The sequence below is a fragment of the Hyphomonadaceae bacterium ML37 genome (assembly GCA_027627685.1).
Classification (GTDB): domain Bacteria; phylum Pseudomonadota; class Alphaproteobacteria; order Caulobacterales; family Maricaulaceae; genus Oceanicaulis.
The window spans coordinates 2905866-2961866 of the sequence record CP091241.1 but is presented as its reverse complement, the minus strand read 5'-3'; the positions used below and the strand labels follow the sequence as shown (position 1 = coordinate 2961866).

The following is a 56001-nucleotide window of genomic DNA, read 5'->3' as shown; positions in this document are numbered from 1 at the left end:
CACCGATGTGGACCGGGTGGAGAATATCCGCCGCATCGGCGAGGTGGCCCGCCTGTTCGTGGATTCAGGGATCATCGTCACCTGTTCCTTCATCTCGCCCTTCCGCGCCGAGCGCATGATGGTGCGCGAGCTCATGGAGCCAGGCGAGTTTATCGAGGTCTTCGTGGATGCGCCGCTGGAGCTGTGCATCCAGCGCGACCCCAAAGGCCTCTACCGCAAGGCGCAGGCCGGCGAGATCAAGAATTTCACCGGCTTTGACAGCCCGTACGAGACCCCCGAAAAGCCCGAGCTGCACCTCAGGACTGCTGATCTGACTGCGGAGGCTGCGGCTGAAGAGGTCATCGAGCAGCTGATCAAGCGCGGGATGATCGGCTAGGGCGTTTCCGGTGAACCGCCCGGCTCAGTTGGCCTTCTTGGCCGGCGCCGGCGCGAACGGTTCGGGCAGCGGCGCGCAGGGCACGCCCTCTTCGCTCAGCCGCTCGCGTTCAGCCGGGGTGGTCTCGCCATAGATCAGGCGCTGTGGCGCGTCGCCGGCATGGATGGCGCGGGCCTGTCTGGCGAAATCCTCGCCCACATAATCATAGTGGCTGCGGATATGGGCGCGCACCTTGCGCGCCACCGCCTCGAACTCGGCTGGCGCATTGATGCTAGGCGCGGCGCCCGGGGTGCTGCCTGGCGCGTCAGGGCGAACCGTCTCACGCGCCTCTCTGCAGCGCCCCTCTTTCGAGCGCCCCTCTTTCGAGCGCGAAGTGCGCACCGCCGGGGCCATGATCTGTTTGCGCACCTGCGTGGAGCCGCAATGGGGACATTCCACCAGTCCCCGCGCCACCTGGTCGTCATAGGCGTCAGAGCTGGAGAACCACGCCTCGAAGCCGTGGTCGTCCTCACACGCCAGGGCGTAGCGGATCATGGGCCGGACATCTCCCGGTCGCCTTTCAGCGCCGGGATGCGCCTGCGGGCATCGCGCGATTCTTCCGGGTCGATCTCGGCGTACAATATCCCGGGCTCGTCATGGGCCAGCTGCGCGATGATTTCGCCCCAGGGCCCCACCACCATGGAATGGCCCCAGGTCTTGCGCCCGTCCTCATGCTTGCCGCCCTGGGCGGGCGCCAGCACGAAGCTGCCGGTCTCGATGGCGCGCGCGCGCAGCAGCACCTCCCAGTGGGCCCGGCCCGTGGGCCGGGTGAAGGCGCTGGGCACGGTCATGACATTGGCGCCGGCCTTGGCCAGGCGCCGGTACAGATACGCAAAGCGCACGTCATAGCAGATGGTCAGGCCGAGCTTCAGGCCCGCCGCGTCCGCCATCACCGCCCGGTCGCCCGGTGCATAATTTTCCGACTCCGAATATTCCTCGCCTGCGCCCAGCGACACATCAAACATGTGGATCTTGTCGTAAAACGCTTTCAGCGCGCCATCGGGACCGAACAGGCAGGAGCGGTTCACAGCCCGCCCGTCCGGACCCAGCAAAGCCAGCGAGCCGACGACGAGGTCAATCCCCAGCGTCTGGGCCAGATCGGAGAAGCGCACCAGAGACGGGTCCTCGCCCGGCGTGCGCAGGGCGTCGAACAACTCGCCTGAATCGCGCTGGACCAGATTGGTGACTTCGGGCGTCACAATGAGGCGCGCGCCATTGGCCGCAGCTTCGCGGATCATCGCGCCGGCATCATCGGTATTGCGCGCCGGATCGACGCCGGAGCGCATCTGGATGAGGGCGATCTTCACCCGGCTCATGCGTCTTTGGCCTCGGCCAGCAGGGCGTCCAGCTTGCCCCGGCGTTCCAGCGCCATCATGTCGTCACACCCGCCCACGTGAACATCCCCGATAAAAATCTGCGGAAAGGTGCGCGCGCCGCCGGCGCGTTCGACCATCTCCGCTTTCTTCTGCGGATCAAAACCGGCCTCGATCTCCTCGAAACCCACATTCTTCTTCTTGAGCAAATCCACCGCCTGCACGCAATAGGGACAGAAGGGGCGGGTATAGATGGTGACGGCCATGACGGCGAACTCCGGTGCTGATCTCCCTTATTTAAGGAGGTTCACCGGTTTCACAACGCGCGCCAATGTCACGGCGCATACCGAGGCGGCGCCAGCGCGTTTCAGCGTGCGCGCGCACGCCTCCAGCGTGGCGCCGGTGGTGTGGACGTCGTCAATGAGCACGAGGCGCTTGCCCTTGATCGTCTCTGCGTGTCCCGCCCGCACCGCGAACGCCCCGGCCACATTGCGCGTCCGCCCCCCGGCGCTGAGGCCCCCTTGCGTCGGAGTCGCCCGCACTCGCATCAATATATGGGGGTCCACCGGCACGCCGCTGGCGCGCGACACGGCCTGGGCCAGCAGGAGCGACTGGTTGAACCGGCGCTGACGCAGCCGCCGCCGATGCAGCGGCACCGGGATCAGCGCATCGGCGCCGGGCAGGAACTCCGCCCCCGCGCGCGCCATCCAGCGGCCGAAGGCGGCAAGCCCGTCCGTACGCCCGGCATGCTTCAGCCCCAGCGCCAGCGCCCGGCTGGACGCCTCATAGACAAACGCCGAGCGCGCCCGGTCATAAACCGGCGCCCGCGCATGACAGGCCGGGCAGATCATGTCCGGGGCGCTGGGATAGGCGAAGGGCACACCGCACGACGCGCACCAGGGCGGCGCGAGAAACCGGATGCGCGCCCAGTCGTCCGGGTCCAGCAATCCCGGCTCGCTCACCGGCCGCCCTGACAGGGGCGAGAGCGGTGGCCAGATCAGATCGAGCAGGCGCCCGAGCGCAGCCCCGGCTTTGCCCGCCGCGCCAAAGCGTGCATATCCGCCCCATGGCTGCTTCACCCCCGCCCTCCGCCACTGCCTCGCCCGGTGCGCCGCGCCTGTTCGACCGGGCGCTGGTGCGCGCCCGCCGCAATCGCGCTGCAGGCGAATTTATAGCCTATAACTTCCTTCATGCGCGAGTCGCCGATGATCTCCTCGACCGTGTGGAAAGCGTCTCGCGTGATTTTCCGGTCGCGCTGGTGCTCGGCGGCGGCGGGGCGGTGGGGCGCGCGCTGAAACACCGTCCCGAAGCCGCCGCCAAGATCGGCACGCTGATCGAAGCCGACATCTCCCCGGCCATGGCCGCTCTGTCATCACATCCGGCGCTGTGTCTCGATGAAGAAGCCCTGCCCATCGCGCCCGAGAGCGTGGACCTCGTTCTCTCCTGCCTGTCGCTGCACTGGACCAATGATCTCGTGGGCGCGCTGATCCAGATCAATCACGCCCTCAAGCCCGACGGCTTCTTCGCCGGGGCTATGCTGGGCGGGGCGACCCTGACCGAGCTGCGCCAGGCCCTGCTGGCGGCGGAAAGCGAGCTCAAGGGCGGCGCCCACCCGCGCGTCTCGCCGTTTGCCGACGCGTTCGACATGGCCGGCCTCATGGGACGGGCGGGCTTCGCCCTGCCGGTCTCCGACGTGGACCGTGTCACCGCGCGCTATGGCAACGCCTTCGTCCTCATGCGCGATCTGCGCAAGATGGGCGAAACCAGCGCCCTGACAGATCGCCCTCGCACCCCGGCAACACGCGCCCTGTTCGTGCGCGCCGCGCAAATCTACGCCGAACGCTTCGCCGAGCCCGACCGCCGCCTCCCCGCCCGCTTCGAAATCCTCCACATGGCCGGCTGGGCCCCCCACGAAAGCCAGCCCAAGCCTTTGCGGCCGGGGTCTGCGACAGTGCGGCTGGCGGATGCGCTGGGGGTGAAGGAGCAAGGCGCGGGGGAGAAAGCGGGGGGTTAGGGGGTCTGGTCGCGCACCTCCTCCAGCGTCACCTGCGCCCTGTCTCGATTACTCCGCGCCGTAGCCGCGTAGGCGGCGTGGCCGGCGGCGTCGAGCGCTTCGGCTGCGGCGTCGATCGCGGCGATGGCGCGCTCGATGAGGGCCGGGTCGCGCCGGCCGGCGCCCAGCGCCTGCAGGGCGTTGCCGAGATTGTTCTGGGTCATGGCCCAGTCCACCGGCGCGGCCTCGCGGGTTCGCACGCTCAGCGCAGCCTCGAAGGCGGCCACCGCGCGCTCCAGCAGGGCTTCATCGCCGCGCCGCGCGCCCAGAGCGTTCAGCGCGCCGCCCAGATTGCTCTGCGCCAGCGCCCAGTCCGCCGGGGCGGTCTCGCGGGGGCGCACGCTCAGCGCGCCTTCAAACGCCGCCACCGCCCGCTCGATCAGCGCCTCGTCCTCGCGCCACAGGCCCAGCATCACCAGCGCGCCGCCCAGATTGATCTGGGTCATGGCCCAGTCGGCCGGCGCGGCCTCGCGCGTGCGCACGGTCAGGGCGGCCTCATGGGCGGCGATGGCGCGCTCCAGAAGGGCGCCGTCGCGGCGCTGCAGGCCCAGCGTCCACAGGGCGTTGGCGAGATTGGTCTGCGCCTTGGCCCGGCCGGCGGGCCGGTCGCCGGCGCTGTGCAGGGCGAGGGCGGTCTCATGGGCCTCGATCGCCCGCTCCAGCATCGCCTCGTCGCCGCGCCGCTCGCCCAGCGCGCGCAGCACGGCGCCCAGATTATTCTGCGTCATCGCCCAGTCCGCCGGGGCGGCCTCGCGCGTGCGCACGGTCAGCGCGGCCTCATAGGCGTCCACCCCGCGCTGCAACATCACCTCATCGCCGCGCCGTTCGCCCAGCGCCTGGAACACGCCGCCCTGATTGTTCAGCGTCATGGCCCACTGGTCAGGAGCGGCGTCGCGCGTGCGCACGGCAAGGGCGGCCTCAAAAGCCTGCGCCGCGCGCGCCAGCAGGGCGTCATCGCCGCGCCATCCGCCCAGCACGCGCAGGACAATGCCCAGATCATTCTGCACCCCGGCCCAGTCTTGCGCAGCGGCGTCTTTCGGCCTCAACGCCAAGCTCGCCTCAAACAGCGCCGCCGCCGCCTCCAGCCCCCTCGCGTCTCCGATGCGTTCAGCCCCGTCCACCAGGCTGCCCGCCGCGCGCACCGCCTGCGCCGCCGCCGCATGAGCGCCGTCCCGGCCCGTCAATTCCACCGCCTGCAGATAGAGATCGCCCGCCGCCCCGTAATCCAGCGCCAGCGCCGCCGCCTGCGCCTCCTCGGTCAGCAGCTCGGCCTCTTCGGCGCGCGCCCGGGCGGCTTCGGCCTCCTGTTCCTCGCGCAGCCGGGTCTGCGCCTCGCGCGCCTGCCTGAGCAGGCCGCGCGCAGCCTCGAGCTCGCCCGCGTCCAGCCGGGCTTTCGCCTGATCGCGCAGGCGGGTGATCTCGGGCGAGACATTGCGTCCGCGGTCGATGCTGCGGGTGAGCTCGCGGTATTCCTCCGCCTTGTCCTGGAGGAAGTCGATCAGGTCGTCCCTTGTCCACTCGCCGCGCAGGCTGCGGTCAAAGCTGCGCGCGATGGTGCGCAGCGTCTCCACCGGCACCTGCCGGTCGGCGGACACCTGATCGGCCAGCGCGCGCAGATCCTCGCGCATCGCTTTCACATCGCGCGCGATTTCCAGCGTCAGGCCCGGCGACAGGGCGGCCAGGAACCCCCGCTCGGCTTCCAGCGCCGTCAGAAGCGCGCGCACATGGGCGCGGGCGATCGCGCCGGCCCGGCTCTCCGGATTGCTGAAATCAGCGCCGGCGCCCGCGCTTTCGGCCAGCCGCGCGACTGTCTCGGCGGTCAGCACCTCGATGTCAAACCCGGTCTCGATGATCCGCTGGCGCGCGGGCAGGACAAAGCGCACATGCTCCATCACCACCCGGCGCGCGTCATTCTCCTCAAGGATCTGCTCCCATTCCTCGCCGCCCGGGCGGTAGAACAGCACCAGCTCGTCACGCGCCCGCCGCACCACGCCATTGACCGCGGCTTCCAGCGCACGCTGGTCGGCATCCTTGAACCGGCTCCTGAAGGCGAGGATCAGGCCCGCGCCCGCCAGCGCAATCCCGCCATCAGGCACCAGACCTGCCATGGCGAGGCACCCGCTGCCCGCAGCTTCCTCAAACAGCTGACGCAGTCTCACCATACGCGCCCCCCTTACCAAGCCCGGCAGAAGTCAAGCGCGAGTCAGCGCCCCTGTCGAGCGCTCTCTAAACCATCCCCTTGAGCGCATAGATCAGCTCCAGCGCGTCTTTCGGGCTGAGGCCGTCGGGGTCGACGGATTTGAGGCGCTCTTCCACGGCGCTGGGCTTTACCGCCGGGGCAGGGGGCTTGGCGGAGAAGAGGGGCAGGTCGGCCAGCGCCGCCGCGGGCGCGCCGTCAGATTCCAGCCGGTCGAGAATCTCGCGGGCGCGGGCCACGGCGGCAGAGGGCAGGCCGGCGCGGCGGGCAACCTCCACGCCATAGGAGCGGTCGGCGGGGCCGGGCTGGACCTCGTGCAGGAACACCAGCTCGCCCTTCCATTCCTTGGCGCGCAGCGAGCAATTGCCTGCCGCTTCCAGCGCGTCCACCAGGCGGGTCAGCTCGTGATAATGGGTGGCGAACAGGGCGCGGCAGGTATTGACGGCGTGCAAATGCTCCACTGCGGCCCAGGCGATGGACAGGCCGTCAAACGTGGCCGTGCCGCGCCCGATCTCGTCCAGAATGACCAGGGCGCGCGGGCCGGCCTGGTTGAGGATGGCGGCGGTCTCGATCATCTCGGCCATGAAGGTGGAGCGCCCGCGCGACAGATCATCCGCCGCGCCCACGCGCGAGAACAGCCGGTCCACCAGGCCGATGCGGGCCTTGCTGGCGGGGACATACAACCCCGCCTGCGCCATCACCGCGATCAGCGCATTCTGGCGCAGGAAGGTGGATTTGCCCGCCATGTTGGGCCCGGTGACCAGCATCAGGCGCGGATGGGTCTTGCCCGCGCCATCCAGCGCGCAGGCATTGGGCGTGAAGCGCCCCTCTCCGCCGCGCGCCAGCGCGGCTTCGACGACAGGATGGCGCCCGCCCTCGACCTCGAAGGCGAAACTGTCATCGACCACGGGCCGCGAGGCGCCGCTTTCGGCCGCCCACTCGGCGTTCGCAGCGGCCAGATCCAGCGCCGCCAGCGCGGACGCTGCGGCGCGGATGGCGTGGGCTTCGGCCTCGACCCGCGCGCGGAAGGCTTCAAACGTCTCCAGCTCCATGGCCAGAGCGCGCTCGCCGGCCTGGGCGATTTTGGCTTCCAGCTCGCCCAGCTCAGGGGTGGAGAAGCGCACCGCATTGGCCATGGTCTGGCGGTGGATGAAGGCATGGTCGCCCATCAGCGCATCGCCATGTCGCGCCGTGACCTCAATGAAATAGCCCAGAACATTGTTGTGCTTGACCTTCAGGCCCGCCACGCCGGTCTGATCGGCATAGGTTTTCTGCAGGCCCGCCACCACACGCCGCGACTGGTCGCGCAGGCTGCGCGCCTCATCCAGCGCGGCTGACCAGCCCGGCGCGATGAAGCCGCCATCGCGTGCCATGAGGGGCGGTTCAGGCGCCAGGGCACGCTCGGCGTCGGCCACAAGCGCCGCCAGCTCGGGCCGCGCCGCCAGCGACAGCGCGTCCAGCGCGGCGGCAAGGCTGGCGGGCGGGTTGGCCAGACGATCCTTGGCAAAGGCTGCGATCAGGCGCTCGCCTTCCTTCAGGGCGCGGGCCAGCTGGGCCAGATCGCGCGGTCCGCCGCGACCCAGCAAGAGCCGGGTCAGGCAGCGCGCCGGGTCCCCGGCGGCCTTCAGGCGCTCGCGCACGCTGGCGCGCACGGCCCGGTCCCCGGCGAACCAGGCCACGGCGTCCAGCCGCGCGTTGATCTCGACAGCGTCCATGGATGGGCGGGCGAGGCGTTCGGCCAGCAGGCGGGCGCCTGGCGCAGTGACGGTCCGGTCGATGGCGTCAATGAGGGAGCCCTTGCGCGCGCCCTGCAGGGTGCGCTCGATCTCCAGGCTGGCGCGGGCCGCCGGATCAATCGCCATCACCCCGCCAGCGCGTTCGGACCGGGGCGGCGTCAGGCGGGCGGGCGCGCCGGCTTGCGAGAGTTCCAGATAGTCGAGCAGCGCGCCCAGCGCCGCGATCTGCGCGCGGCTGAAATCGCCGAACGCCTCCAGGCTCTGCACCTCGAAGCGCTGCTTGAGCCGGCGCTCCCCGGCGCCCGCATCGAACTTGGCCCGCGCGCGCGACGTGATCGCGGCGGACGGGGCCAGGGTGGCGGCCAGGCGCGCATCCTCGTCCGCACACAGAAGCTCTGACGGGTTCAGCGCCGCCAGCTCGGCCTCCAGCGCGTCATCTGTGCTGAGCGCTGTGGACGCGAATGTACCGTCCGTAACATCGGCCCAGGCCAGCGCCCGCGTGCCGTCGGCCAGACGGGCCAGCGACGCGATGCGGTTGGCGCTGCGCGCGTCCAGCAGGTCTTCTTCTGTCAGCGTGCCCGGGGTGACGATGCGCGTGATGGCCCGGCGCACCACCGATTTGGCGCCGCGCTTCTTGGCTTCCGCCGGGTCCTCGATCTGCTCGCCCACGGCGACCTTGAAGCCCGCCTTGATCAGGCGCGACAGATAGCTCTGGGCGTGATGCACCGGCACGCCGCACATGGGGATGGGCTCGCCCTGATGCTCGCCGCGCTTGGTCAGGGCGATGTCCAGCGCCTCGGCGGCGCGCACGGCGTCATCGAAGAACAGCTCGTAGAAATCGCCCATGCGGTAGAACAAGAGCGCCTCGGCCGGCGCCTGCGCCCGCAGCTCCAGAAACTGCACCATCATGGGCGTGGCCCCCTCTGGCGTGGGGAAGGCGCGCTGCATCAGCGTGTCAGGATCAGCCGGACGGTTCATCGTGCGCAAATTACCCGTGCGCGGGCGCGGAGCAAGGCCTCATCCCGCGGCCTGACAGCGAGTTTGCCGCCGCGCCCGAACCTTGTAGGTTAGCGGTCCCGCCGCCCGATTTGTGACCCAGGAACACCCCGCCATGACCGACCGCCGCCCCCGCGTGGATGATGAGGAAGCGCTGAACTTCCACCGCTATCCCACGCCCGGCAAGATCGCGCTCCAACCCACCAAGCCCATGGCGACCCAGCGCGATCTGTCGCTGGCCTATTCGCCCGGCGTGGCGGCGCCGGTCAAGGCGATCGCGGCCGATCCGGACGCGGTCTACGACTACACCTCCAAGGGCAATATGGTGGCGGTGATCTCCAACGGGACCGCCATTCTGGGCCTGGGCGATCTGGGCGCGGCGGCCTCCAAGCCGGTGATGGAAGGCAAGGCGGTCCTGTTCAAGCGCTTCGCCGATGTGGACGCCATCGATATCGAGGTGGAGGAAAACGATCCTGACGCCTTCGTGGAATGCGTGCGCCGGTTCGGCAATACGTTCGGCGGCATCAATCTGGAAGACATCAAGGGCCCCGAGTGCTTCATCATCGAGCAGCGCCTGCGCGAGGCGCTGGATATCCCCGTCTTTCACGATGACCAGCACGGCACCGCCATCATCACCGCGGCCGGCATCATCAATGCCTGCGAACTGACCGGGCGCGAGATCAAGGACCTGAAAGTCGTGGTCAATGGCGCGGGCGCGGCGGGCATCGCGGTGCTGGAGCTGATCAAGGCCATGGGCGTGGCCCATGACAACGCGATTTTGTGCGACTCCAAAGGCGTCATCTACAAGGGCCGCACGCAAGGCATGAGCCAGTGGAAATCGGCCCACGCCGCCGACACCGATGCGCGCACCCTGGCCGAGGCTCTGGCCGGCGCGGACTGTTTCATCGGCCTGTCGGTGAAGGGCGCGGTGGATCAGGACATGGTCAAATCCATGGCCGCCAATCCCATCATCTTCGCCATGGCCAATCCCGATCCGGAGATCACGCCCGAAGACGTGCGCGCGGTGCGCGCTGACGCCATCATGGCCACGGGCCGGTCGGACTATCCCAACCAGGTCAATAACGTTTTGGGCTTCCCCTACATCTTTCGCGGCGCGCTGGATGTGCGCGCCAAGACCATCAATGAGGAGATGAAGATCGCCGCCGTGATGGCGCTGGCCGAGCTGGCGCGCGAGGACGTGCCCGACGAGGTCGCCGCCGCCTATCACGGCGCCCGGCCCACCTTCGGCAAGGATTACATCATCCCCGCCCCCTTCGACCCGCGTCTGATCAGCCACGTGCCGCCCTATGTGGCGAAAGCCGCGATGGATACCGGCGTGGCGCGCCGGCCCATCCCGGACATGGTCAGCTACAAGGCCTCGCTGGCCCGCCGGCTCGATCCCACCGCCGCGATCCTTCAGGGCATTCAGGATGAGATCCGCTCACGCCCGCGCAAGACCATCGTGTTCGCTGAAGGCGAGGAGTCGGCGGTGATCCGCGCCGCCTTCGCCTTCCAGAACCAGGATCTGGGCCGGGCCATCCTGATCGGCCGCGAGGAGCTGGTGCACGCCAATATGCGCCTTCTGGGCGTGCCGTCTGACGCCATCGAGATCATCAATGCGCGCCTGTCCGACCATAACGCCGACTATGCCGACTGGCTGTTTGCGCGCCTGCAGCGCCGGGGCTATCTGCGCCGCGACGTGACGCGCCTTGTGAATAATGACCGCAATATCTTCTCCGCCTGCATGGTGGCGCTGGGCCAGGCCGACGGCATGGTCACGGGCGCCACGCGCAATTACGCCCAGGCGCTGGACGATGTGCGCCTGGCGCTCGACGCCGCGCCGGGTGAGCGGGTGATGGGGATGAGCGTGCTGCTGTCGCGCGGACGCACGCTGTTCATCGCCGACACCAGCGTCACCGAGTTTCCCTCGCCCGAGGCGCTGGCCGATATGGCGGTGGAGACGGCGGCCGCCGCGCGCCGGTTCGGCGTCACGCCGCGCGTGGCCTTCCTGTCCTATTCCACCTTCGGCAATCCGGCGGGCGACCGGGCCGAGAAGGTGATCGAGGCGGTGCGCCTCATGGATCAGCGCGAGATCGATTTCGAATATGAGGGCGAGCTCAACGCCGATGTGGCCCTCGACCCCGACCACCGCCGACTCTACCCGTTCTCGCGCCTGTCCGGCCCGGCCAATATCCTGATCATGCCGGCCATCCATTCGGCCTCCATCGCCACCAAGCTGATGGGTGCAGCGGGCGGCGCCACGGTGCTGGGGCCCATGCTCCTGGGCATGGAAAAGCCGGTGCAGATCGCGCGCCTGGGCGCGGGCGTTTCCGACATCCTCACCCTGGCCGCGCTGGCCGCCCACGATCTGTCGCGCGAGGCGGCTGACAGCGTGGAGGCGGCGGAGGGTTAGGCTTCTTCCTCACACCCCAGGCCGCCGAGAATTTCCGCCCCCGCCTCTTCACCCCAAAAGCCCAGCGCGCGGGCGATCTGGCAGCGCTGCTCGGCGTCTAGGCGCGGGTCCTGCCCCAGATCGTCGATAATGGCGGCGCGCGTGTCGGCGCCGCGCATCAGCGCCGGTCCGCCATCCTGCGGCGTGTCAAAGCGCATCAGGGGGCCGTCGGCTTCGAACATTGGCCAATCCGGCCCGCCCGCATCGCCCGGTGCGCCATCGCGCGCAAACGCCGCCCAATAAGCGCCCATGGATCCGGCCAGCGCCTCGCGGCCGTCGCGATTGCGGCGGTTGAACAGGATGGGATCAATCTGGCCGAAGAAGTCGAAATTGTTGAAGATGAACGGGATTTCCATGGCATGGGCGGCGCCCAGCACGCGTGAGAGGTCCATGGTCAGGAATGATCCGCCTTCATCCCAGTCAAACCGGTAGGCCCAGATGGCGTCATGTCCGCCCGCGCGCATGGTGGCCGCCGGCTCATCCACCGCCCGCACGCGCCACATCCGGCCCTGATAGTCTGACAGCGCATCATAGAAATCCGGATCGCGCGGGCTGAACAACACGCCCAGCCGCCGGCGGGTGAGGGTCTCGACAAAGGCGTTGAACAGCTTGGTTTCATCCCGATTGGTGCCGGTGATCAGCGGCACGGCGTTGAACCCGTCGGCGCGCGCGAACGCCCCGATCAGCCCGTCGCGCGGCAGGCTCACCCCGTCGGCGATCATGCGTGGCAGATCACCCAGCGGCCCGCCGCCGCCATAGGCCCGGTATATGTCCGCGAGGTCCGCGCCGCGCACGGCATTCGCGTCTGCGCCGTCCCCGGCGAAGCGGGACGCGGCGTCCAGCGCGTTGTTCTCCGCAGCCGATTGCGCGTCTTCCAAGGTCATCGAGGTGAAGCTGCCCGACTGGATGATCGCCCGGTGAAACAGGCCCGAGGCCAGCGGCGAGCCCAACAGGCCCGCCACATTATGACCGCCCGCGCTTTCGCCGAAAATCGTCACGCGCGACGCATCGCCGCCAAACTGGGCGATATTGTCCTGCACCCAGTCCAGCGCCGCGATCAGGTCCAGCAGGGCGAAATTGGCCGCCGCGTCCTCGGGCGTCTGCGCGTCGGCCTCGATCAGCGGATGAGCGAAAAAGCCCAAGGGCCCCAGCCGGTACTGCACCACCGCCACCACCACATTTTCAGCCGCCGCCAGCGCCGCGCCGTCATACTGGCTGGCATGGCCCCAGACGTTTGAGCCGCCATGAATCCACACCATCACAGGCAGGGCCGCGCTGTCCGGACCGGCGCCGGCAGGCGCGTAGATGTCCATCTGAAGGCAGTCTTCCGATCCGATCAGATCGCCCGGGCTCACCCCGCTGGCCGCCGCCGACAGGGCGTTGGCCACCTGCGGACAGGGATCGGGATGGGCCAGCGCCTCGCGCACACCCTCCCACGCCGGGGCGGGCCTGGGCGCGCGCCAGCGCAGATCGCCCTGCGGCGCCGCAGCGAAGGGTACGCCCTGCCAGATATGGGCGCTGGCGCCGTCAATCGCGTCTTCGCGGGTAAAGCCGATGATCTGGCCTTGCGCGATGGTGCGCTGCGTCGCCGCATCCGCCACCGGCGTCTCAGGGCCTCCGGCACAGCCGGACACAAGCGCGCTCAGGACGAGCATGGCGGTGATGGTGCGCATCATGGGCAAGTCCCCCCTTCAGGTCCGGCGCGGACCTCATCGGGAAGGGAGTATGGCGCACCGCGCGCTCACGGCAAGCCGGGCTTGGCCACAAGACGTGCGAACGGCATAAGGCGTGGCCCGCTCACCTCAGCCGCCCGGACTTTCGAGATGAAACCTGACGCCTTCCGCCTGACCCGAGAGACCTATCCGGTCTCGGTCATCGTGCCGTCGCGCTTTCGTGATCTGGACACGCTGGGCCATCTCAACAATGTGGCCTTGGGCTCATTCTACGAAGAGGGCCGCGCCTGCCTCAACCGCGCCGCCTTCCCGCTTGAGATGCGCCATGAGAGCGGGCTGCGCATGCTGATCGCCGACGTGCACATCGCCTATCTGGCCGAGGCGCACTATCCCGGCGATATCGAGGTGGCGGCGGGCGTCAGCCATATCGGCCGGTCGAGCTACACCATCGCGCTCGCCCTGTTCCAGAACGGGCAATGCGTCGGCACGTGCGAAACCGTGCTGGTTGTCACCGATGACAATGGCGCGGTGGAGATCCCGCCCGCCCAGCGCGCGGCGCTGGAGGGTCTGAAGCTGACGTCGGATTGAACCACAGCCCGGACCGCGCGATCGAATGGCGGTGGCCGGCATCAGCGCCCAAGATACATGTATTGTGACGCGATCGGATCGACGACGCGATCAAAGCGGGCGTGATAGTAGGCCGAGTTCGTGACCCCCGGAACTGGCTTTTTGGGGAAATTCACCGACGGGTCGGTCAGCGCAATCACGTCGGTGAAGCCGGCGAATTCGATCATTCGCTTGAACAAGGCGTGCGTCGGATGCCAGCCGGCAAGGACCTGCTCGTAAGCTTCCCAGCGCTCCGGCGACATCGCCGCTGACGTGGACAGCCGGTTGGCCATAATCAGATCGTCGCCCGCACAGGTCTGGTTCGAAATGATGAGGTCTTGCCCCTTCACCGTGGACAGATAGTCGAGCACGAACTGCTGGGAGCGGAAATGGTAGATCAATCCAAGACACATCACCGTGTCGAACGCGCCAAGCCTGTGCGCGTCAAACAGGCCCTCGCTGCGCAGTTCGATGTCAAGGCCTTCCTGCGAGATGATCTCGCTGACAATTTTGACAGCCTTCCCCTTATTCATCCCGTACGGGTCCGGCTCGATGGCCAGCACAGACGCCCCGCGCCGGGCGAGCTCAATGCTGAGGCCGCTGGTATTCGCGCCGATATCCAGCACCCGGCGTCCGCGCCAATACTCATCACCCAACGGACCGGTAACCGCATTGAGCAGTGACAGGCTGTTCCAGCGGCCAGGGAACAGAACTTCCCCCGACGGGGCATGAATCGACTGGCAGCCTCTGATGGTGGTCTGGTCGGTCATCATCGTCCCCGGCAGCCATTGGCTTAATTCGATCACATGTATTTGTTCCAGAGGCGAGACTACGCGACGTTCGACGGAACCGTCATCACACGACTTCCCGGACGAAGACGCGCCGCGCTCAACGGTCCGCCATCTGCGCCGTATCAGGACGGCAACGAGCAGGGTGTCCGCGAAAGGCCGGCGCTGGCCGGACCGTCGTCAGATCGCGCCCTGCACCCACTCCACCAGCTTGCTCTTGGGAAGGGCGCCGACCTTGGTGGCGGCGATCTCGCCGTTCTTGAACAGGATCATGGTGGGGATGCCGCGCACGCCATACTTGCTGGGCGCCATCGGATTTTCGTCGATATTGACCTTGGCCACGGTCAGCTTGCCGGCCATGTCGTTGGAAATATCTTCCAGCGCCGGAGCGATCTGGCGGCAGGGCCCGCACCATTCGGCCCAGAAATCCACCAGCACCGGGCCGTCAGCCTTGAGCACGTCGGCGTCAAAGGAATCGTCGGTCACCGTCTTGGTCGCCATCGAAATCGCTCCTTGTCATATCCTGGGCCGGTCCGGGGTCGGGCGGCCCTTGGGGTTGTCCGCATCTAGGAAGGCGCGCGCTTGCGGTCAAGCGCGCCGGGCTTTGCCGATCCGCGCCAGTGTCTCGTCGAGCAGCCCCTCAGGCAGCTCCATCAGGCGCGGACCATCGGTCCACAACAACGCGCAGCGCACCGGCCTGCCGGCATGCAGGCCCTGCAAAAGCGCGCGGTACGCCGCCATCTGGGCGAGATAGGTGAGCGGCACGTTCGCCACGTCCTGCGGCGGCGGGCGATTGGTTTTGTAATCCACGATCAGGATTTCGTGACCGGTCACCACCAGCCGGTCGATCTGGCCGTTGATCACCACATCCTCCGGCAATCCCGGCGCCCGGCCGGACACCGACACCTCGGCGCGCGACCCCGGACCAAAGAGCGGCGCAAACGACGGATCGTCCAGCACTTTGAAGGTTTCCGCCGCGATCTCGGTGCGCTGCGCGTCGTTGAGATCAGCCTGGGCGGCCAGATAGCGCGCGGCGGACGACCCGCGGCGGTCGCGCGGCAGATCGGGCAAGGTCTGCAACAGCTTGTGGATCAACGCCCCGCGCCGGAAGCGCGCCTCGCCGCCTTCGGCCAGCGGGGACAGCGACACGGGCGCAAACCCGCCCGCCTCGTCCTCCAGCAGACGCGAGGGCGCCGCCGCGCGCGGGGCCGCCGGCTCTGCGGGGACAGGCGCGCGCGACCAGCCGGGCAGAGCCGCGTGCGGGGCGGCATCCTGCGCCTTGCCCAGCGGCTGCGGATTCGGTCCCAGACGCAGGCCGGGCTCCGACAGCCAGCCATGGCGGTCGGCCATCGCATTGACCGGCGTCCGGATCGGGCGCCAGTCCGGCCCGCGCCAGGCCCGCGCGCACCGCTCATACCAGCTTCCCGCGCTGACCTCGCCGGTCCCGTGGCCATGGCGGTGCCCGCATACCACCAGCCGGTCGCGCGCGCGGGTCAGGGCCACGTACAATAGGCGGATATACTCGCCATCCTGATCCAGCTCGGCGCGTTCCTTCATGGACGCCACCAGGCGCGGTGGAACAGACGAATCCGGCGCCCAGATCAGCCCGGCGTCCGGGTGGGCGTACAGCCCGCCGCTCTTGTTCCTCGGCAGCTGGGTGGTGTCGGGCAGGAAGACGATGGGCGCTTCCAGACCCTTGGCCCCGTGTACGGTCATCACCCGCACCTCGCCGCGCCCGGCCTCCATCTCACGCTTGATCTGGCCCTCGTCCGCCGCCAGCGCCGTGATGAAACGCGCCAGCGAGGGCGCGCCCTCGCGCTCATGGGCCAAAGCCCGGCTCAAGAATTCCTCTACCGGATCGCGCGCCTCTTCGCCCAGCCGGGCATAGATGCGCGACAAACGGCTTTCGCCGGTGGCCGACGCGCCCGTCAAAAAGCCGGCGAACAGGGCGTAGGGCGCCTCGGTCTCCACCCGTCCGCGCACGGCGTCCAGCGCCGCGCGCGCTTCAGCAAAGCGCGGATCATCGCTATGGCGCAGCTTGTCCCAGAGCCGGCGTCCGGGCCGCTGGCTGAGATCGAACAGGGCGTCGTCATCAAGGGGCGGCAGCGGGCTGGAGACCGGATGGAAGACCGGGCTTTTGAGCACTTCAGCCAGCGCCAGATCGTCTTCAGGCAGCAGGGCGAACCGGCCCAGCGACAGCAAATCCTCCACCACCAGCTGGTCGGCCAGGGTCATGCGGTCGGCGCCGGCCACCGGCACGCCATTGAGTTTCAGCCTGCGGATAATCTCCTCGAACAATCCGCCGCTGCGCCGGCGCACCAGCACCAGAATATCGCCTGCCTTGGCAGGCCGCAGCCGCCAGGGCTTGCCTTCCTCCCACACGCCATCGCCGCGTTCGATGATGGCGGCGATCTCGTCGGCCACCGCCTGGGCCAGCTGATTGCGCTCGGACCGCTCCTCGCGCGCATCCACCGGCTCGATCTCCAGCGTATCGGCTTCCAGACCCTCCGGACGCGGAATGGCGGGCCAGCTCTCGACGCAGCCCGGCATGCCCTGACGCGCCGCGCGATGGGGCGGATAGCGGTGGAACGGCAGGGGGTCGCGCGCCGTCTCCGTCTCCGGGTCCGACATCAGGAATTTGCGCTCCAGCACGGCGCCGGCGTCATCAGGCTCCGCCGCCTCCAGCGCCGCCTGTTCGGCTGAGAACGCGTCATCCACCGCCCGCAGCACTTCGGGCGCGGAGCGGAAAGACGCATCCAGCGCAGGGCTCGCAAAGGCGAGGCCGGCGCCATGGGTTTCGGCTTCAAGCCTTGCGCGCTGGGCCAGGAACTGGCGCGGATCGGCCTTCTGGAAGGAATAGATAGACTGTTTCTCGTCGCCCACGCAGAACACGGTGCGCAGCGGGCCGTCGGCGCGGGCGCCGGACCCGGAGAAAAATTCCTCCGTCAGCGCATTGATCACCGCCCACTGGTCGGGCGCCGTATCCTGCGCTTCGTCCACCAGCACATGATCCAGCCCTTCATCGAGCTTGTAGAGCACCCAGGCGCTGAGGTCAGAATCGGTGAGCAAAGCACGCGCGCGCACCACCAGATCGGCGAAATCCACCCGGCGCAGGCGGCTCATGCGCGCCTCATAAGCCTCGATGGCGGCGAAACCGATCTGCAGGGCGGCGCGGGTGGCGGCGTTGGCGCGCGCGGCGGCGATGCCGGGCAGCACCTCGTCCATGATGCGGTGCATTTCATTGCCGTCATCGCCATAGAGCGTGGCCAGAATGCGGTAGCGCTCGCCCAGCGCCTTGCCGTAGAAACTGCCGGGTTTCTTGAACGTGCCGCTTTTGGTCAGCACGAAGTCGAGATAGTCCGAGATCGCGTCTTCACCCGACACCGTGGCGGCTTCCAGCACGCCGGCGAGCGCCGCGGCGCTCTTGTTTTCAGTCTTGGAGGTCCCGGCCTGGAACGCCGACAGGGCCGCTTCCAGATCATCCACGGGCGTATCGTCCCACGCCTCCTCCAGCGCGGAGGCTTCGTCCGCATCCGGAGCGACTTTCAGCGCTGCGCTCGCCCGGTTCATCAGCGCGTCCAGCGACCCGGCGGCGTCCAGGCAGGCGCGCAGCTCGTGACGGCGGGCCAGGGCGAAGGAGGCGATCTCGGCTGGCTTGTCAGACCCGGCCTCCAGCGCCTGGGCGATGGCGTCCGCCAGCGGACCATCGGGCGCGCGCGCCGCCTCGCCCCAGACAGCCTGCAGCGCCTCTTCAGTGATGACGCCCTTGACCGCATCGTCCTGAACCTCAAAGCCCGGCGGCAGGCCGGCCTCCAGCGGGAAGCGCCGCAAGAGGCTTTCGCAGAACGCATGCAGGGTCTGGATTTTCAGGCCCCCCGGCGTCTCCAGCGCGCGGGCGAACAACTGGCGCGCGGCGGCGAGATCATGGGTTGCTTCAGCGCCGCCCGACAGCGCGGCCATTTCGGCGCGCAGCTGATCGTCCGGCATCACCGACCAGGCGCCCAGCTTGCGGAACAGGCGCGTCTGCATCTCGCCTGCGGCGGCCTTGGTGAAGGTCACGCACAATATGCGTTCGGGCGCCGCGCCGCCCAGCAGCAAGCGCGCCACCCGGTCGACCAGAACGCGTGTTTTGCCCGATCCGGCATTGGCCTCCACGAACACGCTGCGCGCCGGATCGGCGGCGTCACGCTGGGCCTGGCTGGCGGCTTCGACGACAATCGGATCAAATCCCGGCGTGCTCATGATCCGCCCCCCTCGCCGCCTTCGCCGGGGGCGCTCGCCCATTCCTTGCGCCGGGCCAGATGATCATAGACGCCGTAGGTGTTGACCCATTTGCGCCGCGGCTGGCTGGGATAGCCCGTCTCCGGATCGTCAAACCGCGTAATCCAGTCGATCAGATCCTCGCGCGCATCGCGCATCAGGTCAGACGCTTCATCCGTGCCCGGATATTTGACGATAGAGGCCTCTTCGCCCGGGTCCTTGCCGCCGCCGGCTTTCAGATAAATCAGATCACCCGGCTCGTGGCGCGGGCAGTCCTCAAACCCGCCCTGCGCGGCGATCAGGGCGGTCAGCGCCAGCTGGGGCGCGAAGAAGGCGGCCGCCTCTTTGGCGCTGGGGGCCGAGCCGGTCTTGTAATCAATAATGTCCAGCGCCCCGTCCGGGCGCAGATCAATCCGGTCGGCGCGCGCGCTCAGGGTGAACGGTCCACCCGGCGCGTCGTTCAGGGTCAGCGCGCCGCGCCTCTCCAGAATCTCGGGGAGGAAGCCGGCCCGGCGTCGCTCACCCTCCCAGTCCATCATGAAATGCGCCGCGCGCGCGAACCGCGCGAGCTCCAGCCCCAGCATGGCCTCGGGCATGCCGGCCTCCAAAAGCGCGTCGCGCCCCGCCGCCATCAGCCGGTCCCAGGCGTCGCGCGGCAGATCATCCGCGCGCCCCAGGTCTTTGACCCAGACCTCGAAGGCCGTGTGATAGGCATTGCCCCGCTCGGCCGGGCCTGGCGCCTGGTCGGGCGCCTTCAGCTCTCTCAGGCCCAGCACATGCTTGGCGTAGATCGCATACGGATCGCGCACCCAGGTGGAGATGTCGGTGACCCACAGCGCGCGCGGCCGCTTGTCCACCGGCGGGCGCGGTTCGGGCGGATTGACGCCGGTGCGGGCGCCCGGCTCATCCAGCTGGCGCGCCAGCGCCAGATAATCCGTCGCCGGCGCCAGCGCTTTATCCGCCGCCTCGCCCAGCGCCCCGCGCGCCAGCGTCTGCAGCCGCCACAGCCAGCGCGACGCCACGGTGGGCGCGCCGTCCACGCGGGTGGAGCGGGTCAGGATCACCTCGGGCAGGCAGGCGAGCTGGGCGAAATCATGGGCGGCCAGGCCAAAGCGCTGTTCGGGCGCGGCGAGGCCGGCGCGGGCGCGCATCCCGAGACTCATGAACGGATCGGCCTTGGCCGGCGCCGGCCAGACGCCTTCATTCAGGCCCGCCAGGATCACCCGGTCGGCGCTGATCAGGCGCGCTTCCAGTGGGCCCAGCACCTGCAGGCGTGGATGCCCGCCCGCACGCTGTCGCACCATGCGGCTGCGAGCGGCCTCCAGAAAAGCGCCGGCGAAATCATGCAAGGACAGCGCGGTCAGCGCCTCGGCCTCGTGCAAGAAGGCGCGCACCAGACCCGCCGCCGCCTCGCCCGCATCCCCGGCCCATAGCCGGTCCGCGCCCGCATGCGTCTCATCCGCCGCCAGCGCCTCGCCAGCCTCGGCCAGCGCTTTGGCCCAGTCCGCACACGGATGATCGCCGGCAAGCCCCGTCAGCGGGGCCATCGCCGCCATCGTCAGGTCGATCAGCGCCAGCCAGCGCTCGCGCTGCGGCTCGACTCGGTCAGGCAGGTCAGCGGTCTCGACCGAGCGGCGCAGGGCGGCCCAGTCATGGCCGGGCCGGCGCCCGCGCAGGGTCCAGCGCTCCAGTGGCATCAGGTCCAGCGACAGCTGGGCGCGCGTCTCGCCCAGCGCAAACAGGGGTGAGGCGGACAGGGCGATGAAGGCCAAAGCGGATCCCGGATCGCGCGCGGCTTCGAGGATGCGCATCAGAAAGGCGCCCGGCGGCGTGTGGGACAGGGGCGCGCCGGCCGAATCGTCCAGCGTCACGCCAAAGCGCTCCATCTCCACGATGACCCGGCGGGCCAGCCCCCGGTCGGGCGTCACCAGCACGGCGCGGTGCGCCGGGGTCTCCAGCGTTTCACGCAAGGCCAGCGCGATGGCGCGTGCTTCCTCGGCGGGGGCGGGGGCCTCGATCAGGCTGAGCCCGTCGAGGGCCTGAATGAAGGCCTGATCGCCGCGTCCCGCTTCGATGGCGCGCACCTGGTTGAGCCAGTCGCCGGTGGCGCGCGCGGGCCGCAGCGCCTCGGCGATGACCCGCGCCCGCGCCGCCTGCCGCGCGCCGGGCTCGGCGCCGGGCCAGACGGGGATGGTGCCATGGTCTAGCTCCAGCCGCTCCAGCAGCGCCTTCATGGCGCGCTGGGGATGGGTGTCGTCCACCTCGTCCCACGCCGCCTCGTCCATGGCTGTGTCGAGGCCGGGCAGCACCACGCAGCCCTGTTTGAGCTGCGCCACCACAGCCAGCAAATCGGCCGCCGCCGGGATGGAGCCGGTGGAGCCGGCCGCGATCACCGGACCGGGCGGCGGCGTCTCGCGCCAGCGTGCGGCCAGCGCACTTAAGAGCCTTGAGCGCCGTTCCGCCGGGTCCACAAGCCCCAGCTCGGCCAGACGTGCGGGCCAGGCCTCCAGAATAATGTCGAGAAACAGCGCCGCTTCCTGCCGGTGGGCGGGCAGCGCGGCGCGGATATCGGCGTCCAGCGCCGACAGATCACGCACCCCCGCCGTCGCCAGATCATCCACAAGGCGCGCCAGATCCCCGGCCAGCGCCAGCGCCCCGCCCGCCCCCATGGACCGGCCTGCCGCCGCCTCGCGCTGCAGCACCAGGCGGGCGAGTTCAAACTGGCGCCGCGCCGGCGAGACCGCGTCGGGCGCAGCCTCAGCCAGTTCGCCGGGCTCGAACGGGGGATCGTCGGCGTCCACATCGCCAATGGGGCGGATCATGGGCAGCAGCGCCGCGCCGGGTCCGCCTTCAAGGCCTGCAAAAGCGTCCGCCAGCGCCCGGCCCGCCCGCCGCGTGGGGGCCAGCACGGTCACCCCCGCCAGCGCGCCGGGATCGGGAAAGGCGCGGCTCAGACCCCGCGCCAGCACGCTCAGGAAGGGCGCGCCGGCGGGCAGGGTGAAGACACGCGGCGCAGGGCCGGAGAACAGGTCATGGGCGCTCATAAACCAGAGCGTAGCCGATTCTCCGCCGCGTCACGCGCTTGCGGATCGCCCACATGCATCCAGAACGCGTCCATGACGCAGCCAAACACGCGCCCCTTCGCCAGCGCCTCATCCCAGAGCCTGTTGGTGGAAAAGGGCTCGACGGCCCGGCCCGCCAGCACGCGGGGGTTCATCACCTGCACGCCGGCATAGGCGAAGGGGGCGGTCGGGCGCTCGCCGCGCCGCGTCAGGCGGCCCTCAGCGTCCAGATAAAAATCACCCGGCCCGTCAAAGCCCAGCGTGTGATCGAGCCGCGCCAGCATCAGCCGGAAATCCATGCGCCCGGGATCGAAGCCATCGGCCAGACGCGGCAGCTCGGCCTGCGTCCCGTCCACCCACAGCGCATCGATATTGGCGGTGAAGATGGGGCCGCGACCCAGCAGCGGCGCGGCCTTGGCCAGCCCGCCGCCGGTTTCGAGCAGCTGGTCGCGCTCGTCGGAGATGAGGATCTCCGGTTTGGTCCGGCCTGACAGATGAGTTTCCAGCGCGTCGGCGAAGTGATGGACATTCACCACCGCGCGCGCCACGCCTGCGCCCGCCAGCTTGTCCAGCGTCCAGTCGATCAGCGCCTTGCCGTCCACCGCCACCAGCGCCTTGCAGCGGTCATCGGTCAGCGGACGCATGCGCGAGCCGACGCCCGCCGCCATGACCATGGCGGTGGTGATCGTCACGTGTCCGCCTCCGCATAGACGCCCGGCGCGGCCTCACGCACCAGGGCGCGCACCTCGGCCAGGGCGGGATGGGCGATGTCGCGCACAAAATGGCGCGCCACGCGTGGCAGAAGGTCGAGATATCGCGCCTTGCCGTCGCGCTCGGCGAGACGCACGAAAATCCCCAGAATCTTGGCGTTGCGCTGGGCGGCGAGCACCGCGCAGGCCGCGTCGAACGCCTCGCGGTCGGCCAGACCGGCGGCGGCGAAGAAGCGGTCGGTGAGGGGCTGCGCAAGCTCCGGCTTCACGTCGCGTCTTGCGTCTTCGATCAGCGAGATCAGATCATAGGCGGGGTGGCCGAACAGGGCGTCCTGAAAATCCAGAAGGCCCACCTGCGCCTCGGCCTGCCGCTCGGGCAGCCAGATCAGATTCTCCGCATGGAAATCGCGCAGCACAAGACCGGGCGCATGGGCGTCCAGAACCTTGAAGGCGCGCCGCCAGGCGTCGGCCCAGTCATCGCGCAGGGCGGGCTTGAAGTCGCCGCCCCGGAAGGGCGCATACCAGTCAAGCATCAGCTCGGTCTCGGCCAGCAGGGCTTCGGCGTCATAGTCCTGAATGCGCCAGCTGCGCCCGAAGGCTTCAGGTTCGGCTTCGATTGTGGAGCGGTAGAGCGCGGCCAGCGTGTCGACCGCGCCCGCATACAGCCGCCCCTCATGGGCGCGCTGGGGGATCAGGCGGGCATACAGATCATCGCCCAGATCCTCGATCAGCAGATAGCCCGCCTCTTGGTCGGCGGCATAGACGCGCGGCGCGGAAAAGCCGCGCGCCGTCAGCGCGCCGGCGATGGCCGCAAAGGCGGCGGTGCTGTTGCCCGCCAGCCGGGCGCGGGCGTTATAGCCCAGCGCCCTGCGGGCCTGCGGATCGGCGTCCGGCGGGCAGGCGGGGGCTTCGGCGGCGCCGGGGGCGTCCATCAGCACAGCCGACCGCCCGCCCTCGCTCAGGCGCACATAGGCGCGGGTGGAGGCGTCGCCGGGGAACGGCGTCTCGCGGGCGTCCGCCCAGCCGGAGTCGCGGATCAGCGCAGCCCGGCGCTCCGTGCGGTCAGAGGAGGGAATCAAGGCGCGTCTCCCAGCTGCCATGGGCGGCAAGGCGCACACCTCGCCCGCCATCGCCGGTCTCTTCAAGGCGAATGTCCAGCCGGTCGGCCGGGCGCCATGCGCCCAGCCGGTCGGGCCACTCGATCAACGCCGCGCCTTGGTCCAGCGCCTCGTCCAGGCCCAGCTCGTCGAGCTCGCCAGTATCTTCCAGCCGGTAGAGATCAGCGTGCAGCAGGCCGAACCCGGCCTGCGCCTCATAGCTCTGCACCAGCGTGTAGGTGGGGCTCGGCGCGTCGGTCTCGCCGGTCAGCGCCGCGATGATGGCGCGCGCCAGCGTAGTCTTGCCCGCGCCCAGATCGCCTTCCAGCAGCACCGCGTCGCCCGCCTCAAGCTGCGCCGCGATGCGCGCGCCGAGCGAGGCGGCGTCGTCAGGGCTGGCGAGATGGAGGCGGCGTTCACGCATGACCGCGCTGATAGCGCGGCGCGCGCGGTTGCGGCAAGGCGTGAACCGCCTGCTTGACTTCGCGGCTTCCGCGCGGCGTCCTGCGGCCCTCATGACGGCGGAACAGGCGGCGCGGGCGTGACAGCGGGAACCGTGATCATCGGGGCGGGCCAGGCCGGCCTGTCGGCGGCCGAGGCGCTGCGCAAGCGCGGCTATGAGGGCCCGGTCACGCTGATCGGCGTTGAATTCGCCCCGCCCTACCAGCGCCCGCCTCTGTCCAAGGGTTATCTGTCGGGCGAATTGCCAGCCGAGCGGCTGTGGCTGAAGCCCGAAGCCTATTTTGACGCGGCCCGCATCCATTTGCGCACCGGCGTGCATGTCACGCGGATCGACCGGGGCGTCAAATGCGTCATCACCGGCGAGGGCGAGGCCATCGCCTATGATTATCTCATTCTGGCCACGGGCGGTGCGGCGCGGCGCCTGGCCCTGCCGGGAGCGGAGCTGCCGGGCGTGCACGTGCTGCGCAGCCTCGCCCAGGCCGACGCCTTGTCGGACGCCATGGCGGGCGCGAAGCGGCTGGCGATCATCGGGGCGGGCTATATCGGACTGGAAGTGGCGGCCAGCGCGCGAAAGCGCGGGCTTGAAGTGAGCGTGCTGGAAGCCGCCGACCGGCCCATGGCGCGCACGGCGAGCCCCCTGCTGGGCGGCTGGTTCGGGGCGCTGCATCGCGGCTATGGCGTCGATCTTCAGGTCAGCACGGGCGTGGCGGCCATCACCGGTGCGGCGCGCGCCGACGGCGTGCGCCTGGCCGATGGTGAGCGGATCGAGGCCGATCTGGTGCTGATCGCCGCCGGGCTGGTTGCGGGCACACAGCTGGCAGAAGAGGCGGGGCTCGCCTGCGCTGACGGCATTCTGGTGGACGCGCATGCGCGCACGAGCGACCGCGACATTTTCGCCATCGGCGATGTGGCGCGCTTTGAGTCCGGTCTCTACGGCCGCTCGATCCGGCTGGAATCGGTCCAGAACGCTATCGAACAGGGCCGCGCCGCCGCAGCGGCGATCTGCGGCGCGCCGGTCACATATGATCCCGTCCCGTGGTTCTGGTCAGACCAGTACGCCATGAAACTGCAGATCGCCGGGCTGATCGACGGCGCCGACCAGATGGTGCGCCGCGGCGATCCCGAAGAGGGCGCGTTCGCCCTGTTTCACCTGAAGGATGGCGTGCTGATCGCCTGCGAGGCGGTCAACGCCGCGCCGGAATTCATGGCCGCCCAGCGCCTGATCGCGGCGCGCGCCCGGCCCGATCCCGACGCATTGCGGGACGTGACAGTGGCGATGCGCGCCTTCCTGTCCTAAATAGCGCCCCGGCGCACGCCTCTGACCAGCATGGGACCCGACTTCTTCATGGCGAAAATCACCTATATCGAGCATTCCGGCGCAGAACATGTGGTGGATGTAGAGACCGGCCTGACCGTTATGGAAGGCGCGATCCGCAACCTGGTGCCGGGCATCGACGCAGACTGCGGCGGCGCGTGCGCCTGCGCGACGTGCCATGTCTATGTCGACCCGGCCTGGATGCCGCTGACTGGTCCGCGCGAGTCCATGGAAGAGTCCATGCTCGATTTTGCGGGCGATGTGCGGGACAATTCGCGTCTTTCGTGCCAGATTAAGGTGAACGAGGCGCTCGACGGTCTGATCGTGCGCCTGCCCGAGCAGCAGGGCTGAGACGATATCGCCTGTGATCCGCTGGGGAGGGCGGACGCAGGCGGCGCTCCGCAGCGCTGCGCCCGGACGCCAGCGAGGGGACGCACGCCATGGCGCAATCGCAACCGGCAGGATCAGGACTTGCGGCGCCGATCTGCGTCCTGATCGCAGCATTGGCCCTGAGCGCCTGTTCGGAAGGCGCTCCGCCCCGCACAGTGACTGTCGGCGAGGACAGCTATCCGGTCCATCACCTGGTCAGCCTCACCGATCCCTGGACTGATCTCTATATCGCGCCGGACCACAACGTGTTCATCGAGTTCGGCCGCGCCGAGCCGGTGATCGCCTGCGAAGCGGCGGGCTATCATTGTCAGGAATGGCCCTTCGTCTTCGCCTTCCCGCTGCGCGGCGACGCGCCGGAGGACGGCTGGAGCGTCGGCGATTACCAGTTCCGCATCGTCGAGCAGGTGGAGCGGCGCTTTTGCGGGCGCGCGCGAGAGGCCTATCTGATCGAAGGCGCCAACCCCGCTGGCTGGGCGACGCGGGTCTGGTACCATCCTGATTTCGGCGTCTACGCGGTGATGAGCGGCCAGTCTGAAGACGGCGAGATGGTCACGGTAGAGCGCGCCTACACCACATGCGACCGGGGTCTTTACGCCCGGCAAGGCGGCGGGCTGGATGGTCTGATGGACGGGTGGCCGTTCTAGGTCATCGCGCCAGTAATCGCGCCCAAAACTGATCCAGGTTAGCTCGACGGCCGCGCGAGCGGCTATCTTCACATTGCCGGGGAAACGAGCGAACGCAAGACAAGCGGAGCGCCCATGGACCGGAACACCGACCTTGCCAGACCCACGCCCTTTTCCCGGCTTATGTACCTTGCCGGCTTCATCGTGCTTGCCCGGGTCGTTCTCGGATTCCTCGGGTTGCATTGAGCCTGCGGGCAAGCGCCCCGCTCTGATCGTCAGCCCCAACTGAAACCAACCGGCGCGCACCTGTCGCAAGCGACAGGCGCGTGTTGATGTGAGCCCCGGCACAATCCGGGGTCATCGCCCCCTGTCTGGAGAGACCCCCATGAATGCTATGACATCGCCGAACAAAGCCTCTGGCGACCACGACGACCTGAAGGCGCAGATTGAATCCCTGCGCAAGGACCTGTCCGAACTGGCCGCCACCGTCACTGACGACGTGTCTGACAGCATCGAGGATGCCGGCCGCAAGATCAGCAAGTCCGGCAAGGACGCCACGAAACGGGCCACCAAGGCGGTGCGTAACAATCCGCTGGCGGCTGTGGGCATCGCTGCGGGCTTCGGCCTCGTTGTGGGCCTGCTTCTGCACAAGGGCTGATCCGCCATGACGTTGCCGCTCCTCGCGCCTCTGCGCGACCTGATCGCCGGTCATGCCGGCAAGGCCGCGGAACAGGCTGCAGCATCGACCGCCACCGTGGCGCTCGGCGGGGTCGCGGCTGCCTTCCTGACAGCGGCGGGCGTGGTATCGCTCGCCGCCGTCATCGGGTTTGCTCTCGCCTCGCTGGCCTTCGCCGCCCTGTTCGTCCTGCTGGCGCTGGCCGTGCATCTGTACGCCCGTCAGCGCGCCAAGCGGCGCGCGGCCCAGATCGCGTCAGCCGAGAGCCGCGCTGTCGCCGACGCCGCCATGGCCAGCGCCGCGCTCAAGCTGGTGGTGCCCTTGCTGTCTGTGGCAGGCGGTATCGCCGCCGTCGTGATGGCGCGCCGGTCGTGATGACGGCCCGAAAGAATCGCCCGGCCCGGCCACGCCGGGCGGGAACGAAAACCCGCTGATGCACGTTAGCGTGATACCGGCGATGCCCGGTGAAGATGCCAACCGCTCAGGCCGTCTCCAGTTCAGATCCCTGGCCTGGTCCGGCGCTGACGATCAGGAAGAGGATGACGATCATGGGTGACGACCGCACCAAAGGAACCGCCAAGCAGGCCAAGGGCAATGTCAAGGAGACCGCCGGCAAGGTCACCGGAAACAAGAAGCTGGAATTTGAAGGCAAGGCCGACAAGGCCGCCGGCTCGGTCCAGAAGAATGTCGGCAAGGCCAAGGACGCGGCCCGCAAGGGTTAGACCCTGACGCCAGCCTGCCGCCCGGACGGGGCGCAGCCTGACCGAACGCCGCTAGGCGGGCGTCAGGCGCGCTCCGTTCAGCGCTTAATCGCCGGACCATTTTGAAGAAAAGGATAGCCTCATGCTTGGAACCATTCTGATTATCATCCTGATTCTCGCCCTGATCGGCGCGCTGCCGCGCTGGGGCCACAGCCGGTCCTGGGGCTACGCGCCCAGCGGCGGGGTCGGGGTCATTCTTGTGATCCTGATCATCCTGGTTCTGCTGGGCTATCTGTGACGCCATGATCGGCTGGCGCACCCCGGGGCGGACGGACAGGCCGCACGCCCCGGGGTCCCGGCGGACGTCGTCATCAGGGGCGGCGCACCGAATTGCCGCCGTCCAGAATGCTGTTGATCAGCGCGGCGACGGCGGCGTGGAGCGCGTCATGCTCGCCTGCGGGCGCTTCTTCATGGGCGGACGCCGCATCCTTGAGGATTCCGACAATTTCGGCCTCGGGCAGAATATTGCGGTCGTTCAGCGCCAGAAGCAGCGATTCACAGATCGCCAGCGCTGCCGTTCCGGGCACGTCGTGAGGTGTGGTCATGATGGGCGTCGCCTTCAAATGGGTAGCAAACAGTCCCGCACCGGTTTGCTGGAATGCGCCCCGATAATAGGGGGGTGCTGAGGTGCTGGACTTATACAGAGCAGCTTTAAGCCTTGTATTCTCAGCGGCCCGGACCGGCTGGCGTTCGCTTGCCGACCCAGGCTGGACGTCATGCCGTTGATCCAGCCCAGCCCGCTTACGCGAAAGCTGTCGGCTTTCGTCGCCTTGTCACAGACTGATCTGTCGACGCTGGCGCGCTTTGACCGGCGCCGCCGGACGTTTCTGGGCGGCCACCAGATGGTTCATGAGGGCCAGCGCAACGCGTCAGCGTTCATTCTGTCGGACGGCTGGGCGTGCTCGTACAAAATCCTGCCTGATGGCGAGCGCCAGATCGTCGACTTCCAGATCCCCGGCGATTTTCTCGGCCTGCGCAGCATCCTGTTTCGCACCTCCGATCACACCATTGAGGCCGTGACCCGGATCGAGGCGTCCGAAGTGCTGGCGTCAGGCATTTTCGACGCCTTCAGCAGCGCCCCGCGCCTGGCCGCCGCCGTGCTCTGGGCCGCCTCGCGCGATGAGGCGATGGTGGTTGAGCATCTGGTCAATCTGGGCCGGCGCTCGGCCGACATGCGCATGGCGCATTTCCTTCTGGAGCTGGCTACCCGGCTCAATCTGGTGGGCGTGGGCGACCGCACGGGCTTTGTCTGCCCGCTGACGCAATATCATCTGGCCGATGCACTGGGCCTGACCGCGGTCCATGTGAACCGCGTCCTGCGCCAATTGCGCGAGCAGGGTCTGGTCACCTTTCAGAAAGGGCGGGTCACCTTCCACGACTTCAACGCCCTGGTGACGCTGGCGGGCTTTGACACCGGCTATCTCGATCAGGAAGGACCGCTGCTGCGGTGAGGCCTTACTCCGTGCGCCAGGCGAGCTTTTTGAGCTGCCGGTCGAACACCGCCAGCACCGCCTCCAGCTCGTGGCCGCGTTTCAATATGGCGCCGCCCCCGCCCATGACTTTCCACGCGCCCTGACGGCGCGCATCGCCAGGCGTCTTGACGATGCGGTAGAGCGGAAAGTCTGCTGAATGGCGGAACACCGAAAACTCGGCGCGGTCCTTCAGCCCGTCTATGGCGTAGTCGCGCCACTCCCCGCCCGCGACCATCATTCCGTAGAGCCAGAGTATGCGGTCGAGCTCGGCGCGCTCGAACATGACCCTGTCATCGCGCGGCGCGGGCGGATTGAGTGGCGTCATGAAATCTTCCAATGCGATAATGGCGGCAAGCTTACAGACAATTCACGTTCCGCCGCAATCCGGCCATGATTTGGTCCTTGCGCAGCCTCACCACGCTCCCACCTTCAGTCCTGCCGGTTAGTGCGGTCAAGACCGCCGGGTCTGGATTCACAGCCCCCCCAGCCCCCCGGATCCGGAGGGTTCGCACTGACCGGTGCTTTACCTTCCATTATGGCGATTACGTCACCATCGCGCCCGACCACCCAAAGGCGCCGGAGCGGTGGCGCATGGCTGCGCCATGCGATATCGCTGGTGCGTCCCGGATTTCAGCAAAGCTTGCGGACGCCCAATGATCCTCGCCGACTCCCTGGTCAAAACCTTCGCCGGCAAAGCGGCGGTGGACCATGTCAGCTTCGAGGTCCGTCAGGGCGAGGTCCTCGGCTTTCTCGGCCCGAATGGCGCGGGCAAATCCACCACCATGCGCATGATCGCCGGCTGCCTCGAGCCCGATGGCGGCCGGGCGACGGTCGCCGGTTTCGACAGCGCGATGCAGCGCCGGCAGGCCCAGACCCAGCTGGGCTATCTGCCCGAGGGCGCGCCCGCCTACCCGGCCATGACCGCGCGCAGCTTCGTGCGCTTCTGTCTGAGGGCGCGCGGGTTTTCCGGCGCTGATCTGGACCAGGCCGCCGAGCGCGCGCTCGACCGCGCCAATCTGGGCGAAGCCGCAGAGAAGGCCATAGGAACCCTCTCCAAAGGCTACAAGCGCCGCGCGGCCCTGGCCGCCGCCATCGCCCATGACCCGCCCGTGCTGATTCTGGATGAACCCACCGACGGGCTCGATCCCAATCAGAAAGACGGCGTGCGCGCGCTCATCACCGCCATGGCGCCGGACAAGGCCATCATCATCTCCACCCATTTGCTGGACGAGGTGGAGGCGATCTGCACGCGCGCCATCATCATTGCAGACGGGCGTATTCTCGCCGACGGCACGCCGGCGGCTCTCGCCGCGCAAAGCCCGGATGGCGACATCCGTTCGGCCTTCCGCGACCTCACCTCGCTCAGCGGCGAGGCGATCTCCAGCCGGCGCCGCAGGCGCGCGCCATGACCGGTCTCAACGCCATCTACCGCCGCGAGCTGGCGGCCTATTTCCAGACGCCTCTGGCCTGGGTCTTCCTGACCGTGTTCGCCATCGCCGCGCCCAGCCTGACCTGGCAGACCGGGCGCCTGTTCGAAACCGGACGCGCCGATCTGGCGCCGCTGTTCGACTATCTGCCCTGGCTCCTTCTGGTGCTGATGCCGGCGCTCGCCATGCGCGCATGGGCCGAGGAGCGCGACCGCGGCACGCTGGAAACCCTGCTGGCGAGCCCCGTCGCCCTGTGGGAGGTGGCGGCGGGCAAGTTCCTGGCCGCCTGGACGGTGGCGGGTCTCGCGCTGGCGCTGACCTTTCCCTTGTGGATCGCCATCAACTGGCTGGGCTCGCCCGACAACGCCGCCACCGCCACGGCGTATTTCGGCGCATTGCTGCTGGCGGGCGGTTATCTCGCCATTGGCCAGGCGCTGTCGGCCACCACCACCAATCAGGTGATCGCGTTCGTGCTGGGCGCCGCGGCGTGCCTTCTGATCACGCTGGCCGGCCTGCCGCTGGTGCTGGATGCCATGTCGGCCTGGCTGCCGGGCGCGGCGGCCGAGGCGCTGGCTGAGCTGTCGGCCCTGTCGCGCTTTGAATCCCTGCGCCGCGGCGTCATCAGCCTGCCCGACATCGCCTATTTCCTCAGCCTGATCGTGCTGGGCCTGGCCTGCGCCATGACATTGATCGACGCACGCCGGGGAGGCGGGCGATGAGTGCGGGGCGTTTCATCGCGGTGATGATCGCCAGCCTGATCCTGGGCTTCGCCGGGTTGAACCTGTTCCTGCGCGCCACGCTGGAGGGCGTGCGCCTGGACCTGACCGAAAGCCAGCTCTACCGCCTGTCGCCGGGCGCGCTGGGCATGATTGACCGGCTCGACGAGCCGGTAAGCCTGACCTTGTATTATTCGCGCAGCGAGGCGGCGCAGTACCCGGCCGTGCGCGCCTATGGCGCGCGGGTGCGCGAGCTTTTGCGGACGCTGGTCGCCCGCTCGGGCGGGCGCCTGATCCTGCAGGAGATCGACCCCGCGCCCTTCTCGGCCGCCGAGGACGCCGCCATTGCCGCGGGCCTGTCGCCTCTGCCTACTGATGATGGCGGCCAGATTTTCTTCGGCCTGACCGCGCGCAACGCTATCGATGAAGCCCGGCGCATCGCCTTCTTCGATCCGCGCGACGAGGCGCGGCTGGAATACGAGATCGTGCGCGCCATCACAGAGCTGGAGCGTGCGCGCACGCCCGTCATCGCCATCGCCACCTCACTGCCGCTGGCGCCGGCCCGGGGCGGGACGGCGTCCAACCCGATCATCGCCGATCTGGCCGAAACCTATGAACTCATCTGGCTGGACGAGGCGTTTGACGCCATTCCGCCTGAAGCCGATGCGCTCTTCCTGATCCATCCCGAACCCCTGACCGACGCCCAGACCTATCTGGTGGACCAGTTCGTGCTGTCGCGCGGACGGGTGCTGGCGGCGGTGGACCCGCTTTCCCATGTCGCCCTCAAGCCCGGCCCGGACGGACTGCCGCCTTTGCGCGCCCGGCGGGAGTCGGACCTCGCAGGGCTCTTGTCCCATTGGGGCGTGATGTACGACGTCAACACCGTTGCCATGGACGCCGAGGCCGGCCTGCCGGTGCAGATTCAGGAGGCGGGCCGCACGCGCATGCGCGCCTACCCGCTCTGGTTCTCTGTGCCGCCTGCGGGCCTTGACCGTGATCTGCCGGCGGTGGCCGCCCTGTCGCGCGGAATCAATCTGGGTTCGCCTGGCGCGCTTTTGCCGGCGCCGGGCCTCGAAAGCCGCTTCTCGGCGCTGATCCTCACCGGGCCGGACGCGGCCCGGCTGGACGTGGACCGCGCCGCCGCCTCGCCCTCGCCCGAGGACCTTATGCGCGATTACGAGACCGCCGCCGACGCGCCGCTGGTGCTGGGCGCCCGGGTGTCAGGCCGCTTCGCCAGCGCCTTCCCCGATGGCCCGCCCGCGGGTGAGGGCGTGTTTGCGCCCGGCGATCATCTCGACCGCTCCGCCTTGGACGCCGAAATCGTCATTCTGGCGGACTCAGATCTGTTCGATCCGGCCTTCTTCCAGCGCAATGACCCGGTGCAGGGCCTGCAGGTCGTCGCTGACAATCTGGCCCTCGTGCTCAATCTCGCCGACTGGCTGGCGGGCGATCCGGCGCTGGTGGGGCTGCGCGCGCGGGCTAGCTCGGCCCGGCCCATGGTGCGCGTCGACCAGCTGCGCAGCGAGGCCGAAGCGCGCTACCTGACCCTGGAAGACCAGTTGCAGGCGAGCCTTCTGGATGCCGAAGCGCGCCTGGCGGAGCTCAGCCGCACCGGCCGCGCCTCGGCGCTGGGCGGGGCGGAGACCGCCGAGACCGTGGAGGCCGACGCCCTGCGCGCCACCATCGCCGACGCCCGCGCCCGCCTGCGCGAGATCGAGCGCGGCTTCCGGGTGGAGATCGACGCGCTGGAGCGCGCCCTGATGATCTGGACGCTGTGGATTCCGGCCGGCGGGGTGATCCTGGCCGGCGCCGGGTTCGGCCTCTACCGGCGCTGGAGGCGGCCATGATGCAAGCCGCTCCCGAAACGCAAACGCCCGAGGCGCCAGCACCGGCGACGCCGCCCCTGACCGCGCCCGCCCTGCGCCGCCGGCGTCAGGCGCTCGCCGCCGCGCTGACCGCCTCCGCTCTGGTGATCATCAGCGTGCTGGCCCTGTGGCGTGAAGCGGCCACCGGCGCGCCGCCGGGCGTGTCGGGACCCGTCGCGCCGGGCTGGGCGGATGAAGCGCCGCGCGCCGACCGGATCGAGATCATGAGCGCGGACGGCCAGTTCGTCCTGCAGCGCACGGCGGATGGCTGGATCATGCCCTCGCGCGGCGGATACGCCGTGCGCCCCGAACGCATCGCCGAGCTGGACGAGGCGCTGCGTGGCCTCACCTTCGCGCGCGCCCTGACCCGCGACCCGGACCGCTTCGAACGCCTGGGCGTGGATGACCCGGCCGAGGGCGGGGCGGGGGTGCGGCTCACTGTGCTGGACGCCGACGACCGGGTGCTGGTCTCGCTCATCGCCGGCGCCAGCCGGGGCGAGACGGGTCAATATGTGCGTCCTGACGCATCGCCGCGCGCCTTCGCCGCCGATGGCGCGCTGCCCGAGCTGGCCGATCCGGGACGCTGGCTGGGTCTCGATTTCTGGGATCTCGATCCCGGCACTGTGGCCCGCGCCGACATCCGTCCGGCCCGGGGTCCGGTCTACGCGCTCGCCCGCGAGGCGCCCACCGACCGTCATCACGCCCTGACCTCGCCAAGCGGCTGGCGCCTGATCACAGCGGGCGCGGCCAATGGCGTGGCCGCCGCCGGCGCCCGGCTGCGTTTTCGCGATGTGCGCCCGGACCAGACCCTGACCGGCGCCTTCACCGCCCGCCACTCCGGGGTCAGCTTTGACGGCCTCGCCTGGCGCTTCGATTTCCTGGCCGAAGGCGAGGAGCGCTGGGCCCGCATCGAGGTGCGCGCTCTGACCCCCGAAGCCGAAGCCCGCGCCGCCGAGCTCAATGCCCGGACCGAGGGCTGGGCGTTTCTGGTCAGCGCCGACGCGTATGAGCGCCTGACCCGGCCGCTGGCCGAGCTGGCCGAGCGCGGGGGTGGCTGAGGCCGGTGCTTCGCGGTGTTTCGGGGCGGCCGGCGGTCTGAACCGCCAAACGCGCCGCCACGACCCCAACGCCGCTGCTTTTGTCACATAAACGGCAGACTTTGACTCCATACACGCCGGTCATGACCGCACGCTATCCCCGCTCGGCCCGGCTCTCTATCCCCCGCGGCGATCTCCCGCTATCCGCCCCCCGGTCTCGCCCGCTATCCCCGCCCGCGCCGCCGGTCAGCGGAGCGTTAACGCTCTCATGGCATATCGGAATGATGAGCTCTGGACCCGCCCCTTCACCTGACGCCAGCACCGTTCTGGACGCCCTTGGCGAGATGGTCGTGGTGCGCGATGCGGACGGGCGCGTGGCCCGGGTCAACGCAGCGTTTCTGGCGGCCTTTGGCGGCCGCGCGGAAGACTGGGCCGGGCGCTGGTTCGCCGTGGCGCCGGGGTTGGGCGAGGCCGGACAGGCGCGCCGCTTTGATTCAGCCATGCAGACCCGCGCCGGGTCCCGTTTCATCGAATGGTCGCAGACCCCGCTGGCGGGCGGCGGCGCGGTGGCGCTGGGCCGCGATGTCACGGCGGAACGCCAGGCCCGCGCGGCGGCCAGCGAGGCGGCGCGCGGCAAGACGGTGTTCTTCGCTTCGGTCACCCATGAGCTGCGTACGCCTCTGGCCGGCGCGCTGGGGGCGGCGGACTTGTTGCGCGAGACCCGGCTGAAGCCTGACCAGCATGCGTATCTGGATGTGATCCGCGCCAGCACCGAGCATGCGCTCAAGCTGATCGACGACATTCTCGACCTGTCGCGCCTTGAGGCTGGCCAGCTGGCGCTGCGGCCCGAACCGGTCGATCTGCGCGCGCTGGTGGAGGATGCCTGCGAGCTACTGGCCCTGCGCGCCGCGCAAAAGGGCCTCACCCTTGATCATGTGATCCATCCACACGTGCCCGAACGCCTCCGCGCCGACCCGGCGCGGGTGCGCCAGATACTGTTCAATCTGGCCGGCAACGCGGTGAAATTCACCGCCACGGGCGGCGTTCTGGTGGAGGCCGATTATGTTGATGGGGCGGTGCGCCTCAGCGTGCGCGACACCGGGCCCGGGATCAGCGAGGCCGATCAGGCGCGATTATTCGAACAGTTTGAGCGCGGCGCCCAGGAAGGCTCCGGCGCGCCCGGCGCGGGGCTGGGTCTGGCCATGGTGCGCCGCCTGGTTCAGGCCGCCGGCGGCGATGTGGGCGTGGAATCGCGCCTCGGCGAGGGCGCTGTGTTCTGGTGCGCCTGGCCGTGCGAGCCCATCGAGCCGGCGCCCGCGGCCCGGCCCCTGCGCGGACGGACGGTTCTGATCGCGGCGCCGTCGCCGCTCCAGCGAGAAGCGCTGGCGGCTCAGGCCGCGGCGCTCGGCGCGAAGGTCGTCTGCGCCAGTGAGCCGCGTGAGGCCATGCGGCAAGCAGCGCGCCTGCGCGAGAACCTCACAGTGATCCTGAGCGAGCGTTGGGCGGCCGAAGCACGCGCCGTCAAGGCGGCTGCGCCGCGCGCGCGCCTGATGGCGCTGGCGCGGCCCCAGACGAAGGATTTGTTCAGCGCTGCGGCGCGTCCCGTCGGCTTTGACGGCTGGCTGGTGGCGCCTGTGCGCCTGGCGTCCCTGGCGGCTTTTGCAGCTGGCCATGATGCACCCGATGCCAAGCCTGACCGGCGTGAGCCTTCGCCGGTCCCCACCGCGGCATCTGCCCTCCGCGCCGGCCAGCCGCTCAAGGGCCTGTCGGTGATCCTGGCCGAGGATGATCCGGTCAACGCCCTGATTGCGCGCACGGTTCTGGGGCGTCTTGGAGCCGACGTCCTCCACGTGACCGATGGCAAGGCGGCGGTGGACGCCGCCGCCACCGGCGCCCATGATGCGGCGCTGCTGGACTTGCGCATGCCGGTGATGGACGGGCTGGCGGCCGCGCGCGCGATCCGCGCCCTGACCGGCGCCGGGGCCGGACTGCCGCTGGCCGCCCTCACCGCCAACGCCACTGAGGCCGACCGTCTGGCGTGTCTGGCTGCGGGCATGGACGCGTTTCTGGCCAAGCCGCTCAACGCCGATATGCTGGCCGACACCCTGACCGGCTTGTGCGCGCCCCAAAACCGCGCAAGGCTCGCCTGACGCCGCCAGTGAGACGCCAAAGCTGATGACTGACGCCTCAACCGACGCTTCCCTCTCCGGCGCTGAACCGCGCCTGACGCTGTGGCGGGCGCTGTCGAGCCTCGGCTGGCGGCGCGCCTGCGTGATGCTGCTTCTGGGCTTCGCCGCCGGCCTGCCGATTTTGCTCGTCTTTTCAACGCTTTCCGCGTGGCTGCGGATTGAGGGCGTATCGCGCACCGAGATCGGCTTTTTTGCCTGGGCGGGCCTCTCCTACACCTTGAAATTCATCTGGGCGCCGTTGGTCGACCGGCTGCCCTTGCCGTTTCTGGACACGCTTCTGGGCCGGCGGCGGTCCTGGATATTGTTCGCCCAGCTGATTGTGATCGCCGCGATCCTGCTGGCCGCCTCGGCGTCCCCCGCCGACGGTCTGGTGGTGATCGCCTTCGCCACGGTGATGATCGGCTTCGGCTCGGCCACCCAGGACATTGCGCTGGACGCCTGGCGCATCGACATCGCCGAGGACCGTCTTCAGGCGCTTTTGGTGGCGATCTATCAGTGGGGCTACCGGTTCGGGATGATCGCGGCGGGCGCCGGCGCGCTGGTGATGGCCGATTATGGCGGGTTTCCATTTGCTTACGGTGTTCTGGCAGGCTTGATGGGCATCGGCGTCGTGGGCGTTTTCCTGGCGCCGGAACCGGCCCGGCCACAGGCGCTGGGCGGTGGAGCCGAGGCCATTGAAGGGGCGGTGAAAGGCAATCCGCTGGGCCAGGCCGCCGCCTGGTTGTACTCCGCCGTGGTGGCGCCGTTCGTGGACTTCATCGTGCGCTATCGCTGGATTGCGCTTCTGATCCTCACCCTGATCGGGGCCTACCGGCTCAATGATTTCGTGCTCGGGTTCATGGCCTATCCCTTTTATGTGGACATGGGCTACACCCTGTCGGAAATAGCGGCGGTTTCAAAGATTTACGGCGTAGTCGCCATGCTGGCGGGCGCCATGCTGGCCGGCGTCGCGGCGACCCGGTACGGCGTTTATCCGGTGCTGCTCTTCGGGGCGATCATCAGCGTGGTGTCCACCTTCGCCTTCGTGTGGCTCGCCATGATCCAGCCCACCGAAGCCGTCACCACGCTGGACGGCGTCGCCTTCACCCCCTGGCCGCTCGAAAAAGACCCCTCCATCCTCTACCTCACCCTGGCGATTACCGTGGAGAACGTGGCGATCGGCTGGTCCGGCACTGCGCTCATCGCCTACATGTCGAGCCTGACCAACCGGGCGTTCTCGGCGACGCAATATGCCCTGTTCAGCTCCTTCTACGCCTTGCCGGGCAAGTTGTTCGGCGGGTTCTCAGGCATCATGGTGGACGGTCTGGGCTATGCCAGCTTCTTCGCCACCACCGCCCTGATCGGCGCGCCCGCCATTGTACTGGTGTGGATCGTCATGCGCTGGCGCGCCGCGCGCGAGGTGGCCAGCGCGCCCCCTCAGATCAGCTAGGCGACCGCCCTGCGGCAGCCTGACGCGCGGCGCCTTGTCCACTCCCCCGTCCGGCGTTGCGGGCGCAAGAAAGACCCTATTCCAAGTAAGGAAAAGGGGACTGCCATGAAATCCATGCTTGCCACCACCGCCGCCGTTCTGATCGCCGCCGGCGCGGCCGCACCCGCCGCGTTCGCCCAGGATAGCGACTGGATGTTCCGCGTCCGCGCGATCACCGTCATGCCGGACGAGGGCGCGGCCATCTCGCCTATCGGCGGGTCTGTGGATATCGCGACCTCGATCGTGCCCGAGTTCGACATCACCTATTTCCTGTCGGACCATCTGGCGCTTGAACTGATCCTGGGCGTGACCCCGCACGACGTGACCGCGGTCAACACGGCGCTGGGCGATGTCGAGCTGGGAGATGTCTGGCTACTGCCGCCGACGCTGACCCTGCAATACCACTTCAATCCGGGCGAGCAGATCCGGCCTTATGCCGGCGCCGGGGTGAACTTCACCCACTTCTTCAATTCCAGCCTGCCGTCCGCCTCGCCGCTGAATTCCATCAGCTATGATGACAGTTTGGGCTTCGCTCTGCAGGCCGGTGTCGACTACCAGATCAATGAGCGCTGGTTTTTGAACTTTGATATCAAGAAGATCTGGATCAGTACCGATGTGACCATTGATGCAGGCGCGCTGGGTCGCGTTACGGCGGATGTGGACATTGACCCCTGGGTCTTCGGCGTCGGCTTCGGCTGGCGCTACTGACGCCGTCTTCAGGCGCGCGTCCCCTTGCTTCCGGGAGGTGAACAGTGTTCACTTCCCGGAGTGCCAGTGTCCGGGAGACCGCTCGCGCCATGAAAACCGAACCCGCGCCCGGCGCGGACGAGCATCTGGACGTGCTGATCGTCGGGGCCGGCATTTCCGGCGTCGGCGCGGCCTGGCACATCCAGCACCGTTGCCCGGGGCGCACCTACGCCATATTCGAAGCGCGCGCGGCGATGGGCGGGACCTGGGATTTGTTCCGCTATCCCGGTATCCGCTCCGACAGCGACATGTACACGTTCGGCTACGCCTTTCGGCCCTGGGTGGACGGCAAGGTGTTCGCCGACGGGCCGGCCATTCGCAGCTACATCGAAGACACGGCGCGTGAAGCCGGCATTGACCGCCATATCCGCTTTGGACGCCGGGTGGTGTCGGCGCGCTGGGACAGTCCTACGGCGCGCTGGACCGTCGAGGCGGAGGGCCCGGACGGGCGCGAGATCGTGACCGCGCGCTTCCTGATGCTGTGTTCGGGATATTACCGGTATGACCATGGCTATATGCCGGAATTTGAAGGCCTTGAGGATTTCACCGGCCGGGTGATCCACCCCCAGCTCTGGCGCGAAGGCACCCGGTTCGCCGGCCAGCGGGTGGTGGTGATCGGATCAGGGGCCACCGCGGTTACGCTGGTCCCCGCCATGGCCGACGAGGCCGCCCACGTCACCATGCTGCAGCGCTCGCCCAGCTATATCGCCGGGCGTCCTCAACACGACGCCATCGCCGACGCCCTGCGCAAAGTCCTGCCGGGCGGGATCGCCTATGGGATCACGCGCTACAAGAATATCGCCCTGGCCATGGTGTTCTTTCAGCTGGCGCGGCGCTGGCCGGACTTCGTGCGCAAGGGTGTGCTCAAGCAGATCCGCGCCGAGCTGGGCGAGGATTTTGACGTCGAGCGCCATTTCTCGCCGCGCTATAACCCGTGGGATCAGCGCTTCTGCCTGGCCCCGGAAGGCGATTTCTTCCAGGCGCTCAAGTCCGGCCGCGCCAGCATCGTCACCGACGAGATCGACCGGTTCACGCCTGATGGCATCCGCCTGAAATCGGGTGAAGAGATCAAGGCCGATCTGGTGATCCCGGCCACCGGGCTCGAGATGCAGGTGGGCGGCGCCATTGAGATATCGATTGATGGCCGGCCCTTCGTGCCGTCAGAAACCATCACCTATCGCGGCATGATGCTGTCGGGCGTGCCCAATGCAGCGATGGCGTTCGGCTACACCAACGCCAGCTGGACGCTGAAGATCGACCTGACGTGCGAGCGTGTGTGCCGCCTGTTGAACCACATGGCTCGCACGGGCGATGATTACTGCGTGCCCGTCCCGCCAGAGGATCTGGAGACGCTGCCGCTTCTGGATTTCTCCTCGGGTTATGTGCAACGGGCCTTGCCCGGCTTGCCGCGTCAGGGCGCTCATACGCCCTGGAAAACGCACCAGAATTACCTCCAGGACATGCTGTCGATCCGGTATGGGCGGCTGGAGGACGGGCATCTGCAATTTGGCAAGGCCGCAGGTGCGCACGCCGGCGCGGCGCTGGCGCCCGCCGCCGCGCGCTGATCTGCGCCATCCTGACGCAGGCGTGGCCAAATTGCGGCGCCCGTGTGATCCGCGCCCGTGTGAGGCGCGTACAGATGGCACGAATACAGACAATCGCGAGCCGCTATGAAAGGCGCCAGCCATGACCACGCGCGTTGCTCCTTCCAGATCCGTCGACCCTGATCGCCGCTATCTCAAGCGGGCCATGGCGACCCCTCTGCTTGAACGCGAGGAGGAGCTGGCGCTCGCCACCGCATGGCGTGAAGAGGGCGACGAGGCTGCGCTGCACAAGCTCACCAGCGCCTATATGCGCCTGGTCGTCGCTGTGGCGGCCAAGTTCCGCCATTACGGCTTGCCGTTTCCGGATCTGGTCTCTGAAGGCAATATCGGCCTGATGCAGGCGGCTGCGCGCTTCGAGCCGGAGCGGGGCGTGCGCTTTTCCACCTATGCCAGCTGGTGGATCCGTTCCTCCATCCAGGACTATGTCCTGCGCAACTGGTCCATCGTGCGCACCGGCACCACGGCGGCCCAGAAATCGCTGTTCTTCAATCTGCGCCGCCTGCGCGCCCTGATCCGCGATGTCAGCTCCGGCGCCCTGACGCCGGAAAACCGGGCCTATGTGGCCCAGGCGCTGAAGGTCGGCGAGGATGATGTGGAGCAGATGGCCTCGCGCCTGGCGGCTGTGGACCGCTCGCTCAACGCCCCGTTTGGCGAGGATGGCGAGGGCGAGTGGCAGGATTTGCTGGCCAGCGACGCGCCCAGCCCTGAAGCCTCCGTCATGGAAAGCCGCGACACCGCCAAGCGCAGCGAATGGCTGGGCGCGGCCATGGACCGGCTGAACGCCCGCGAGCAGTTGATCATACGCGAGCGCCGCCTGCGTGAGGATAGCGTGACCCTGGAACAGCTGGGCGAGCGTCTGGGCATCTCCAAGGAGCGCGTACGCCAGATCGAGCACCATGCCCTCTCCAAGCTCCGCAAGGCGCTGGTGGAGCAGGTGGGCGACCCGGCCGAGGCCGGGCTGATCCCGATGGCCTGAGGCCCATCAGCCCACGTGCAGCAGGGCCAGTGCGCCGACCAGCGCGGCCGCCAGCAGCGCCCGGCGCACGCCGAACGGCTCTTTCAGCACCAGGGCGGCGAGGATGGCGCCGAACACGATGGACGTCTCACGCACCGCCGCCACGGGCGCGACCGGCGCCATGGACAGGGCGTAGAGGGCCAGCCCGTACGTGGTGATGTTGAACAGCGATGACAGGGCGGCGCGGCGGAGTTCCGGGCGCGCCTGAACCACGAAGCGCCGCCCGCGCCGGATCACGGCCGTGGCGGTCAGGGTCGCGGCGCTGAGGACGAAGAACCAGGCCAGATAGCTCAAGGTGGACCCGGCGGCGCGCACGCCTGACGCGTCATTGACCGTGTAGCTGGCCGTCATCACGGCGGCCGACAGGGCGAACGCCAGCGCCGCCGCCTTGGGCGCGCCGCCGCGCTCGGGCCAGGCGAAGGCGACCAGCGCTGCAGACGCCAGCGCCAGCCCGGCCATCGAGAGCGGGCTCAAGGGCTCGTTGAGGACGATCACAGCGAACAGGCCCGCCAGCGCCGGCGCCGCGCCGCGCATGACCGGATAGACCAGATTCATCTGGCCGCGCGTCATGGCGGAGATCATCAGCATGTTGAACGCCCAGATGATCACCGCGCCCAGCAGCAGAAAGCGCCAGGCCTCCCAGGGCGGGAAGGGCGCCAGCACGAGCACCGGGATCATGAGGCTGGCGCAGATCGACATGGTCACGGCGCGGAACACCAGCATGTCGCGCGCCTGCTTGGTGAACAGGGTCATGCCGGAGTGGGCCATCGCCGAGCCGAGCGCCGCCAGCAGCGCGATCAGCGGCGTCTCGCTCATGTGATTTTGTCGGTGATCAGGCCTTCCCTGAACGCAAACGGCCCCGCACAGGGCGGGGCCGTTATCGCGTCAGCGCTCGAAAGCACGAGCGCCCTTACAGGCCGGGAAGCTTGGGACGCACCCGGCGGCGTTCGCGGGTGATCTCCACCTGGCCGCCGCCTGTCACGGCGGCAGCGCGGGTTAGTTCGTCTTCATAGTCGACCGGGTCGCCGCCATGCTGCTCAAGGCGGTCATTGTCGCGCCAGAACAGGATGCGGTCGGCGATGCTGGGCGGCTGGCGGACAATGGCGGCGGTTTCGCCGTCGATCAGCGCGCGCACATCCGGAATGGCGTCCGCAGCGCCGGCGCGCTGGGCGAACATGATCTCGGCATCGGTGGCGTCAGACGCCGCCATGTCGCCAAACAGGGCGCGGCGCGCGGCCTGGTCCTGGAAAATATCTTCGGGGCGCAGCTCGCCCGGACGCGGCGGACGCAGATTGAACTCCGGCGGCACGGTCAGCGGCGCGATGGTCACGGTGCGGAACTCGTCGGGCACGGTCTTGTCCGCGCCCAGCGCCTGACGGACGCCTGACGTGCAGGCCGAGGCGCCGAACAGGGCCGCGGCCGCAATGATAAGGGCAGTGCGCATGTGCATGGCGGTTACGCTCTTTCTCAGTTTTCAGTGCGGTCTCACCCGCGTTTGTAACAGAGCCGGGGCGGCTATGGCCAGTGCGCCCGGCGCCCGGTCTAGCGCTTGCGATCATTCAGCAGGAGATCGATGAGCATCACCACGACTCCGATGGAGATCGCGGCGTCGGCGACATTGAACACGAAGGGGAAATACAGCCCCGAAAAATCGAGGAAATCTGCGACTGCGCCATAGGCGAGCCGGTCGATGACATTGCCGATGGCGCCGCCGATGATCAGGCCGAAAGCGCCCGCCTGCAGCGCGCGCTCGGCGCGCATCATCCAGACGGCCAGGAAGCCGGCCACGGCCAGCGACACCGCCACCAGGATCAGGCGCTGCCACAGGCTGTCGGCGGCGAACAGGCCAAAGCTGATCCCGCGATTCCACACCATGGTCAGATTGAACCAGGGCGGCAGCACCAGAATCTGGCCCGCCTCGGGAAGCCCGGACGCATAGAGGATCCAGGCCTTGGACGCCTGATCGGCGGCCAGGACGGCGATCACCGTCAACAGCCCGATCAGGACTGGCGCCGAAAAAGTCCGGCGTCGCGCGAACATGAACTTCATGCGCCTGTCGTCCTCCTCCCCCGCCCCATGTTGGCTAGCAGGCCCGGGCGCTGCGGTCCAGTGACAGAGCGCTCATGCGCCCAGCAACCGGCGGGCCGTCTCACAATCTTCGGCGATCTGCGCCTTCAAGGCATCCAGCCCGTCAAACCGCTGCTCCGGGCGCAGGAAAGCCACCAGCGCGCAGGAGATGCGCCGTCCGTACAGGTCCGCGCTGACATCGAACAAATGGGCTTCCAGCCGCGCCTGCGTCCCGTCCACGGTGGGGCGGCGCCCGATATTGGCGACGCCAGGTATCGCTTCGCCGGCGCCCAGATCGACGCGCACGGCGTAAACGCCGAACGCCGGGCGGACATACTCGCCCAGCGCCACATTCGCGGTGGGAAAGCCCAGCGTGCGCCCGCGCTGATCGCCCTGGCTGACCACGCCCTCGATGGCGAAGGGCCGCCCGAGCAGAGCCGCTGCGCGCTCCGGATCGCCTGCCCGCAAGGCCTGGCGCACATCGGAGGAAGAGATTTTGCCCGCTTGCCCCTGCGTGCTCACCGGCCGGGCGATGGCGACCGTCAGGCCCCGCGCCGCCCCCAGGTCCTGAAGCGCCTGCGCATTGCCTGACCGGTCCTTGCCGAAGCAGAAATCAGCGCCCGTTACCACGCCCGTCAGGCCCAGGCCGTTATCGAGCACCTCGGCCACGAAGCGTTCCGGCGTCATCGCCGCCAGGGCACGGTCAAACGGAATGTGATGGACCAGCGCCGCGCCCGCTTCGCCCAGCGCCCGTACCCGCTGGGCGTCGGTCATCAGAGCAAAGGGCTCGCTGTCCGGCTGGAACACGCGGCGGGGATGCGGGGTGAACACGGCGGCGGCGGCCGGCGCGTCGAGCGTGCGCGCCAGATCCGCGGCCTGCGCCATCACCGCCTGATGGCCCAGATGCACACCGTCGAAATTGCCCAATGCCGCCACGGCGCCGCGGGCGGCGCCGGGCAGGCCGGTATAGCCATGGAAAATCTGCATCAGGCCGGTCAGGCGCTGGCCGGCCGGCGCTTGCGCACCACGACCTCGGCGTCGGCCTCCATGCAGGTCTGGCCGTCCACTTCGCATACGCAGGCGAGCTTCACCTTACGGGCCTTGACGTCGATTTCCACCACTGTGGCGCGCGCCACCACCGTGTCGCCGATGCGCACAGGGCGTTCAAACCGCATGGTCATACCGGCGAACACAGCGCCCGGGCCGGGCAGATGATTGCCCAGCACGCAGGAAATGAAGCTCGCCACCAGCGCGCCATGGGCGATCCGCCCGCGGAAAGGCGAGCGCGCGGCATACGCCTCATCCATGTGCAAGGGATTGAAATCGCCTGACACTTCAGCGAAGCGCCGCACTGTGTCCTCATCCACCAGACGCGATATCTCCGCTGTCTGGCCGATTACGAGTTCGTTGATCCCAAAGCCTTCGCCGCCGGTCATGCGTGTGCGCCCCTTTTTGGTCTGGCGCGGTGTTTAACCGAAATTTGATTGCACTTGTCTAGCTTTGTTTGCGCGTGGGGCGTTCATGGACATCAGTCCGGTCGCCTCCTGCGCGCGTCGAAACAGGTGGGAGGGTGGTCAGATGGCTGTTGAGATGAACATGCCGATCCTGGTGGTGGACGATTACAAGACCATGGTGCGCATCATCCGCAATCTGCTCAAGCAGATCGGATTTGAGAATGTGGACGAGGCCAGCGATGGCGCCGAAGCGTTCGAGATGATGAAAAAGCGCAAATACGGGCTGGTGATCTCCGACTGGAATATGGAGCCGGTGACCGGCTACGAGCTGCTTCAGAATGTGCGGGCGGACGACACGGTGAAATCCACCCCGTTCATCATGATCACGGCTGAATCCAAGACCGAGAATGTGATCGCCGCGAAGAAGGCCGGGGTAAACAACTATATCGTCAAGCCGTTCAACGCCGGCACGCTGAAGGCCAAGATGGCCGCCGTGATCGGTGATTTCTGAACGGCTGCATTTAAATTGAGGGCCCGTCACAGCGCGGTCAACGCGCGACAGGGCCCGAGCGTTACGAGGGAAGGATAGTCCATGCCTGCAGCCGAGGTCGCCGCGCGCGTGCGCGAATCCCTCCGGTCGGTGAAAGCCGCCGATCTCAAGGACGCCCAGCTGATGGAGGTGCTGCGTCTGGCGCAGCAGCTGACCGACACCATGCAGATGTTCTTCGGGTCGCTGGATCAGTCGATCCATGCCGAATTCAACGATATCGCCGCCTATATTGCCCGCACCCGCGACGAGATCGCCCAGCTGCGCCCGAACGATATTCGCGAGCAGCGCATCCCGGTCGCCGGCGCCGAGCTGGAAGCGGTGGTCGGAGACACCGAACGCGCCACCGAGTCGATCATGTCAGAAGCCGAGGCGGTCATGGCGCTCGGCAGCGGCGATTCCACCACCTACAAGGCCGAGGTCGACGCAGCGATGACGCGGATCATTGAGGCGTGTGCGTTTCAGGACCTCGCAGGGCAGCGCGTCTCCAAAGTGGTGACGTCCCTGCGCCATATCGAACAGCGCGTGGCCCGCTTCGCCGCCACCATGGGCGTGCGGGACGCCGAGGCCAGCGAGGACGAGCGTGCCGAGACCGACCGCCGCCAGAAGCTGCATCTCAACGGTCCGGCCCTGGGCGGGCCGGAGACCGGCCAGGACGATGTCGACGCGTTGATGGGCATGGACCAGGACGCCATCGACGCCCTGTTCGACTAAAACCTCCAAGGATCATCCGGGCTGAACACAGGCCCGGCGCGTCAAGGCGCCGGCCTCTGCTATGGTGGGGCGTGTGATTCCCCCGCGAGCGGAGGCCCGTGCGCCCGCCATGTCCGCCCTGTTGAGCGTCAAGGCGTCGGTTCTCTTTCCGATGCCCTTGCCCGAACCGTTTGACTATGCGGTCCCGGAGGGCGTGGAGGTGCGCCCGGGCGATCACGTGGTGGCGCCGCTGGGCAAACGTTCGGCGGCGGGCGTGGTCTGGGCCGTCAGCGCCGATGACGGGTCGCGCAAGCTCAAATCCATCGAGGCGGTGATCGGCGGGCCGCCGCTAAGCGAAACCACCCGGCGCTTTATCGACTGGAGCGCGCGCTATCTTGTGGAGCCGCCCGGCGTGGTCCTGCGCGCGGTCCTGCGCAGTCCGGGCGCGTTGCGGCCCTCGCCCATCGAAACAGTTTACCACCTCACCCACGCAACGCTCGCCCGCCTGACCCCGGCCCGCCGCGCCGTGCTGGACGCCGCGGCTGAAGGCCCGGCCACCGCCGCCGAGCTGGGCCGCCGGGCGGGTGTGTCCAGCTCGGTCGTGTCGGGGCTAGCTGAGGCGGGCGGCCTGCGGGCCGAGGACATCGCCACCGATCCGCCCTTCGCCGCGCCTGATCCCGAGCAGGCCGGTCTGGAGCTGACAGATCTTCAGGCCAGCGCCTCGGCGGCGCTGAGGCGCATGGCGGCGGCGGGCGGGTATCAGGCGGCCTTGCTCGACGGGGTGACCGGATCGGGCAAGACGGAGGTGTATTTCGAGGCCGCCGCCGAAATCCTGCGCCGCGAGCCCGACGCCCAGGTTCTGGTCCTTCTGCCCGAGATCGCCCTCACTCAAGCGGTGACCCGCCGCTTTGAGGAACGCTTCGGCGCCGAGCCCGCTGTCTGGCATTCGGGGATGTCCGACAAGGCGCGCCGCCGGGTCTGGCGCGAGGCGGCGTCGGGACGCGCGCGCATTGTGGCCGGCGCGCGCTCGGCGATCTTCCTGCCCTTCGCCAAACTGCGCTGCATCATCGTCGATGAGGAGCATGATCCGACCTACAAGCAGGACGAGATGCTCGCCTATAACGCCCGCGATCTGGCGGTGGTCCGCGCCAAGATCGCCGGCGCCCTGTGCGTGCTGGCCAGCGCCACGCCGTCCATGGAAAGCCTCGTGAATGCCGAGACCGGCCGCTACGTCCATGTGCGCCTGCCCGCCCGCGCCGCCGGGGCGGTCCTGCCCGAGATCGAGCTGATTGATCTGCGCGAGCATCCGCCGGAGACAGGCGAGTGGATTTCGCCCGTGCTGGCGCGCGCCGCCGCCGAGACGCTGGCGCGCGGCGAGCAGGTGATGTTCTACCTCAACCGGCGTGGCTACGCCCCGCTGGTGCTGTGCAAGGCCTGCGGCCACAAGATGAAAAGCCCGCAGGCCGACCGCTATCTGGTCGAGCACCGCTATACCGGGCGCCTCGTCTGCCACGTCACCGGCTTTTCCATGCCCCGGCCAGAGGCCTGCCCGTCCTGCGGCGCGAAGGACAGCCTGATCAGCGTCGGCCCGGGCGTCGAACGTGTCGCCGAGGAAGCCATCCGGCGCTTTCCTGACCAGCGCGTGGAAGTGTTCTCCTCCGACACCGCGCAGGGACCCGACGCCGTGCGCGACATGGTCGCCCGCATGGAGAGGGGGGAGATTGATATTCTGGTCGGCACCCAGATCGCCGCCAAGGGCCATAACTTCCCGCGCCTGACGCTGGTGGGCGTTGTGGACGCCGATCTGGGTCTGGCGGGGGCTGATCTGCGAGCCGGCGAGCGTACCTATCAGACCCTCGTGCAGGCGGCGGGCCGGGCCGGCCGCGCCGACCGGCCGGGCCGGGCATTATTGCAGACCTGGAACCCCGAACACGAGGCGCTGCAGGCGCTCGCCGCCGGGGACCGGGAGGCGTTTCTGGATGCGGAGCGGTCCGTGCGCGAAATGCTGCGCCTGCCGCCGTTTGGACGCCTCGCCGCGATGATCGTGTCAGGCCCTGACCCAGAGGCGCTGGAGGCCATTGCGCGCACCATAGCCGCGGCCGCGCCACTGGCGGACGGGGTGGAGGTGTTCGGCCCCGCCGACCCGCCGCTGGGTGTTGTGCGCGGACGATGGCGCAAGCGCTTCCTGGTCCAGGCCGACCGGCAAGTGGATATCTCGGCCTATATGCGCGCCTGGGCAGAGCGGTTCAAAACCCCGCCCTCGATCCGGGTGAACCTGGATATCGAGCCTTATTCCTTCTTGTAGACGCTGGCTTTGCAGGGCGGCGCTCGCCTGTTTTCCTTGACCTGACCGGGCGCGCTTGTATTGTCCCGCGCTTTCCAGTCACCCGGCAGGCTTCATCATGACCAATCGCGCCGCAGCGGCGCCCGTCGCCATCGTCATGGGTTCGCGTTCGGACTGGCCGACCATGAAGGCGGCCGCCGCGATGCTGGACACGCTTGAGGTCAGCTATGACGCGCGCGTGGTCTCAGCCCATCGCACGCCGGACCGGCTTGTGGACTTCGCCAGTGGCGCAGCAGAGGCTGGCGTGAAGGTGATCATCGCGGGCGCAGGCGGCGCGGCGCATTTGCCGGGCATGGTCGCGTCCATGACCTCCCTCCCGGTGCTGGGCGTGCCCGTGCAGTCCAAGGCCCTGTCCGGGCTCGATTCCCTTCTGTCCATCGTGCAGATGCCCGGCGGTGTGCCCGTAGGCACGCTGGCGATCGGCGAGGCGGGCGCGAAGAATGCCGGCCTCCTGGCCGCATCCATCTTGGCCTTGTCCGATCCCGCCCTGATGGCCCGGCTGGACGCCTGGCGCGCCGCCCAGACCGCTTCGGTGCCTGACAGCGTCGAGGACTGAGGTGAGCGCGCTGAAGCCGGCAGACCGCATCGGCATTCTCGGCGGCGGCCAGCTCGGACGCATGCTGGCGCTGGCCGCGGCGCGCCTGGGTCTCGACGTGGTGATCTATGATCCCGAGCCCGATTGCCCGGCGTCCCGGGTGGCGGCGGAGCATGTCTGCGCGCCCTATGAGGATCTGGAGGCGGTCGCCCGTTTCGCCCGGTCCGTCTCAGCCGTGACCTTCGAGTTTGAAAACGTGCCGGTGGACAGCGCGCGCGAAGCGGCCCGTCACGCGCCCCTGCGTCCGGGCGCCCGGGCGCTGGAGACGGCGCAGGACCGGCTGACTGAAAAGACCTTCCTCAACGCCCATGGCGCGCGCACGGTGGACTTCCGCGCCGTAAACAGCGCCGGTGACGCCCGCACGGCGCTGGCGGAGCTGGGCGCGCCGGCGATCCTGAAGACAAGGCGCTTCGGCTATGACGGCAAGGGCCAGGCGGTGGTGCGCAGCGCGGATGAGGCTGCCGCCGCGTTCGTGCGCTTTGAATCCCGGCCGGCCATCCTGGAGGCCTTCGCGCCGTTCCGCCGGGAGCTGTCGGTCGTGGCCGCGCGGGCCCTCGATGGCGAGGTGCGCGCCTTTGCGCTGTCTGAAAACCGCCATGCGGGCGGGATTCTGCGCGAGAGCCTTGCGCCCGCTCATGTCAGCGCGGCGGCTGCAGCAGAGGCCGGCCGCACCGCGCACACCATTTTGAGCGCGCTCGATTATGTCGGCGTCATCGCGGTGGAGTTGTTCGAGCTGGAGGACGGGTCGCTGCGGGTCAATGAGATCGCGCCGCGCGTCCACAATACCGGCCACTGGACCATGAATGCCTGCCAGACCTGCCAGTTTGAACAGCATATACGCGCCGTCGCGGGCTGGAGGCTGGGCGATGCCGCGGCGCACTCAGGCGCGCGGATGATCAATCTGATCGGGTCCGACGTGGACGACTGGCCGCGCTGGCTCGCCGAGCCGGGCGCTCACCTGCACCTGTACGGCAAGCGCGAAGCCCGCGAGGGCCGCAAGATGGGGCATGTCACCGTGACCGGTCCGCTCGATCAGGACTGACGGGCCTCAGCCGCGTCCAGCTCCTTGCCGTTGCGGGTCAATATTCGCGTGGCGGCCAGATCGCCCGTCACGTTGACCGCGGTGCGCGCCATGTCGAGGAAGCGGTCCACGCCCAGCACAAAGACCAGCCCCTGAGGCGGGATGCCGAAGCTGACGATCAGTCCGGACAGGATGGCGATGGACACGCCCGGCGCCCCTGGCGCGCCGATGGAGGCGGCGACCAGCGTGGCGATCATGAAGGCGACCTGGAAGGGATCAAGGCTCACCCCGGCGATCTGGGCCACGAAAATCACCGCGCAGGCCTGATAGAGAGCTGTACCGGCCATGTTCACCGTCGCCGCCAGCGGGATCACAAAGCTCGCCGTGGACGAAGGCGCATGTAGTTTCTCCACCGCTGTGCGGATGGAGAGCGGGATCACGGCAGCGGACGACGAGGTGGAGAAGGCGAGCAGCTGCGCCTCGCCGATGGCGCGCTGAAACGCCAGCGGGCTCATCCGTCCAAATAGGGCGACGCAGGCGTAGTAGAGCAACAGTAAGCCCGCCAGCCCCGCCAGAACCGTTCCCACATAGGCCCCCAGCGCCACCAGCGATTCCGCGCCCAGCCGGGCCAGCAACTGCGCCGTCAGGCCGAACACGGCGTAAGGCGTGATGTACATCGCCCATTTGACCACGGTCATGGCGACTTCCAGCAGGCCTTCCAGAACCCGCAGCAACGGATCGAGCCGGGTCTTGTTGGGCGAGGCGACATAGGCTGCGCCCAGGAAGATGGAGAAAATCACCACCGCCAGCATCTCGCTCTCCACCATGGAGGCGAGCGGGTTGTCGGGCACCAGCGCCGCAATCATGCCCGGCGCCTCCATCGCCATCTGCGCGAACGGATCAGCGGCGGCCGCCGCTTCCGCCGGGTCCGGGCGCAGACGCGGTACAGGGATAACATCAGCGGCCACCAGCGCGCCGGGTTTGAAGGTGAGGGTCAGGACCGCGCCCAGCGCCGCCGCCGCCGTGGTGGTGGCCCCGACGAAAATCGCCAGCCTGCCGCCCACGGCGCGCAGGCGCGCGGGGTCTGCCGCCCCGGCGGCGAGGCCCAGAATGATGGAGCTGGCCACCAGGGGCATCAGCACCATCTTGATCATGGCCAGGAAAATATGCCCGGGCAGGGCCATCCATTCGCCGAGCGTGGCGGCGAGGCTGCGGCTGACCAGTCCCGCTTCCGGTCCCAGCATCAGCCCGGTCCCCACGCCCAGCACCAGCCCGATCAGCACCTGCGCCCACAGGCGCGAACGCACCCAGCCCTCCAGCGAGCGGGTCAGCATGTTGTAGCGGATGCGCCGGGGCGGGCGTGGTTTGATCATCGTCATCCTGTGTGCGGGCTGCGATCCGGTACGCATCCGGGTCAGCGTCATAACATGATGCGCGCTGCGGATCGAAAGCCGGGCCGGGCGCACAGACATCAGCCGGCGGTCAACGCACGCCGCGGCCAAAAGGATTCAACTGCAATTCATTCTCATGCGCTCTGGACCGGGCGGTGCGCTTCCTATAGCTGAGAATGCCTCTCAAGAACGCACCCGGGGACTCTCATCGCCATGAAAACCACGCTTCTGTCGAGCGCCGCTATCGCGCTCCTCGCCGCCCCTGCCATGGCGGACGCCGCGGCCAACACGGACGCCGCCACCAGCACGGACACCATCGTCATTGTCGGCCTCAAGGGCGATGCGCGCGAAGTGGCCGGCTCGGCGGCGGTGATCACCACGCAAGAGCTTCAGATTCAGGACTACAGCGATCTCAACCGGGTGCTGCGCGCGATCCCCGGCATCAATATCCAGGAAGAGGACGGATACGGCCTGCGCCCGAATATCGGCCTGCGCGGGGCGGGCCTCGACCGTTCGGCCAATGTGCTGATCATGGAGGATGGCATTCTGGCTGCGCCGGCCCCCTATGCCGCGCCCGCCGCCTACTACACCCCCTTCATGGGCCGCATGGCTGGCGTCGAAGTGATCAAGGGCGCGGCTGGCGTGCGTTATGGCCCGCGCACCCAGGGCGGCTCCATCAACCTGTTCTCCACCCCGATCCCGGACAACTTCTCAGGGCGCGTGGCGGTCACGGTCGGCGAGGAAGACGCGCGGCGCATCCACGCCTGGACCGGCGGCATGACTGAGACCGCGCCGGGCGTGCGTCTGGGCGGGCTGCTGGAGGTGTTCACCGACACTGCGGACGGCTTCAAGACCATTGATTTTTCAAGCCAAACCACGGGCTTCGATCTCGCTGACTATGGCGGCCGCCTGCGTCTGGAGATCGACGGGACCGGCGTCACCCACAGTATCGAGGCGCGCTACCAGACCTCGGACGAGACGTCGGACGAGACCTATATGGGCCTGACGGACGCGGACTTCGCCGCCAGCCCGTACCGGCGCTATGCCGCCAGCGCCAATGACCAGATCAATGTGGACCAGTCGCGCTATACACTGACCTGGAACGCCGATTTCGACAGCGGACTGCGCGTCACCGCGCTGGCCTACCGCAACGAGGTGGACCGCAACTGGTTCAAGGTCGAAGGCGTCAATGCCGGGGGCGGGCGCCGCTCGCTGGGCGCGGTGCTGTCCAACCCGTCCGGCTTCGCGGCGGAGTACGCTGTCCTCACGGGCGCGCCCGGCTTTGTCTCCAACGACAATGCGATCATCTCGCGCAATAACCGCCGCAGCTATTACGCCGAAGGCCTGCAGGGCGAGATCGCCGGGGATGCGGCCTGGCTGGGCGCGCAGCATCGCTGGCGCATCGGCGTGCGCGCCCACCGCGACCAGGAAGACCGCTTCCAGGAGGAGGTTTTCTTCCGCATCGACAATTCCGCTCTGGTGCAGACCGGCCAGCAGACGCCGGGTCAGCAGGCCAACCGGGTCAGCACCGCTGAAGCGCTGGCGGTGTTTGTCCAGAACGACATCACGATCAATGACCGCCTCACCCTGACCCCCGGCGTGCGTTTCGAGCGCATCGAGGGCGAGCGGCTTGACTATGCGGCCACCGACCCCACCCGCAGCGGCGCCCCGACCGTGCGCACCAGCACCGATGAGGTGTTCATCCCGGGCGTGGGCGTTCGCTACGATGTCACTGACGCCGTCACCCTGTTCGGCGGCGTGCACCGGGGCTTCTCCCCGGCCGCACCCGGCTCCTCCAGCGAGGCGGAGACGGCGGTCAACTGGGAGGCCGGCGCGCGCTGGACCGGCGCAGCCGGTTATGCCGAGGCCGTCGGATTCTATAATGATTACGAGAACCTTCTGGGCACCTGCACGGCGTCCACGGGCGGGGGCTGCACCATCGGTGACCAGTTCGACGGCGGCGAAGTGCGCGTGCGCGGGCTGGAACTGTCAGCCGGCGCCGATCTGGCGGCGTTCGCCAATGTCGATGGCGTCGCCATCCCGGTGCGTCTGGCCTATACGCTCACCGACGCCGAGTTCGAGACGGCGTTCCAGTCCGGTTTCGGGCCTTGGGGCAATGTCCAGTCGGGCGACGAGCTGCCTTATCTGGCCCAGCACCAGTGGTTCGCCTCCATTGGACTTGAGCGCGGCCGCCTGGGTGGCGAGCTGGCGCTGACCTGGCTTGACGAGCGCCGCACAATGGCCGGTCAGGGCGCCAACCCGGCCGGCACGGGCCTTGAGTCCTTCGCCGTGGCCGATCTGGCCGTGTGGTACGATCTGACCGACGCCCTGGGCGCCCGGGTCCAGGTGCGCAACCTCACCGACGAGGTCTATGCCGCGTCGCGTAGCCCCGCAGGCCTGCGCCCCGGCGCCCCGCGTGCGGTGCTGTTCGGGCTGGCGGCGAATTTCTAGGGCCGGTCCTGAAACCTGAGACGAAAAAGGCCGCGTCCCTCAAGGGACGCGGCCTTTTCATGTCTTGGGTCGGCGACGTGCCGGCGTCAGTGCGTCAGCACGTTGAACAGCGCTTCCAGCTTGTCGATTTGCGCCTGGGCGGCATCACGCTCCATGTCGTCACGCGCCATGGCAAGCGTTTCGCGCGCCTGCTGCAGCTCCACGGCGACGGCATCCGCGGTGACGGTATCCAGCGCGATGGCTTCCTCCGCGAGGATGGTAAGACCTCCCGGCGTCACTTCGGCGAAGCCGCCATGGATGAAGGTGCGGGTGACCGCGCCGCCATCATGGATCGCGATGGCGCCCGAGCGGATCGTGGACATGAAGGGCGCGTGGCCCGCCAGCACGCCGAAATCGCCCAGCTCGCCAGGCACCACCACCATGTCCACCTCGCCCGCAAAGACGCGCTTTTCGGGCGAAACGAGGTCGAATTGAAGCTTGTCAGCCATGGCCTGGTCTTTCTTGTCCCTGGACCGGAAGCGGGCTTACGCCGCTTCCGCCGCCAGCTTCTCGGCTTTCTTCACGGCGTCCTCGATGGTGCCGACCATGTAGAAGGCCGGCTCGGGCAGGTGGTCGTACTCGCCGTTGCAGATCGCCTTGAACGAGCGCACGGTGTCTTCGATCGGCACCTGGATGCCCGGCGAGCCGGTGAACACTTCGGCCACGTCGAAGGGCTGGGACAGGAAGCGCTCGATCTTGCGGGCGCGGGCCACGGCCAGCTTGTCCTCTTCGGACAATTCGTCCATGCCCAGAATGGCGATGATGTCCTGCAGCGATTTGTAGCGCTGGAGGATTTCCTGCACACGGCGGGCGGTCTGGTAGTGCTCTTCGCCCACGATGCGCGGCTCAAGGATGCGCGAGGTGGAATCGAGAGGGTCCACAGCCGGGTAGATCCCTTTTTCCGAGATCGCGCGATTGAGCACCGTGGTCGCGTCGAGGTGCGAGAAGGTGGTGGCCGGGGCCGGGTCGGTCAGGTCGTCGGCGGGCACGTACACGGCCTGCACCGAGGTGATCGAGCCTTTCTTGGTCGAGGTGATGCGCTCCTGCAGCGCGCCCATGTCGGTGGACAGGGTCGGCTGATAGCCCACCGCCGACGGAATGCGGCCCAAGAGCGCCGACACTTCCGCGCCCGCTTGCGTGAAGCGGAAGATGTTATCCACGAAGAACAGCACGTCCTTGCCCTCTTCGTCGCGGAAATACTCCGCTTGGGCCAGACCCGACAATGCCACGCGGGCGCGCGCGCCCGGCGGCTCGTTCATCTGGCCGAACACCAGCGCGCAGCGCGAGCCTTCCACCGAGCCGTTATTGGCTTTGGGGTCCACGTTGACGCCGGACTCGATCATTTCCCAGTAGAGGTCATTGCCTTCACGGGTGCGTTCGCCGACGCCGGCGAACACCGAATACCCGCCGAACAGCTTGGCGATATTGTTGATCAGTTCCTGGATCAGCACGGTCTTGCCCACGCCCGCGCCGCCGAACAGGCCGATCTTGCCGCCCTTGGCGTACGGGCAGAGCAGGTCGATGACCTTGATGCCGGTGGGCAGGATTTCCGCCTCGGTGGACTGCTCTTCGAAGGTCGGCGCTGAACGGTGGATCGACGCCATGGCGACGCTGTTAACCGGGCCGGCCTCGTCGATCGGATCGCCGGTGACGTTCAGGATGCGGCCCAGCGTGCCCGGTCCCACCGGCACCTGGATCGGCGCGCCGGTATCGGTCACGTCCTGACCGCGGCGCAGGCCTTCGGTGGCGTCCATGGCGATGGTGCGCACAGAGTTTTCACCCAGATGCTGGGCGACTTCGAGCACCAGCTTGCGCTCGCCGTTGGTGGTCTCCAGCGCGTTGAGGATGTCCGGCAGTCCGCCTTCGAACTCCACGTCCACGACCGCGCCTGTGACCTGTACGATCCGGCCTTTAAATGTGCTCATCTTGCTCAGCCTCTTCTTGTCCCGGGGCGGCGCGGTCGCGCCCGCCCGATAGTGTGTGATGCGCTAGACCGCCTCGGCGCCGGAGATGATCTCGATCAGCTCCTTGGTGATCTTGGCCTGGCGGGTGCGGTTGAATTCCAGTTTCAGCTTGTCGATCAGCTCGCCGGCATTGCGCGTGGCTGAATCCATGGCCGCCATCTTCGCGCCCATCTCGCCGGCCGCATTCTCCAGCAGCGCCGAGAGAATGACCGTCTTGATATAGCGCGGCAGCAGGGCGGCGAGGATCTGTTCCTCGTCCGGCTCGTACTCGTAGATCGCGCCCTTGAGATCAGGCTTCGGCACGCTCTCG

Annotated in this window: 52 protein-coding genes and 2 pseudogenes (2 of these 54 running past the window's edge); 29 read left to right on the top strand and 25 right to left on the bottom strand. The window is 68.5% G+C overall.

What is annotated here, in order from left to right; all coding sequences use genetic code 11:
- Nucleotides 1-376, top strand: the end of a protein-coding gene (gene cysN, locus L2D01_14620) for a sulfate adenylyltransferase subunit CysN (GenBank protein WBQ10102.1). It extends 1529 nt beyond the left edge of the window; only the last 376 of its 1905 coding nucleotides appear in the window; its start codon lies beyond the left edge, outside the window; it ends in the stop codon at nucleotides 374-376.
- A gap of 24 nt (nucleotides 377-400) precedes the next feature.
- Here the strand turns inward: cysN and L2D01_14615 are convergent, their stop codons facing one another.
- From L2D01_14615 to L2D01_14600, 4 genes are read right to left on the bottom strand one after another with little or no spacing between them, the layout of a single operon-like run.
- A complete protein-coding gene (locus tag L2D01_14615; GenBank protein WBQ10101.1) occupies nucleotides 401-910 on the bottom strand; it encodes a DUF1178 family protein in 510 nt (169 codons plus the stop codon).
- Nucleotides 907-1731 carry a carbon-nitrogen hydrolase family protein gene (locus tag L2D01_14610; protein WBQ10100.1) on the bottom strand — a complete coding sequence of 275 codons (825 nt, stop codon included), beginning with the start codon at nucleotides 1729-1731 and terminating at the stop codon, nucleotides 907-909. Before L2D01_14610 ends, L2D01_14615 begins: the two co-directional genes overlap by 4 nt.
- Nucleotides 1728-1994: a glutaredoxin 3 gene (gene grxC / locus L2D01_14605; protein WBQ10099.1), complete on the bottom strand. Its 267-nt coding sequence runs from the start codon at nucleotides 1992-1994 to the stop codon at nucleotides 1728-1730. Before grxC ends, L2D01_14610 begins: the two co-directional genes overlap by 4 nt.
- A gap of 27 nt (nucleotides 1995-2021) precedes the next feature.
- The gene (locus L2D01_14600) at nucleotides 2022-2807 is read right to left on the bottom strand and encodes a ComF family protein (protein ID WBQ10098.1); all 786 of its coding nucleotides are present in this window, start codon (nucleotides 2805-2807) and stop codon (nucleotides 2022-2024) included.
- On the opposite strand from L2D01_14600, the gene L2D01_14595 reads away from it, so the two are divergent.
- A complete protein-coding gene (locus L2D01_14595) occupies nucleotides 2795-3742 on the top strand; it encodes a methyltransferase domain-containing protein (GenBank protein ID WBQ10097.1) in 948 nt (315 codons plus the stop codon). The two genes, L2D01_14600 and L2D01_14595, sit on opposite strands and share 13 nt — an antisense overlap.
- Here the strand turns inward: L2D01_14595 and L2D01_14590 are convergent.
- A complete protein-coding gene (locus L2D01_14590; protein WBQ11655.1) occupies nucleotides 3739-4509 on the bottom strand; it encodes a tetratricopeptide repeat protein in 771 nt (256 codons plus the stop codon). The two genes, L2D01_14595 and L2D01_14590, sit on opposite strands and share 4 nt — an antisense overlap.
- Before the next feature lie 383 nt (nucleotides 4510-4892).
- Between L2D01_14590 and L2D01_14585 the strand changes: the two are divergent.
- Nucleotides 4893-5036 (top strand): annotated as a pseudogene (locus tag L2D01_14585) (response regulator).
- Between the two features lie 971 nt (nucleotides 5037-6007).
- On the opposite strand, the gene mutS reads toward L2D01_14585, so the two are convergent.
- Nucleotides 6008-8692, bottom strand: a complete 2685-nt coding sequence (gene mutS, locus L2D01_14580) for a DNA mismatch repair protein MutS (GenBank protein WBQ10096.1) — start codon at nucleotides 8690-8692, stop codon at nucleotides 6008-6010.
- Nucleotides 8693-8933: 241 nt separating this feature from the next.
- Here mutS and L2D01_14575 point away from each other — a divergent pair.
- Nucleotides 8934-10055 (top strand): annotated as a pseudogene (locus L2D01_14575) (NADP-dependent malic enzyme).
- Between the two features lie 15 nt (nucleotides 10056-10070).
- Nucleotides 10071-11123 carry a hypothetical protein gene (locus tag L2D01_14570; GenBank protein ID WBQ11654.1) on the top strand — a complete coding sequence of 351 codons (1053 nt, stop codon included), beginning with the start codon at nucleotides 10071-10073 and terminating at the stop codon, nucleotides 11121-11123.
- On the opposite strand, the gene L2D01_14565 is transcribed toward L2D01_14570, so the two are convergent.
- Complete coding sequence (locus tag L2D01_14565) at nucleotides 11120-12838, bottom strand: carboxylesterase family protein (GenBank protein ID WBQ10095.1); 1719 nt, start codon at nucleotides 12836-12838, stop codon at nucleotides 11120-11122. The genes L2D01_14570 and L2D01_14565 overlap by 4 nt on opposite strands.
- 147 nt (nucleotides 12839-12985) lie before the next feature.
- Here L2D01_14565 and L2D01_14560 point away from each other — a divergent pair, with 147 nt between their 5' ends.
- Nucleotides 12986-13423, top strand: coding sequence for an acyl-CoA thioesterase (locus tag L2D01_14560; protein ID WBQ10094.1), 438 nt, complete (start codon nucleotides 12986-12988; stop codon nucleotides 13421-13423).
- Between the two features lie 41 nt (nucleotides 13424-13464).
- On the opposite strand, the gene L2D01_14555 is transcribed toward L2D01_14560, so the two are convergent.
- The 7 genes from L2D01_14555 to tsaE form a co-directional block, all read right to left on the bottom strand.
- Entirely contained in the window at nucleotides 13465-14247 is a 783-nt protein-coding gene (locus tag L2D01_14555) for a DUF1698 domain-containing protein (protein ID WBQ10093.1), read from the bottom strand.
- Between the two features lie 162 nt (nucleotides 14248-14409).
- On the bottom strand, nucleotides 14410-14730 hold the full coding sequence (gene trxA / locus L2D01_14550; GenBank protein ID WBQ10092.1) for a thioredoxin TrxA: 321 nt from the start codon (nucleotides 14728-14730) through the stop codon (nucleotides 14410-14412).
- 87 nt (nucleotides 14731-14817) lie between these two features.
- Entirely contained in the window at nucleotides 14818-18471 is a 3654-nt protein-coding gene (locus tag L2D01_14545; protein ID WBQ10091.1) for a UvrD-helicase domain-containing protein, read from the bottom strand.
- Complete coding sequence (addB, locus tag L2D01_14540) at nucleotides 18468-21533, bottom strand: double-strand break repair protein AddB (protein ID WBQ10090.1); 3066 nt, start codon at nucleotides 21531-21533, stop codon at nucleotides 18468-18470. The genes L2D01_14545 and addB overlap by 4 nt, the downstream gene beginning before the upstream one ends.
- On the bottom strand, nucleotides 21530-22243 hold the full coding sequence (locus tag L2D01_14535) for a nucleotidyltransferase family protein (protein WBQ10089.1): 714 nt from the start codon (nucleotides 22241-22243) through the stop codon (nucleotides 21530-21532). Before L2D01_14535 ends, addB begins: the two co-directional genes overlap by 4 nt.
- A complete protein-coding gene (locus L2D01_14530; GenBank protein WBQ10088.1) occupies nucleotides 22240-23340 on the bottom strand; it encodes a phosphotransferase in 1101 nt (366 codons plus the stop codon). The genes L2D01_14535 and L2D01_14530 overlap by 4 nt, the downstream gene beginning before the upstream one ends.
- Nucleotides 23324-23782 carry a tRNA (adenosine(37)-N6)-threonylcarbamoyltransferase complex ATPase subunit type 1 TsaE gene (gene tsaE / locus L2D01_14525; protein ID WBQ10087.1) on the bottom strand — a complete coding sequence of 153 codons (459 nt, stop codon included), beginning with the start codon at nucleotides 23780-23782 and terminating at the stop codon, nucleotides 23324-23326. The genes L2D01_14530 and tsaE overlap by 17 nt, the downstream gene beginning before the upstream one ends.
- 117 nt (nucleotides 23783-23899) lie before the next feature.
- On the opposite strand from tsaE, the gene L2D01_14520 reads away from it, so the two are divergent.
- The 7 genes from L2D01_14520 (at nucleotide 23900) to L2D01_14490 (ending at nucleotide 27823) form a co-directional block, all read left to right on the top strand.
- Nucleotides 23900-25117, top strand: a complete 1218-nt coding sequence (locus tag L2D01_14520; protein ID WBQ10086.1) for an FAD-dependent oxidoreductase — start codon at nucleotides 23900-23902, stop codon at nucleotides 25115-25117.
- Nucleotides 25118-25165: 48 nt separating this feature from the next.
- On the top strand, nucleotides 25166-25486 hold the full coding sequence (locus L2D01_14515) for a (2Fe-2S)-binding protein (protein WBQ10085.1): 321 nt from the start codon (nucleotides 25166-25168) through the stop codon (nucleotides 25484-25486).
- Nucleotides 25487-25575: 89 nt separating this feature from the next.
- The gene (locus L2D01_14510; GenBank protein ID WBQ10084.1) at nucleotides 25576-26169 is read left to right on the top strand and encodes a hypothetical protein; all 594 of its coding nucleotides are present in this window, start codon (nucleotides 25576-25578) and stop codon (nucleotides 26167-26169) included.
- A gap of 364 nt (nucleotides 26170-26533) precedes the next feature.
- The gene (locus tag L2D01_14505; GenBank protein WBQ10083.1) at nucleotides 26534-26806 is read left to right on the top strand and encodes a hypothetical protein; all 273 of its coding nucleotides are present in this window, start codon (nucleotides 26534-26536) and stop codon (nucleotides 26804-26806) included.
- A 6-nt stretch (nucleotides 26807-26812) separates the two neighbouring features.
- The gene (locus L2D01_14500; GenBank protein ID WBQ10082.1) at nucleotides 26813-27199 is read left to right on the top strand and encodes a hypothetical protein; all 387 of its coding nucleotides are present in this window, start codon (nucleotides 26813-26815) and stop codon (nucleotides 27197-27199) included.
- 173 nt (nucleotides 27200-27372) lie between these two features.
- The gene (locus tag L2D01_14495; protein ID WBQ10081.1) at nucleotides 27373-27546 is read left to right on the top strand and encodes a CsbD family protein; all 174 of its coding nucleotides are present in this window, start codon (nucleotides 27373-27375) and stop codon (nucleotides 27544-27546) included.
- Nucleotides 27547-27667: 121 nt separating this feature from the next.
- Entirely contained in the window at nucleotides 27668-27823 is a 156-nt protein-coding gene (locus L2D01_14490) for a DUF3309 domain-containing protein (GenBank protein ID WBQ10080.1), read from the top strand.
- Nucleotides 27824-27896: 73 nt separating this feature from the next.
- Here the strand turns inward: L2D01_14490 and L2D01_14485 are convergent, their stop codons facing one another.
- The gene (locus L2D01_14485) at nucleotides 27897-28130 is read right to left on the bottom strand and encodes a hypothetical protein (GenBank protein WBQ10079.1); all 234 of its coding nucleotides are present in this window, start codon (nucleotides 28128-28130) and stop codon (nucleotides 27897-27899) included.
- Between the two features lie 171 nt (nucleotides 28131-28301).
- Between L2D01_14485 and L2D01_14480 the strand changes: the two genes are divergently transcribed.
- Nucleotides 28302-29036 (top strand): Crp/Fnr family transcriptional regulator, encoded by a 735-nt coding sequence (locus L2D01_14480; protein ID WBQ10078.1) that lies wholly within the window; start codon nucleotides 28302-28304, stop codon nucleotides 29034-29036.
- Nucleotides 29037-29040: 4 nt separating this feature from the next.
- On the opposite strand, the gene L2D01_14475 is transcribed toward L2D01_14480, so the two are convergent.
- A complete protein-coding gene (locus L2D01_14475) occupies nucleotides 29041-29382 on the bottom strand; it encodes a DUF2794 domain-containing protein (protein ID WBQ10077.1) in 342 nt (113 codons plus the stop codon).
- 328 nt (nucleotides 29383-29710) lie between these two features.
- Between L2D01_14475 and L2D01_14470 the strand changes: the two genes are divergently transcribed.
- The 9 genes from L2D01_14470 (at nucleotide 29711) to L2D01_14430 (ending at nucleotide 41086) form a co-directional block, all read left to right on the top strand.
- Nucleotides 29711-30466 (top strand): ABC transporter ATP-binding protein, encoded by a 756-nt coding sequence (locus L2D01_14470; GenBank protein ID WBQ10076.1) that lies wholly within the window; start codon nucleotides 29711-29713, stop codon nucleotides 30464-30466.
- The gene (locus tag L2D01_14465) at nucleotides 30463-31203 is read left to right on the top strand and encodes an ABC transporter permease (protein ID WBQ10075.1); all 741 of its coding nucleotides are present in this window, start codon (nucleotides 30463-30465) and stop codon (nucleotides 31201-31203) included. Before L2D01_14470 ends, L2D01_14465 begins: the two co-directional genes overlap by 4 nt.
- Complete coding sequence (locus tag L2D01_14460) at nucleotides 31200-33047, top strand: Gldg family protein (GenBank protein ID WBQ10074.1); 1848 nt, start codon at nucleotides 31200-31202, stop codon at nucleotides 33045-33047. The genes L2D01_14465 and L2D01_14460 overlap by 4 nt, the downstream gene beginning before the upstream one ends.
- Nucleotides 33044-34123 carry a DUF4340 domain-containing protein gene (locus L2D01_14455; protein ID WBQ10073.1) on the top strand — a complete coding sequence of 360 codons (1080 nt, stop codon included), beginning with the start codon at nucleotides 33044-33046 and terminating at the stop codon, nucleotides 34121-34123. Before L2D01_14460 ends, L2D01_14455 begins: the two co-directional genes overlap by 4 nt.
- A 263-nt stretch (nucleotides 34124-34386) precedes the next feature.
- Nucleotides 34387-36252 (top strand): ATP-binding protein, encoded by a 1866-nt coding sequence (locus L2D01_14450; GenBank protein WBQ10072.1) that lies wholly within the window; start codon nucleotides 34387-34389, stop codon nucleotides 36250-36252.
- Between the two features lie 25 nt (nucleotides 36253-36277).
- On the top strand, nucleotides 36278-37720 hold the full coding sequence (locus tag L2D01_14445) for an MFS transporter (GenBank protein WBQ10071.1): 1443 nt from the start codon (nucleotides 36278-36280) through the stop codon (nucleotides 37718-37720).
- 105 nt (nucleotides 37721-37825) lie between these two features.
- Entirely contained in the window at nucleotides 37826-38467 is a 642-nt protein-coding gene (locus L2D01_14440; GenBank protein WBQ10070.1) for an outer membrane beta-barrel protein, read from the top strand.
- Nucleotides 38468-38556: 89 nt separating this feature from the next.
- On the top strand, nucleotides 38557-40071 hold the full coding sequence (locus L2D01_14435) for an NAD(P)/FAD-dependent oxidoreductase (GenBank protein WBQ10069.1): 1515 nt from the start codon (nucleotides 38557-38559) through the stop codon (nucleotides 40069-40071).
- Nucleotides 40072-40192: 121 nt separating this feature from the next.
- Nucleotides 40193-41086 carry an RNA polymerase factor sigma-32 gene (locus L2D01_14430; protein WBQ10068.1) on the top strand — a complete coding sequence of 298 codons (894 nt, stop codon included), beginning with the start codon at nucleotides 40193-40195 and terminating at the stop codon, nucleotides 41084-41086.
- 6 nt (nucleotides 41087-41092) lie between these two features.
- Here L2D01_14430 and L2D01_14425 read toward each other — a convergent pair whose 3' ends face one another.
- The 5 genes from L2D01_14425 to L2D01_14405 form a co-directional block, all read right to left on the bottom strand.
- Nucleotides 41093-41941: an EamA family transporter gene (locus L2D01_14425; GenBank protein ID WBQ10067.1), complete on the bottom strand. Its 849-nt coding sequence runs from the start codon at nucleotides 41939-41941 to the stop codon at nucleotides 41093-41095.
- A gap of 94 nt (nucleotides 41942-42035) precedes the next feature.
- A complete protein-coding gene (locus L2D01_14420; GenBank protein ID WBQ10066.1) occupies nucleotides 42036-42575 on the bottom strand; it encodes a DUF3035 domain-containing protein in 540 nt (179 codons plus the stop codon).
- Between the two features lie 92 nt (nucleotides 42576-42667).
- Nucleotides 42668-43174: a signal peptidase II gene (gene lspA / locus L2D01_14415; protein WBQ10065.1), complete on the bottom strand. Its 507-nt coding sequence runs from the start codon at nucleotides 43172-43174 to the stop codon at nucleotides 42668-42670.
- Between the two features lie 72 nt (nucleotides 43175-43246).
- Complete coding sequence (locus L2D01_14410; GenBank protein ID WBQ10064.1) at nucleotides 43247-44179, bottom strand: bifunctional riboflavin kinase/FAD synthetase; 933 nt, start codon at nucleotides 44177-44179, stop codon at nucleotides 43247-43249.
- An 8-nt stretch (nucleotides 44180-44187) separates the two neighbouring features.
- Nucleotides 44188-44628: a MaoC family dehydratase gene (locus L2D01_14405; protein WBQ10063.1), complete on the bottom strand. Its 441-nt coding sequence runs from the start codon at nucleotides 44626-44628 to the stop codon at nucleotides 44188-44190.
- Nucleotides 44629-44770: 142 nt separating this feature from the next.
- On the opposite strand from L2D01_14405, the gene L2D01_14400 reads away from it, so the two are divergent.
- The 5 genes from L2D01_14400 (at nucleotide 44771) to L2D01_14380 (ending at nucleotide 49867) form a co-directional block, all read left to right on the top strand.
- Nucleotides 44771-45157 carry a response regulator gene (locus tag L2D01_14400; protein ID WBQ10062.1) on the top strand — a complete coding sequence of 129 codons (387 nt, stop codon included), beginning with the start codon at nucleotides 44771-44773 and terminating at the stop codon, nucleotides 45155-45157.
- An 81-nt stretch (nucleotides 45158-45238) separates the two neighbouring features.
- Nucleotides 45239-45907, top strand: coding sequence for a protein phosphatase CheZ (locus L2D01_14395; GenBank protein ID WBQ10061.1), 669 nt, complete (start codon nucleotides 45239-45241; stop codon nucleotides 45905-45907).
- A gap of 109 nt (nucleotides 45908-46016) precedes the next feature.
- Nucleotides 46017-48191: a primosomal protein N' gene (locus L2D01_14390; GenBank protein WBQ10060.1), complete on the top strand. Its 2175-nt coding sequence runs from the start codon at nucleotides 46017-46019 to the stop codon at nucleotides 48189-48191.
- Nucleotides 48192-48288: 97 nt separating this feature from the next.
- Nucleotides 48289-48786, top strand: coding sequence for a 5-(carboxyamino)imidazole ribonucleotide mutase (gene purE / locus L2D01_14385; protein ID WBQ10059.1), 498 nt, complete (start codon nucleotides 48289-48291; stop codon nucleotides 48784-48786).
- Nucleotide 48787: 1 nt separating this feature from the next.
- Nucleotides 48788-49867, top strand: a complete 1080-nt coding sequence (locus L2D01_14380; GenBank protein WBQ10058.1) for a 5-(carboxyamino)imidazole ribonucleotide synthase — start codon at nucleotides 48788-48790, stop codon at nucleotides 49865-49867.
- Here the strand turns inward: L2D01_14380 and L2D01_14375 are convergent.
- Entirely contained in the window at nucleotides 49858-51219 is a 1362-nt protein-coding gene (locus tag L2D01_14375; GenBank protein ID WBQ10057.1) for a dicarboxylate/amino acid:cation symporter, read from the bottom strand. The genes L2D01_14380 and L2D01_14375 overlap by 10 nt on opposite strands.
- Nucleotides 51220-51450: 231 nt before the next feature.
- Between L2D01_14375 and L2D01_14370 the strand changes: the two genes are divergently transcribed.
- A complete protein-coding gene (locus tag L2D01_14370; protein WBQ10056.1) occupies nucleotides 51451-53688 on the top strand; it encodes a TonB-dependent receptor in 2238 nt (745 codons plus the stop codon).
- A gap of 86 nt (nucleotides 53689-53774) precedes the next feature.
- On the opposite strand, the gene L2D01_14365 is transcribed toward L2D01_14370, so the two are convergent.
- The 3 genes from L2D01_14365 to L2D01_14355 all read right to left on the bottom strand — a co-directional run.
- Nucleotides 53775-54176 carry a F0F1 ATP synthase subunit epsilon gene (locus L2D01_14365; GenBank protein ID WBQ10055.1) on the bottom strand — a complete coding sequence of 134 codons (402 nt, stop codon included), beginning with the start codon at nucleotides 54174-54176 and terminating at the stop codon, nucleotides 53775-53777.
- A 36-nt stretch (nucleotides 54177-54212) separates the two neighbouring features.
- Nucleotides 54213-55652 (bottom strand): F0F1 ATP synthase subunit beta, encoded by a 1440-nt coding sequence (gene atpD, locus L2D01_14360; GenBank protein WBQ10054.1) that lies wholly within the window; start codon nucleotides 55650-55652, stop codon nucleotides 54213-54215.
- A gap of 63 nt (nucleotides 55653-55715) precedes the next feature.
- On the bottom strand, nucleotides 55716-56001 hold the 3' end of the coding sequence (locus L2D01_14355; GenBank protein ID WBQ10053.1) for a F0F1 ATP synthase subunit gamma. 599 nt of this gene lie beyond the right edge of the window; 286 of the gene's 885 nt are visible here — the last part of the coding sequence; its start codon lies off the right edge, out of view — the gene reads right to left on this strand; its stop codon occupies nucleotides 55716-55718.

What these genes read in the sequence shown, in the direction of transcription:
- L2D01_14615 (WBQ10101.1), bottom strand. Translation starts at nt 910, where the DNA reads ATGATCCGCTACGCCCTGGCGTGTGAGGACGACCACGGCTTCGAGGCG.
- L2D01_14610 (WBQ10100.1), bottom strand. Translation starts at nt 1,731, where the DNA reads ATGAGCCGGGTGAAGATCGCCCTCATCCAGATGCGCTCCGGCGTCGAT.
- grxC (WBQ10099.1), bottom strand. Translation starts at nt 1,994, where the DNA reads ATGGCCGTCACCATCTATACCCGCCCCTTCTGTCCCTATTGCGTGCAG.
- L2D01_14595 (WBQ10097.1), top strand. Translation starts at nt 2,795, where the DNA reads ATGGCTGCTTCACCCCCGCCCTCCGCCACTGCCTCGCCCGGTGCGCCG.
- L2D01_14590 (WBQ11655.1), bottom strand. Translation starts at nt 4,509, where the DNA reads ATGACGCAGAATAATCTGGGCGCCGTGCTGCGCGCGCTGGGCGAGCGG.
- mutS (WBQ10096.1), bottom strand. Translation starts at nt 8,692, where the DNA reads ATGAACCGTCCGGCTGATCCTGACACGCTGATGCAGCGCGCCTTCCCC.
- L2D01_14570 (WBQ11654.1), top strand. Translation starts at nt 10,071, where the DNA reads ATGGTCAGCTACAAGGCCTCGCTGGCCCGCCGGCTCGATCCCACCGCC.
- L2D01_14565 (WBQ10095.1), bottom strand. Translation starts at nt 12,838, where the DNA reads ATGATGCGCACCATCACCGCCATGCTCGTCCTGAGCGCGCTTGTGTCC.
- L2D01_14560 (WBQ10094.1), top strand. Translation starts at nt 12,986, where the DNA reads ATGAAACCTGACGCCTTCCGCCTGACCCGAGAGACCTATCCGGTCTCG.
- trxA (WBQ10092.1), bottom strand. Translation starts at nt 14,730, where the DNA reads ATGGCGACCAAGACGGTGACCGACGATTCCTTTGACGCCGACGTGCTC.
- L2D01_14545 (WBQ10091.1), bottom strand. Translation starts at nt 18,471, where the DNA reads ATGAGCACGCCGGGATTTGATCCGATTGTCGTCGAAGCCGCCAGCCAG.
- addB (WBQ10090.1), bottom strand. Translation starts at nt 21,533, where the DNA reads ATGAGCGCCCATGACCTGTTCTCCGGCCCTGCGCCGCGTGTCTTCACC.
- tsaE (WBQ10087.1), bottom strand. Translation starts at nt 23,782, where the DNA reads ATGCGTGAACGCCGCCTCCATCTCGCCAGCCCTGACGACGCCGCCTCG.
- L2D01_14515 (WBQ10085.1), top strand. Translation starts at nt 25,166, where the DNA reads ATGGCGAAAATCACCTATATCGAGCATTCCGGCGCAGAACATGTGGTG.
- L2D01_14510 (WBQ10084.1), top strand. Translation starts at nt 25,576, where the DNA reads ATGGCGCAATCGCAACCGGCAGGATCAGGACTTGCGGCGCCGATCTGC.
- L2D01_14505 (WBQ10083.1), top strand. Translation starts at nt 26,534, where the DNA reads ATGAATGCTATGACATCGCCGAACAAAGCCTCTGGCGACCACGACGAC.
- L2D01_14500 (WBQ10082.1), top strand. Translation starts at nt 26,813, where the DNA reads ATGACGTTGCCGCTCCTCGCGCCTCTGCGCGACCTGATCGCCGGTCAT.
- L2D01_14495 (WBQ10081.1), top strand. Translation starts at nt 27,373, where the DNA reads ATGGGTGACGACCGCACCAAAGGAACCGCCAAGCAGGCCAAGGGCAAT.
- L2D01_14490 (WBQ10080.1), top strand. Translation starts at nt 27,668, where the DNA reads ATGCTTGGAACCATTCTGATTATCATCCTGATTCTCGCCCTGATCGGC.
- L2D01_14485 (WBQ10079.1), bottom strand. Translation starts at nt 28,130, where the DNA reads ATGACCACACCTCACGACGTGCCCGGAACGGCAGCGCTGGCGATCTGT.
- L2D01_14480 (WBQ10078.1), top strand. Translation starts at nt 28,302, where the DNA reads ATGCCGTTGATCCAGCCCAGCCCGCTTACGCGAAAGCTGTCGGCTTTC.
- L2D01_14475 (WBQ10077.1), bottom strand. Translation starts at nt 29,382, where the DNA reads ATGACGCCACTCAATCCGCCCGCGCCGCGCGATGACAGGGTCATGTTC.
- L2D01_14470 (WBQ10076.1), top strand. Translation starts at nt 29,711, where the DNA reads ATGATCCTCGCCGACTCCCTGGTCAAAACCTTCGCCGGCAAAGCGGCG.
- L2D01_14465 (WBQ10075.1), top strand. Translation starts at nt 30,463, where the DNA reads ATGACCGGTCTCAACGCCATCTACCGCCGCGAGCTGGCGGCCTATTTC.
- L2D01_14460 (WBQ10074.1), top strand. Translation starts at nt 31,200, where the DNA reads ATGAGTGCGGGGCGTTTCATCGCGGTGATGATCGCCAGCCTGATCCTG.
- L2D01_14455 (WBQ10073.1), top strand. Translation starts at nt 33,044, where the DNA reads ATGATGCAAGCCGCTCCCGAAACGCAAACGCCCGAGGCGCCAGCACCG.
- L2D01_14450 (WBQ10072.1), top strand. Translation starts at nt 34,387, where the DNA reads ATGAGCTCTGGACCCGCCCCTTCACCTGACGCCAGCACCGTTCTGGAC.
- L2D01_14445 (WBQ10071.1), top strand. Translation starts at nt 36,278, where the DNA reads ATGACTGACGCCTCAACCGACGCTTCCCTCTCCGGCGCTGAACCGCGC.
- L2D01_14440 (WBQ10070.1), top strand. Translation starts at nt 37,826, where the DNA reads ATGAAATCCATGCTTGCCACCACCGCCGCCGTTCTGATCGCCGCCGGC.
- L2D01_14435 (WBQ10069.1), top strand. Translation starts at nt 38,557, where the DNA reads ATGAAAACCGAACCCGCGCCCGGCGCGGACGAGCATCTGGACGTGCTG.
- L2D01_14430 (WBQ10068.1), top strand. Translation starts at nt 40,193, where the DNA reads ATGACCACGCGCGTTGCTCCTTCCAGATCCGTCGACCCTGATCGCCGC.
- L2D01_14425 (WBQ10067.1), bottom strand. Translation starts at nt 41,941, where the DNA reads ATGAGCGAGACGCCGCTGATCGCGCTGCTGGCGGCGCTCGGCTCGGCG.
- L2D01_14420 (WBQ10066.1), bottom strand. Translation starts at nt 42,575, where the DNA reads ATGCACATGCGCACTGCCCTTATCATTGCGGCCGCGGCCCTGTTCGGC.
- lspA (WBQ10065.1), bottom strand. Translation starts at nt 43,174, where the DNA reads ATGAAGTTCATGTTCGCGCGACGCCGGACTTTTTCGGCGCCAGTCCTG.
- L2D01_14410 (WBQ10064.1), bottom strand. Translation starts at nt 44,179, where the DNA reads ATGCAGATTTTCCATGGCTATACCGGCCTGCCCGGCGCCGCCCGCGGC.
- L2D01_14405 (WBQ10063.1), bottom strand. Translation starts at nt 44,628, where the DNA reads ATGACCGGCGGCGAAGGCTTTGGGATCAACGAACTCGTAATCGGCCAG.
- L2D01_14400 (WBQ10062.1), top strand. Translation starts at nt 44,771, where the DNA reads ATGGCTGTTGAGATGAACATGCCGATCCTGGTGGTGGACGATTACAAG.
- L2D01_14395 (WBQ10061.1), top strand. Translation starts at nt 45,239, where the DNA reads ATGCCTGCAGCCGAGGTCGCCGCGCGCGTGCGCGAATCCCTCCGGTCG.
- L2D01_14390 (WBQ10060.1), top strand. Translation starts at nt 46,017, where the DNA reads ATGTCCGCCCTGTTGAGCGTCAAGGCGTCGGTTCTCTTTCCGATGCCC.
- purE (WBQ10059.1), top strand. Translation starts at nt 48,289, where the DNA reads ATGACCAATCGCGCCGCAGCGGCGCCCGTCGCCATCGTCATGGGTTCG.
- L2D01_14375 (WBQ10057.1), bottom strand. Translation starts at nt 51,219, where the DNA reads ATGATCAAACCACGCCCGCCCCGGCGCATCCGCTACAACATGCTGACC.
- L2D01_14370 (WBQ10056.1), top strand. Translation starts at nt 51,451, where the DNA reads ATGAAAACCACGCTTCTGTCGAGCGCCGCTATCGCGCTCCTCGCCGCC.
- L2D01_14365 (WBQ10055.1), bottom strand. Translation starts at nt 54,176, where the DNA reads ATGGCTGACAAGCTTCAATTCGACCTCGTTTCGCCCGAAAAGCGCGTC.
- atpD (WBQ10054.1), bottom strand. Translation starts at nt 55,652, where the DNA reads ATGAGCACATTTAAAGGCCGGATCGTACAGGTCACAGGCGCGGTCGTG.